Here is a 56636-nt window from a genome sequence, read left to right as displayed (position 1 = left end):
CTGGCGGACGGCACGACGGTCATTAACTCCAACATCAGCTTCGAGTGGATCGGCAATAACTACCTCGGCCCGATCCCGTGGCTGGTAGTCATTGCCCTTGCGGTGATTGCTATCTGCTGGTTCATCCTGCGCCGCACCACGCTCGGTGTCCACATCTACGCGGTGGGCGGCAACATGCAGGCGGCGCGACTGACCGGCATTAAGGTCTGGCTGGTGCTGCTGTTTGTCTACGGCATGAGCGGCCTGCTCTCCGGGCTCGGCGGCGTGATGAGCGCCTCGCGCCTCTACAGCGCCAACGGCAACCTCGGCACGGGCTACGAGCTGGATGCGATTGCGGCGGTGATCCTCGGCGGCACCAGCTTCGTCGGCGGGATCGGCACGATCACCGGCACGCTGGTCGGCGCATTAATCATCGCCACCCTCAACAACGGCATGACGCTGATGGGCGTCTCCTACTTCTGGCAGCTGGTGATCAAAGGGGCGGTGATCATCATAGCGGTGCTGATCGACAAATACCGTACCCGACACCATCAAAGTGCATAACAACAAAACCCTACAGCTTCGAGGAAAACAACATGCGTTTGAAACCGTTAGTGACCGCGCTCTGTGCTGGCGCGCTGCTTGCCGCAACGCCGTTTGCGCAGGCAAAAGATCTGAAGTCCATCGGCGTGACGGTGGGCGACCTGGCTAACCCGTTCTTCGTGCAGATCACCAAAGGTGCCGAGCTGGAAGCGCGCAAGCTGGCAGGCGATAACGTCAAGGTGACGCTGGTCTCCAGCGGTTACGATCTGGGCCAGCAGGTGGCGCAGATCGATAACTTCATTGCCGCGAAGGTGGACATGATCATCCTCAACGCCGCGGATTCCAAAGGGATCGGCCCGGCGGTGAAGCGCGCGAAGGACGCCGGGATCGTGGTCGTTGCGGTTGACGTGGCGGCGGAAGGGGCGGATGCGACCATCACCTCCGATAACACCCAGGCGGGCGAAATGGCCTGTAAGTACATTACCGATCGCCTGAAAGGCAAAGGCAACGTGGTGATCATCAACGGACCACCGGTCTCTGCGGTGCAAAACCGCGTCGAAGGTTGTCAGACGGAATTCAAAAAACATCCGGATATCAAGGTGCTCTCGGATAACCAAAACGCCAAGGGCAGTCGTGAAGGCGGTCTGGAAGTCATGACCTCCCTGCTGGCGGCCAATCCGAAGATCGACGGCGTGTTTGCGATTAACGATCCGACGGCGATCGGTGCCGATCTTGCCGCGAAACAGGCTCAACGCAACGAGTTCTTTATCGTCGGCGTGGATGGCAGCCCGGACGGTGAGGAAGCGCTGAAGCGCGAAAACTCCCTGTTTGTCGCGACCCCGGCGCAGGATCCGCAGGTGATGGCGGCAAAAGCGGTGGAGATCGGCTATGACATTCTACAGGGCAAACCTGCGCCGAAAGCGCCGGTGCTGATCCCGGTGACGATGATCGATAAAAAGAACGTCGGGACCTATAAGGGCTGGACGGTTAAGTAACCTCGTTGCGGCCTGATGCCCACACCCTAACCCTCTCCCACAGGGAGAGGGAACTTACTCCCCCTCCCCCTTGAGGGTGAGGGCTAGGGTTTTGCAAAAAAAGCCAGGAGTCCCCATGAAACGCTCCGACATCAATGAAATTCTCGGCCACACGCGACAGTTTTTTTCCATGCACGACGTGCACCTCCCGCCGTTTGCCAGCTTCCCGCCCACAAAATGGCAGCAGCTTGACCAGGCCGCATGGCAGGAAGTGTTCGACCTCAAGCTCGGCTGGGACGTGACGGCGTTCGGCGGCAACAGCTTTGCCGCTGAGGGCCTGACGCTGTTTACCCTGCGCAACGGCTCGCCCAACGGCGTGCCTTATGAAAAGTGCTATGCCGAAAAAATTATGCACGTGCGCGACGGCCAGGTGACGCCGATGCATTTTCACTGGCGCAAGCGGGAAGACATCATCAACCGGGGCGGCGGGAATCTGATTATTGAGTTATGGAATGCCGGGGCGTATGAAGAGACGGAAAACACCGACGTGACGGTCACCGTCGACGGCTGTCGTCAGACCCACGCGCCCGGCAGCCAGCTGCGCCTCACGCCAGGGGAAAGCATCTGCCTGACACCCACTCTGTACCACAGCTTCTGGGGCGAACGCGGCTTCGGCGACGTGCTGGTTGGGGAGGTGTCATCGGTAAACGACGACGAGCACGACAACCACTTTTTGCAGCCCGTTGCCCGCTATAACAACATCGAAGAAGACGAACCGGCGCTGCTGGTGCTGTGCAACGAGTACAACCTGTTCCGGATATAAGGAGTAAATGATGCCATTGATCTCTCTTGCCGACGGTCTGGAGCACGCCAGGGCGCATCGCTACGCGCTGGGCGCGTTTAACGTGCTCGACTCCCACTTCCTGCGCGCGCTGTTCGCCGCCGCGAAGCAGGAACGCTCGCCGTTTATTATCAACATCGCCGAAGTGCATTTTAAGTACGTCTCCCTGGATTCGCTTGTCGAAGCGGTTAAGTTCGAAGCCGCCCGTCACGATATTCCCGTGGTGCTCAACCTCGACCACGGCCTGCATTTCGAGGCGGTGGTGCGCGCCCTGCGCTTAGGGTTCAGCTCGGTAATGTTCGACGGCTCTACGCTGAGCTATGAGGAGAACATTCGCCAGACGCGGGAGGTGGTGAAGATGTGCCACGCGGTCGGCGTGTCGGTGGAGGCGGAGCTGGGCGCGGTCGGTGGCGATGAAGGCGGCGCGCTGTACGGGCATGCGGATGAAGCGTTCTTTACCGACCCGCAGCTGGCGCGCGAGTTTGTCGATTCAACCGGCATTGACGCGCTGGCGGTTGCCATCGGCAACGCGCACGGCAAATACAAGGGCGAGCCAAAACTCGATTTCCCACGCCTGGACGCCATTCGCCAGCAGACGGGCCTGCCGCTGGTTTTACACGGCGGCTCCGGGATTAGCGATGCCGACTTCCGCCGCGCCATCGAGCTCGGCATTCATAAAATCAACTTCTACACCGGCATGTCGCAGGCCGCACTCGCCGCCGTTGAGCAGCGCATGGCGAACCGCCAGCCGCTGTACGATGAATTTGCCGAACTGCTGCTGGGGATAGAAGAGGCGATTGCCGATACGGTCGCCGAACAGATGCGCATCTTCGGCAGCGCGGGGCAGGCATAATGGAACGCAAAGGCATCATCGCCGCAGGCAACATGCTGGTGGATCACGTCCACCAGATCGTGCAGTGGCCGGAGCGCGGCTGGCTGGCGGAAATTACCCACAGCGAACGCTCCACCGGCGGCGCGCCGCTCAACGTGCTGCTGACGCTGGCGAAAATGCACGTTGGCCTGCCGCTGCAGGCGGTGGGGCTGATTGGCGAAGATGCCGACGGGGATTACATTCTGGCGATGCTGGACCAGTACCACGTCAACCGCCAGCGCGTCCAGCGCACCACCTTTGCACCAACCTCCATGTCGCAGGTGATGACCGATCCCAGCGGACAGCGCACCTTTTTCCACTCGCCGGGCGCCAACCGCCTGCTGGATCTTCCCGCCTTCGATCGCTTAGACGGATCGATGAAGATCTTCCATCTCGGCTACCTGCTGCTGCTCGACAGCCTGGATATGCCCGATGACGAGTTTGGCACCCGCAGCGCGCGCCTGCTGGCGCAGATGCGCGACCAGGGGTATGAAACGTCGCTCGATCTGGTTTCCCGCAAGGGCGACCCGCGCTATCAGCCGCTGGTGCTCCCTGCCCTGCGCCACCTTGATTATCTGGTGATTAACGAGCTGGAAGCCGGGGAGTTTAGCGGACTGGAGATGCGCGACGCCGACGATGCGCTGAATATCGCCCATATCGCCGATGCCGCGACGCAGCTGCTGGCGGCAGGCGTTCGCCAGAGGGTGGTGATCCACTGCCCGGAAGGCGCGTGGGGTGAAGCACCGGGTGAGCAAGGCCGCTGGATCCCATCATGGTTGCTGGAGCAAAAAGAGATTGTCGGCAGCGTTGGCGCGGGCGATGCGTTTTGCGCGGGGTTTTTATACGGCTGCCACGAATCGCTCCCGCTCACGGAGAGCATTTATCTGGCGCACGCCTGCGCGCGGGCCAGCCTGCTGGCCGCCAACGCGATTGACGGCGCGAAAACGCTGGCCGAGCTGCAGCTGTTTATCAAAGAGAATACCTAGGCCGCTTTCTCGCTATGGGAAACATCGGTGGCAAACACATAGCCCAGCCCACGGATGGTTTTGATGAGCGCAGGCTGATGCGGGTTAGCCTCTATCTTCCGGCGCAGGCGCATGATCAACACATCAATCGTGCGGTCGAACACGTCCGCACTTTCGCTGTGGGTCAGCTCAAGCAGCCGGTCACGGCTCAGCACCCGACGGGCATTTTGCGTGAGCGCCAGCAGCAGGCCGTACTCGCCCTGGGTTAAGGGGACAGGGTTACGCTGCGGATCGCTCAGCTCACAGCGGGTGGTATTAAGCGTCCATCCGTTAAAAGCAATGCCCGCTACGGGCGCTGCGGGGACTTCCGCCGCCAGTACGCCGGTACGGCGCAATACCGCTTTTACGCGGGCGACCACCACGCGCGGGTTGAACGGTTTGCCAATATAATCGTCGGCCCCCATCTCCAGCCCCACCACCACGTCTGACTCACTGCCCAGCCCGGTTAACATGATCACCGGTAGCGCCGGGCGCTGCTTTTGCAGCTGCAGCAAAACCTGTAAGCCGTTGATATCCGGCAGCATCATATCCAGCAGCACCAGCGCGATATTCGGCTCCTGTTGTACCTGCCGCAGTGCATCCTGGCCGTTATGGCAAATAAGCACGCTAAAGACGTGCTCGCTCAGCACGTCCTGAAGCAGTTCGCAGACTGCCGTATCGTCATCAACCACCAGGATCGCCGGTTTCATCGTATGCTTCCGTCAGGGGATTATGTTAAGTCTGAACCATTCTGCCGTCGGCTCCAGTCAAATGGTTTTTTCAGTGACGGAAATTCAACCCATGTCACATCCGCTGCCCTGTCGACACGTCAATTTTGACGATTGGCTGCTTTTTGTCAGGGTTTTCATCGCGAAGGGACCGTAAAGTCAGGGTATACCCATACAAAAAACATGGCATAGAAGCTGCATAGTGGGTGCGAATGATTCGATTAACTGGAGCAGACTGATGAAAAAAGTCGTCACGGTTTGCCCTTATTGTGCCTCAGGTTGCAAGATCCACCTGGTGGTCGATAACGGCAAAATCGTCCGGGCGGAGGCCGCACAGGGGAAAACCAACCAGGGCACGCTATGCCTGAAAGGTTACTACGGCTGGGATTTTATTAACGATACCCAAATCCTCACCCCGCGCCTGAAAACCCCTATGATCCGCCGCGAGCGCGGCGGCAAGCTGGAAGCCGTCTCCTGGAGCGAGGCGCTGGATTACGTCGCCACGCGTCTGAGCGCTATCAAGGCCAAGTATGGCCCGGATGCGATTCAGACCACCGGCTCTTCACGCGGGACGGGGAATGAAACCAACTATGTGATGCAAAAATTCGCGCGCGCCGTTATTGGAACCAATAACGTCGACTGCTGCGCTCGCGTTTGACACGGCCCATCGGTTGCAGGTCTGCACCAGTCGGTCGGTAACGGCGCAATGAGTAATGCCATCAACGAGATAGATAACACCGATCTCGTCTTCATCTTTGGTTATAACCCGGCGGATTCTCACCCTATCGTCGCGAACCACGTTATTCGCGCTAAGCAGAACGGGGCGAAAATCATCGTCTGCGATCCGCGCAAAATTGAAACCGCGCGCATTGCGGATATGCACATCGCGTTGAAAAACGGCTCGAACATCGCGCTGTTGAACGCAATGGGGCACGTCATTATTGAGGAGAACCTGTACGACCAGGCGTTTGTCGCGACCCGTACGGAAGGCTTTGAAGAGTATCGGAAAATTGTCGAAGGCTATACGCCAGAGTCGGTGGAAACAATCACCGGCGTCAGCGCGCAGGAGATCCGCCAGGCGGCACGGATGTATGCCGGGGCGAAAACCGCCGCCATCCTGTGGGGAATGGGCGTGACCCAGTTCTATCAGGGCGTGGAAACCGTGCGTTCTCTGACGAGCCTCGCGATGCTGACCGGCAATCTGGGTAAAGCGCACGTCGGCGTCAACCCGGTACGTGGTCAGAATAACGTCCAGGGCGCCTGCGATATGGGCGCGCTGCCGGACACCTACCCGGGCTACCAGTACGTGAAGTTTCCGGAAAACCGCGCTAAGTTCGCGAAGGCCTGGGGCGTGGAAAGCCTGCCGGAACACACCGGGTATCGCATCAGCGAGCTGCCGCACCGCGCGGCGCACGGCGAAGTACGTGCGGCCTACATCATGGGTGAAGATCCGCTTCAGACCGACGCCGAGCTGTCTGCTGTGCGCAAAGGGTTTGAGGATCTGGAGCTGGTGATTGTCCAGGATATCTTCATGACCAAAACCGCGGCGGCGGCGGATGTGATTCTACCGTCAACCTCCTGGGGCGAGCATGAAGGCGTCTACACGGCGGCGGACCGCGGCTTCCAGCGCTTCTTTAAGGCGGTCGAGCCGAAGTGGGACCTGAAAACGGACTGGCAGATCATCAGCGAAATCGCCACCCGCATGGGCTACCCGATGCGCTACAACAACACTCAGGAGATCTGGGACGAGCTGCGCAGTCTGTGCCCGGACTTCTACGGGGCAACCTACGAAAAAATGGGTGAGCTGGGATACATCCAGTGGCCGTGTCGCGATGAGTCCGAAGCCGACCAGGGGACGTCATACCTCTTTAAAGAGAAGTTCGACACCCCGAACGGGCTGGCGCAGTTCTTCACCTGCGACTGGGTCGCGCCGATCGATAAACTCACCGACGAGTATCCGATGGTGCTCTCCACCGTGCGTGAAGTGGGCCACTATTCCTGTCGTTCGATGACCGGCAACTGCGCCGCGCTGGCGGCGCTGGCGGACGAACCGGGCTACGCGCAAATCAACACTGCCGACGCAGAGCGCCTCGGCATTGAGGATGAAGCGCTGGTGTGGGTGAACTCGCGCAAAGGCCGGATCATTACCCGTGCGCAGGTCAGCGATCGTCCGAACAAAGGGGCGGTCTATATGACCTACCAGTGGTGGATTGGCGCCTGTAACGAGCTGGTGACGGAGAACTTAAGTCCGATAACCAAAACGCCGGAGTATAAATACTGCGCCGTACGCGTGGAGCCGATTGCGGATCAGCACGCTGCGGAACAGTATGTCATCGACGAATATAACAAGCTGAAAGCCCGACTGCGCGAAAGCGCAATGGGCTGAAGCCGTTAATTAATCAGTGAATAAAGGGAGTGAGATATTCACTCCCTTTTTATTTCCGATTAACTCATCAAATATATGAATTATTATTCTGGAAAGCGGCTCGCAGAAATAATGTAATTTTCGCGAAAAAGAATTACATGTTTGCATTTTAATTCAGAGGGATAAGATGTGCGGCGGGTGCTTAAGACTTTCTGTCTTGAGCATTGTTGAGGGACAGAAAGTAGAAAGCCCCGGGAAATTTTCATTTACCCGAGGCTACTCTCCCTCAACTCCGACAAGTTGAGAGTAGCCTCTTATTCTTTTTTTGACAAGGAGTAAAAGGCATGACGCCATTAAAAACTGCGTTAGGCATCGTCTTTATTATTTGCCTGATGATAGTGATCTTTATCTTTATTACTCGAGGTAAGTTATGCGAGTTTTCAATAAAGGGTGAACATCAGGAGGTGGCGGCAAAATTAGCCTGTAACGCAGGCTAACCTCTACGGGCGGAACCACTGTTCCGCCCGGCTTGCAGGATGCTGAGGTCTTAATGCACCCATTTTTTTCTTCTGTCGCCGCGATTATACTGCGCGGCGTGTACCCCGATGATAAGAACCCATGAAACATATTTTTCTGTTGTTGTTACTTTTTACATCGCTTGTCCGTGCCGACGAGATTGGCAGTCAGTACAAAGAACAGGCTGAAGCGGGTGACGCCCGTGCCCAGTATTATTTGGCCGATACATACTTTAGCTCCGGTGACAGCAAGCAGGCCGCGCTGTGGGCCGAGAAAGCCGCTAAAGGTGGCGATGTCGACGCCATGGGGCTGCTCTCTCAAATCCTCTTTACCCAGGGAAATTATGCGCAAGCTAAGGCACTGGCGCAGCAGGCAACCATCGCGGGCAGCAAACGCGGCGCGATCATGCTGGCGCGCGTGCTGGTCAACACTCAGGCAGGTACAACCGACTATCCCCAGGCCATCAAACTGCTGCAAACGGCGACCGAAGATATCGACAACGACTCTGCGGTAGATGCGCAAATGCTGCTGGGGCTGATTTATGCCAACGGCGTTGAAGTGGTCCAGGACGACGTACAGGCCGCCTCGTGGTTCAAGCGGAGCTCGGCACTTTCACGCACGGGCTACGCCGAGTACTGGGCGGGGATGTTGTTCAGGCAGGGTGAGAAAGGCTTTATCACGCCCAATAAGCAGAAAGCGCTGTACTGGTTGAACCTGAGCTGCACTGAAGGGTTTGATACGGGATGCGAAGAGTTTGATGCGCTGAGCGGAGAGTAAAGCATTGCCCGGTGGCGCTGCGCTTACCGGGCCTACGGCTTGTGTAGGCCGGGTAAGGCGAAGCCGCCACCCGGCTTTTAACATTACTGGTCAGCCGTCTTATCAAAACGACCCAGCACCTCGCGTTCATACGCCAGCGCTTTTTTACGATCGAATTTGTGTTCCCACTTGGCGATAACCAGCACCGCCAGGGCATTCCCCACCACGTTCAGCGCGGTACGCGCCATGTCGAGGATACGGTCGACACCGGCGATAAACGCCAGACCTTCCAGCGGAATACCGACGCTGCCAAGCGTCGCCAGCAGCACCACAAAGGAGACGCCCGGAACGCCTGCAATACCTTTGGACGTCACCATCAGCGTCAGCACCAGCACGATCTCCTGCCACAGCGACAGGTCAATGCCGTACAGTTGCGCAATAAAGATAGCGGCGATGCTCTGGTACAGCGTCGAACCGTCCAGGTTAAAGGAGTAGCCGGTTGGTACCACGAAGCTGGTAATAGAGGCAGGCGCGCCGTAGGCTTCCATCTTCTCAATGATGCGCGGCAGCACGCTCTCAGAACTTGCCGTGGAGTACGCCAGAATCAGCTCGTCTTTCAGAATGCGAATCAGGATCCAGATGCTCAGCCCGCACAGGCGCGCCACGATCCCCAGCACCACCAGCGCAAAGAACAGAATGGCGAAGTGCACCAGGAGCACCAGCTTCGCCAGCGGCCACAGGGAGGCAAAACCGAAGTTCGCCACGGTGACGGCGATAAGCGCAAACACCCCTACCGGCGCGTAACGCATCACCATGTGCGTCACTTTGAACATGGTTTCGGAGATAGAGCGGAACACGGTCACCAGCGGCTCACGGTGCGTCGCCGGCAGGGAAGAGAGCCCCAGACCAAACAGCACCGAGAAGAAGATGATAGGCAGCATCTCGCCCTTCGCCATCGACGCCACGATATTGGTCGGCACCAGCGACAGGATAGTGCCCATCAGGCCATGCGCATGGCTCTGCACGTCAGCGGTCGTACTTTGGTATTTCGAAATATCCACCGTTGCCAGCTGCGACATATCAATCCCGGAACCCGGCTGGAACACGTTCGCCAGCGTGATACCGAGGATAATCGCAACCGTAGTGATCACTTCGAAATAGATAATGGTTTTCGCACCAATACGGCCTAACTGCTTCGCATCGCCGACGCCCGCAATACCGACCACCAGCGTCGAGATCACAATCGGCACCACGATCATCTTGATCAGATGAATAAAGATATCCCCTGCCGGTGAAAGCAAGTTCGCAATCAGCCATTCGCGGCTGTCGCTATGATAGTGGAGGTAACTGCCCAGCAAGATGCCCAGCACAAGGGCGATTAAGATCTGCCAGGCAAGGCTGACTTTAACGTTTTTCATAGAAACTGACTTCCTCAATGAAGCGCCTTGTTCACTCAAACTGCATGAACAGGGAGACATACTGAAAGGGTATGAATTGTGTTGCGTTGGTTTATGGGATTTTTTAACGCGGCGTATGAGTATCATTTGCGCGACCTGTTGCGCAAGCCTTAAAGAACGACGCGTTTCACTCACAAAAGCGACGATGACGGGAGTTTGTTCTAATTCTGATAAATAACCTTTTGTTATAAAAACGCTTTTTTAAACATAAATGTGAATAATCGTCAGCATCAATTATTTTCCTTCAAAGTTTCATTCGCTCAATTTTCATACTCTTCAAACAATGCGTGATCTGTAGCCCAAATAATAAACAAAGCTTGTAAAGCCCCTACAATTAACGTTTTTGCGACATATTATTAACATCTTACAAGGAGAAAAAAAGCCATGAGCCAAATACATAAACACGACATTCCCGCAAATATTGCGGACCGTTGCCTGATCACCCCGGAGCAGTACCACGAGAAATATCAGCAATCTATCACCGCCCCGGACACCTTCTGGGGTGAGCAGGGTCATATCCTTGACTGGATCAAACCTTATCAGAAGGTGAAGAACACCTCCTTTGCGCCCGGCAATGTCTCCATTAAATGGTATGAAGATGGCACCCTGAACCTGGCGGCGAACTGCCTCGATCGTCACCTCGCCGAGCGCGGGAATGAGACGGCCATCATCTGGGAAGGCGATGACGCCTCGCAAAGCAAACATATTACGTACAAAGAGCTGCACCGCGACGTGTGCCGCTTCGCCAACGTCCTGCTGGAAAAGGGCATTAAAAAAGGCGATGTGGTCGCTATCTATATGCCGATGGTGCCGGAAGCTGCGGTGGCCATGCTGGCCTGCGCGCGTATCGGCGCGATCCACTCGGTGATTTTCGGCGGGTTCTCGCCAGAGGCGGTTGCGGGCCGTATTGTCGATTCCAGTTCAAAACTGGTGATCACCGCCGATGAAGGCGTGCGCGCCGGACGCGGTATCCCACTGAAGAAAAACGTCGACGAAGCGCTGAAAAACCCGAACGTCAAAACGGTCAGTAACGTCATCGTCCTTAAGCGTACCGGCGGCAAAATCGACTGGACCGAGGGGCGCGACCTGTGGTGGAGCGACCTGATTGAGAACGCGAGCGACCAGCATCAGCCGGAAGAGATGAACGCAGAAGATCCGCTGTTCATTCTTTATACCTCCGGCTCCACCGGTAAGCCGAAAGGCGTCCTGCACACCACCGGCGGCTATCTGGTCTATGCGGCCACCACCTTCAAATACGTCTTCGACTACCATCCGGGCGACATCTACTGGTGTACCGCCGACGTGGGCTGGGTTACCGGACACAGCTACCTGCTGTACGGACCGCTGGCCTGTGGCGCAACAACGCTGATGTTTGAGGGCGTACCAAACTGGCCGACCCCGGCGCGTATGTGTCAGGTGGTCGACAAACACCAGGTCAACATTCTCTACACCGCGCCAACGGCGATCCGCGCACTGATGGCGGAAGGCGATAAAGCCATCGAAGGCACTGACCGCTCTTCATTGCGCATCCTCGGTTCCGTGGGTGAGCCAATCAACCCGGAAGCCTGGGAGTGGTACTGGAAGAAAATCGGCAACGAGAAATGCCCGGTGATGGACACCTGGTGGCAGACCGAAACCGGCGGCTTCATGATCACTCCGATGCCGGGCGCCACGCAGCTGAAGGCCGGTTCCGCAACCCGTCCGTTCTTCGGCGTGCAGCCTGCGCTGGTGGATAACGAAGGCAACCCGCTGGAAGGCGCCACCGAAGGCAACCTGGTGATCACAGACTCCTGGCCGGGTCAGGCGCGTACTCTGTTCGGCGATCACGATCGCTTCGAGCAGACCTACTTCTCGACCTTTAAAAACATGTACTTCAGCGGCGACGGCGCGCGTCGTGACGAAGACGGCTATTACTGGATAACCGGGCGCGTGGACGACGTGCTGAACGTCTCCGGCCACCGTCTGGGCACCGCTGAGATTGAATCGGCGCTGGTATCGCATCCGAAGATTGCCGAAGCGGCGGTTGTGGGCATTCCGCATAACATCAAAGGCCAGGCGATTTACGCCTATGTCACTCTGAACCACGGCGAAGAACCGTCGCCTGAGCTCTACGCTGAGGTGCGCAACTGGGTGCGTAAAGAGATTGGCCCGCTGGCGACGCCGGACGTGCTGCACTGGACCGACTCGCTGCCGAAAACCCGTTCCGGCAAAATTATGCGTCGTATTTTGCGCAAAATCGCGGCTGGAGACACCAGCAACCTCGGTGATACCTCAACGCTCGCGGATCCTGGCGTGGTGGAAAAACTGCTCGAAGAGAAGCAGGCCATCGCGATGCCTTCCTAGTGTTTTCTCCCTCTCCCTGTGGGAGAGGGCTGGGGTGAGGGCATCAGACCGCACCTTCCTCCCCTCACCCTAACCCTCTCCCCAAAAGGGAGAGGGGACTAAAAACAAACCTACCTTACCTTTGGAGACTCTGTGATGAATAACGATATTTGTCAGCAGATAGAGAATAGTGCGCACTACAGGGAGCTCGTCGATAAGCGGCAACGGTTTGCCTTCATCCTTTCCATCATCATGCTGGTTATCTACGTCGGCTTTATTCTGCTGATCGCCTTTGCCCCGCACTGGCTGGGCACCCCGCTGCACGAGGGAACCAGCGTGACGCGCGGTATTCCGATTGGCATTGGCGTGATTGTGATTTCATTCCTGCTGACCGGCGTCTACGTCTGGCGCGCGAACGGTGAATTCGATCGACTTAATAAAGCGGTACTGCAAGAGGTAAAAGCATCATGAAGAGAGTTCTGACGGCGCTCGCCGCCACGCTTCCCTTTGCCGCCCACGCGGCGGATGCCATTACCGGCGAGGTCCAGCGCCAGCCAACCAACTGGCAGGCCATTGTGATGTTCCTGATTTTCGTCCTGCTGACGCTGTACATCACCTACTGGGCGTCGAAACGCGTGCGCTCCCGTAACGATTACTACACCGCGGGCGGCAACATTACCGGCTTCCAGAACGGGCTGGCGATCGCGGGTGACTTTATGTCCGCCGCCTCGTTCCTCGGGATCTCCGCGCTGGTGTATACATCCGGCTATGACGGCCTGATTTATTCCCTCGGCTTCCTCGTCGGCTGGCCGATCATCCTGTTCCTGATTGCCGAACGCCTGCGTAACCTGGGCCGCTATACCTTCGCTGACGTGGCCTCCTATCGCCTGAAGCAGGGGCCGATTCGCACCCTCTCCGCCTGCGGTTCGCTGGTGGTGGTGGCGCTGTACCTGATTGCGCAGATGGTCGGCGCGGGTAAATTGATCGAACTGCTGTTCGGCCTGAACTACCACGTCGCGGTGGTGCTGGTTGGCGTGCTGATGGTGATGTACGTGCTGTTCGGCGGCATGCTGGCAACCACCTGGGTGCAGATCATCAAAGCCGTCCTGCTGCTGTTCGGCGCCAGCTTTATGGCCTTTATGGTGATGAAGCACGTCGGATTCAGCTTCAATAACCTGTTCACCGAGGCGATGGCGGTCCACCCGAAAGGGGAAGCGATCATGAGCCCGGGCGGGCTGGTGAAAGACCCGATATCCGCGCTCTCGCTCGGTCTCGGCCTGATGTTCGGTACCGCGGGCCTGCCGCATATCCTGATGCGCTTCTTCACCGTGAGCGATGCGCGTGAAGCGCGCAAGAGCGTCTTCTACGCCACCGGTTTCATGGGTTACTTCTATATCCTGACCTTTATCATCGGCTTTGGCGCGATCATGCTGGTGGGGGCGAACCCGGCGTTTAAAGACGCGGCGGGCGCGCTGATTGGCGGTAACAACATGGCGGCGGTGCACCTGGCGGACGCGGTGGGCGGTAACCTGTTCCTCGGCTTTATCTCCGCCGTGGCCTTCGCCACCATTCTTGCGGTGGTTGCAGGGCTGACGCTCGCCGGCGCGTCTGCGGTGTCGCATGACCTCTACGCCAACGTTATCCGCAAAGGCGCGAGCGAGCGCGACGAGCTGAAGGTCTCGAAAATCACCGTGCTGGTGCTGGGCGTCGTGGCGATTCTGTTAGGCATTCTGTTCGAGAAGCAGAACATCGCCTTTATGGTGGGGCTGGCCTTCTCGATTGCGGCAAGCTGTAACTTCCCGATCATCCTGCTCTCCATGTACTGGTCGAAGCTGACCACGCGCGGCGCGATGATTGGCGGCTGGCTGGGGCTGCTGACGGCGGTGATCCTGATGATTCTGGGCCCGACCATCTGGGTGCAGATCCTCGGTCACGCAAGCGCTATCTTCCCGTATGAATACCCGGCGCTGTTCTCTATCGCCGTGGCGTTTATCGGCATCTGGTTCTTCTCGGCCACCGACAATTCGCCGGAGGGTAACCTGGAGCGAGAGAAATTCCGCGCCCAGTTCATCCGTTCTCAAACCGGCCTGGGCGTTGAGCAGGGCCGCGCGCACTAAGCCTTTCTCCCCGGTCATTCTGGCCGGGGAGCTTAAAACATCACCCACGCCACCAGCGGCGCAATCAGCACCATCACTACGCCTGAGAGCATCATTACCAGGCTTGCGACAACGCCCTCCTGCTGCCCCAGCTCATACGAACGTGCCGTGCCCGCCCCGTGCGACGCCGCGCCAAACCCCGCGCCTTTCGCCATCCCTTCCCGGATCGACAAGCGCAGGAACAACATATCGCCGACCGCCATACCGAACACACCCGTCACGACAACAAACAGCGCCACCAGGTCCGGCTGCCCGCCGAGCGGTTTAGCGGCCGCCAGCGCAAACGGCGTGGTTACCGAACGCACCGCCAGGCTGCGCTGAATTTCATCGGGCAGCGTAAACAGCCGCGCCAGCCAGACGGAGCTGCACACCGCGACCACCGTGGCGGTGATCACGCCCGCGCTGAGCGACATCCAGTGGCGTTTGATAATCGCCAGGTTGTCGTAAACGGGGACGGCAAAAGCGATGGTCGCCGGGCCGAGCAGCCACAGCAGCCAGTGGGATTCGCCAATGTAGTTCTGCCAGGAGATGTGGCCGAAGACCAGCATCAGCACCAGCAGGATCGGCGTGAAGACCAGCGGCATCAGCGGCAGGGCATGAAAGCGGCGATACAGCCGCTTGTTGGCAAAGTAGATCGCCAGCGTCGCAATCAGGCACAAGACGCTGATCTGAAAATTAGTCATGTTTGTGCCTGCTGATTTCAAAGCGATACACTTTATCCACCACCCAGGCGGTTGCGCCCAGCACCATCAGCGTACTCAGCGCGATAACCGCAAAGATTCGCCAGCCGTCCACCATCAGCAGCTGCGCATAGTTCACCACCGCCACCACCGCCGGAACAAAGAACAGCAGCATCTCCGCCAGCAGCCAGCGCGCCCCGGCGCGCACCCAGTTAAGGGGGATCACGCGGCACAGAATAAGCGTCAGCATCAGCAGCATCCCGACAAGATTGGCGGGCAGTGGCAGATGCAGCCAGCCGACAAGATATTCCGCGAAAACAAACAGTCCCGCGTAGAGCAGTACCTGCACCGGGACCTGGAGTCGTTGCACAACGGCAGGCGTAACACGGCTTAACGCCACGGCCATGGGGGTTTTCCTCAAAAATGAGACGAGGCGCCAGTATAGAGAGCGCACGGTATGGACTGAAATGAATTAAAATCATCAAAGGTATAGTTTCGAGGAATAATCATGGACATAAGAACGCTGCGCTATTTTGTCGAAGTGGTTCGTCAGCAAAGTTTTACCCGCGCAGCGGAGAAGTTGTTTGTTACCCAGCCCACCATCAGCAAAATGCTGAAAAACCTCGAAGATGAACTGAACTGTACCCTGCTGATCCGCGACGGGCGCAAGCTGTTGCTGACCGACACCGGACGCGTAGTATTCGAACGCGGGCTGGCGATTCTGGCGGAGTTTCGCCAGCTGGAAGCAGAGCTGGGCGATATCAATCATCTGAAGAAAGGGGTGCTTCGCCTCGGCATTCCGCCCATGGTGGGGATGATGATGGCCGGGCCGATTAGCCTGTTTCGCCAGCGTTATCCCGGCGTTGAGCTGAAGATTTCGGAGTTTGGTGGGTTAACCGTCCAGCAGGCCGTCACCAACGGCGAGCTCGACGTGGCAATGACCGCCCTTCCCGTTGAGGAAGAGAGCGGTCTGGCGACGCTTCCGCTCTTTAGCCACCCGCTGTGCGTGCTGGTTCCCCGCTCCGGCGACTGGCTGAAGTTAGACTCGGTGAGACCTGAACTGCTCGGCGAGCACCCTCTGCTGATCTACAACGAAGACTTCGCTCTCAGCCGCCAGCTGATGACGCTGTTTAACCAGCATAACGTCAAGCCGCGCATAGCGGTGCGCAGCGGACAGTGGGATTTCCTGGCGGCGATGGTGCAGGCCGGCGTGGGGATTGCCATTCTGCCGCAGCCTATCTGCGAGCGTCTGGATAAAAACACGCTGCGCTGGATCCCGCTGGAGAGCGACCTGCACTGGCAGCTGGGGATGATCTGGCGCGAAGGGGTGTATTTATCGCAGAGCGCGCAGGCGTGGCTGCAGTGTTGTGAGGGGTTTTGGGAGCCCTCACCCTAACCCTCTCCCACAGGGCTGAGGAATCCCCAGTAATTTTTCACCTGAAGCGATGAAAACTTCTTCTTCAAAATTAATGACTTACAGCGACACCCTGGTCCGGCTGTAAATCGCCGAAGCGTTTCCGTAAGGCCGGGGCGAGGCGCAGGGATGCGCCCAGAGGGCGTGGCCTGCAGGGATGCAGGCTCATGCCCGACCCGATAGCCTGAAGGAATAAGCTGAGGGCACCGCGAAGCGGCGATTTACCGCCGGGAGCCCGGGTCGCCAGGGTGGTGGCGATTGAGCCACCCTGGCACGTTCACCGGTCATGTCGTTACAGAGTAGCAAGGAACATAAAGTGAACGGAATGACCTCCACAGCCGTATGTTCCCCCTCACCCCAGCCCTCTCCCTCAAGGGAGAGGGGGTCGTCCGTGCAGGCATTATTTTGTGGGAAACCCTCAGCCCACAAGGAGAGGGAACCGATCGAGCACGCAGGCCCGGTAAGCGCAGCGCCACCGGGCAAAAACGGCGCTACTGATTCTCTATCAACAGCGCTTCCAGCAGGTCCAGATCGTGCAGCAGCTTTTGCAGCGTTTCGTTGCTGATCTGGCGCGTGGCGCGCAGATGGTACAGCTCGGCGCGCTCTGAGCGCAGCGCCGCCAGGCGGAACCGGCGCTCAAGGTTTTCCTCCTGCAGCGAGCTTTCCACATCGTTACGCCCGTCCGCGCGGCGGCGCAGGTTACCAATCACGCGGGAACTGACTTCCGTCAGCAGCTGATTGTCGATGTTCTCTTCCGCATCCGCGGCCAGACGCTCTTCCATCTTCTGAATCGCGACAATTGCCACTTCGGCGGTGGCCGCCCGGGCAATACGCTCCTCTTTATGCTGCTGGGTCGAATCACCGGCATCAATATGCTGGAGTAAAATCGGCAGCATAATCACGCCGACAAACAGGGAGAACAGAATTACGCCCGCCGCAAGGAAGACCAGCTCGTAGCGCGCCGGGAAGACGTCGCCCGTGGGCAGCAGCAGCGGAATGGAGAGCACACCGGCAAGGGTGATCGCCCCGCGTACGCCCGCAAAAGAGGCGATCAGCAGCTCACGCGTTGTCCACGAGCCGAACTCCATCGGCTTTTTCTTCAGGAAACGTACGCTGAAGTTTTTCATCGTCCACAGCCAGCCGAAACGCACCAGCATCAGCGCCATGTAGATCAGCACGATGTCGGTAAACAGCATCCAGACCTCAACGTTCGGATCGGCCTCCGCCGCCACCAGCGAGGATTCCATAATGCCCGGCAGCTGCAGGCCCAACAGCAGGAACACCATGCCGTTAAAGACAAATTCCAGCATGGCCCAGGTGCTGTTGGCACGCAGACGCATGGCCAGCGGCGCGCGACGCATTACGCCGGAACGGGTGATGGTCATCCCCGCCGCAACCGCAGCCAGAATGCCCGACACGCCGATATGTTCGGCAATCAGATAAGAGGCAAACGGCAGCAGGAACAGCAGTACGATCTGCGTTGCGGGCTCATCGCCGCCCCAGCGGCTGAGGAAGCGCAATGAGCGGCCGTACAGCCAGCTCACCACGAAGCCCGCCAGAATACCGCCAATCGCCACCTTGAAGAATTCCAGGGTTGCGCCGCCGATGGTAAAGACCATCGTGCCCATCGCAACGGCCACGGCAAACTTCAGGGCGACCAGGCCGGAGGCGTCGTTCATCAGCGCCTCACCCTGTAAAATCCCCATGATTTTCTTCGGAATACGACCTTCACCCACAATGCCGGACAACGCCACGGCATCGGTTGGCGACAGCACGGCGGCCAGCGCAAAAGCCGGTATTAATGGAATACCCGGTACCGCCCAGTAGATCAGAAAACCAATCCCGACGACGGTGACCACCACCAGCGCCAGCGCCAGGCCGAAAATCTCGCGCCCGTGCTCAAGGAATTCGCGGGTGGGCGTTTTCCAGCCATCGGCAAACAGCAGCGGCGGAATAAACAGCACGAGGAACAGTTCGGGGTCAAATTCCACGTGCAGGCCAAACGTCGGCCAAGCCAGCAGCGCGCCGATGGCAATTTGCATTAATGGCAGGGGGACCTGAAAGGGCAGTACGCGTGTAACCACCCCGGATAGCGAGACCACAAGGGTCATGATGAGTATTGTGAAGAAGATTTCCATGCGTTCCCTGTTTGCTGTGTTGCTTATGTACTCCGGAAGGCGTCGTGCCTTTTATTCTATCTTCTCCAGAGTAACGCAAAAGGCAACAGGATGAGTCCTGAAAATAAAAACGGGCGGCCTGAGCCACCCGTTTTCGCATCAATGGACAACTTAGATTGCCCAGCCGCCCGCGTAGAACGCTACCAGCGCAACGGCGATAATCACGGTGCCGACGTTCAGCTTGCGCCATTCACCGGAGACCAGACGACCAATCACCAGCGACGCGAAGCCGATCATAATGCCGGTCACGATGTTACAGGTCAGGACGATGAAGACCGCGGTAATCAGGCCAGACATCGCGTCCACGAAGTCCGCAAAGTCGATTTTCGCTACGTTGCTCAGCATCAGCAGGCCAACGTACATCAGCGCTGGCGCGGTCGCATACGCCGGAACCAGATAGGAGAGCGGAGAGAGGAACAGGATCAGCATGAACAGCACGCCGACGGTGATCGCCGTCAGGCCGGTTTTACCGCCTGCCGCCGTACCCGCTGCGGACTCGATGTACACCGCCGCAGGCGCCGCGCCCACCAGGCCGGAGAAGACGCTGCTCAGGGAGTCAGTGGTCAGCGCTTTGCCGCCATCAATAATCTGACCGTCTTTATCCAGCAGGTTCGCCTGACCGGCCACCGCACGAATGGTACCGGTCGCGTCAAACACGGCGGTCATGACCAGCGCCAGCACGCTTGGCAGGATCACCGGGTTCAGCGCGCCAACGATATCCAGGCTGCCAATCAGGGAGTTGCCTTTGTCATCGCTCAGCGACGGCATAGCGAAGATACCGGAGAAGTGTACGGTTGGATCGAAAATCAGGCCGACAATAGAAACACCGATAATGGTCAGCAGAATGCCGCCAGGCACCTTCAGTTTTTCCAGACCGATAATCACCGCCAGACCGATCAGCGACATGATCACCGGGAAGCTGGCGAAGTGGCCCAGCGCTACCGGCAGACCGTCCAGCGGGTTCTTAATGACCAGACCGACGCCGTTGGCGGCGATCAGCAACAGGAACAGGCCGATACCGATGCCGGTACCGTGCGCCACGCCCTGCGGCAGGTTGCGCAAAATCCAGCTACGGATGCCGGTCGCTGAAATTACGGTAAACAGCACACCCATCAGGAACACGGCACCCAGCGCAACCGGTACGCTGATGTGCTGACCCAGCACCAGGCTGAACGCGGTAAACGCGGTCAGAGAGATGGCGCAACCAATCGCCAGCGGCAGGTTCGCCCACAGACCCATCACGATGGAGCCCACGCCGGCCACAAGACAGGTCGCCACAAAGACAGCCGCTGGCGGGAAGCCTGCTTTGCCCAGCATGCCCGGCACAACGATGACGGAATAAACCATCGCCAGAAACGTTGTCAAACCGGCAACAATTTCCTGGCGCACGGTGCTGCCGCGGGCCGAAATTTTAAACATGGCGTCAAGTGAACCGCCAGTACGCGCAGATGGCGTAGACATAGAAAACATCCCCTGAGAGTTTTTTAGGAAGTCCGTAAGCGAGGTGGAGACGCCACTGCCAGCTGAACGTCAAATCCTTGTGTTGCGTTTGTGACGAAAGGGCGTCACAAAAAAAGCAAACGTTTAGCTCCGCGCTTACAAACGGGTGGTCAAATTAAGGCAAACGATTATCTAGCGTAATCCCCGCCCTTTTCAACTGAACTTTCTCGTTTTTCGCTAAAATTCCCTTATGACGCTGAAGAAATAAACAGAGGATGCGCAAACGTTATCGTCTATGCGCAATTTGTTTACATTTCAGTCCTCGCCCGGGATAGATAACGGTCCCCCCTGTTCCAGGGTTCTTTGCCAGCCTGGGGTGTTCTCAACTTTTGTCTTCCACGCCTGAATATGCGGCAGATTAGCGATACCGCCGCGCGCCAGCAGCGCAAAGATCGGGAAGCTCATCTGGATATCGGCCATGCTGAGCGAATCCCCGGCAAACCAGCTGTTTTCGGCAAGATGTGACTCAATAAAGCGCGCATGGGTTTCCAGCTGACGGTTGAGATACGCTTTCTGCACCCCCTGCCCCAGCGCTTTGCCCAGGGTTCTGATACCAAACGGCACCGGCGGCTTGCCGAGGCTGTTGAAGACCAGCTTCATTAACAGCAGCGGCATCAGCGATCCTTCGGCGTAATGCAGCCAGAAGCGGTATTGCACCTTATGCGCCGGATCTAAAGGCTTAAGGCGTGACTCGGCATCGTATGTTTCCTGCAGATATTCCAGAATGGCGCCAGACTCCGCAAGGATCAGCCCGTTATCTTCGATGACCGGCGATTTGCCCAACGGATGCACCTTTTTGAGAGCCTCCGGCGCCAGCATGTTCTTTTCGCGCTGGTAGTGGACGATCTCATAAGGCAGGCCGAGTTCTTCCAGCGCCCAGATCGCGCGGTGCGAGCGCGACTGGTTAAGGTGGTGTACCGTGAGCATGGTTTTCTCCTGTTATTCATACTTTTTAACTATAGAAAATTGAACAACACCGCGAAAAAAATTCGTCTAAATAACGGTCGGTGAGGCTGGCGAAAAAACGGGTCTTGCATAGAATTAAAGTGTCAGCACAATCCGGAACCTCCCCAACCAGCTCGACACTGAGGGGTGCTGATGTCGGGGGAAACCCTCCCGTGAACCAGCGGGATAGAGTGAAAGACAAAGACCGGGAAAAACTAAAGCGCCCTTATGTGGCGCTTTAGTTCTTTATAATGCTTTTGCCGGGTGGCGCTTCGCTTACCCGGCCTACGTTCCCGGTTTTGTAGGCCGGGTAAGGCGCAGCCGCCACCCGGCAAACCGGCCGCACAATCTCAATCCTCTTCCAGCAGCCGCGCCCCCGTCCCCTGCTCGCCCAGCCTGTCGCCGGGGTTACGCAACGGACAATCGCTACGCGACAGGCAGCCGCAGCCGATGCAGCCATCCAGCTCGTCACGCAGCGCGACCAGCGTATGAATACGCCTGTCCAGCTCTTCACGCCACTGGGACGACAGCTCTTTCCACTCTTTCGGGCTAAGCGTATGCCCTTCCGGCAGCACGCCAAACGCCTCGCCGATCGTGGCCAGGGGAATTCCGATTCGTTGCGCAATTTTGATAATCGCCACGTAGCGGAGCACGTCGCGAGTATAGCGACGCTGGTTGCCCCCGTTGCGGATGCTTTTAATTAACCCTTTGCTTTCATAGAAGTGGAGCGCGGATACCGCAACGCCGCTTCGCTTCGCCACTTCACCGGGAGTTAACAGCGCTTTAATTCGCGGCAATCTCTTTTCCATAAAACCTCTTTACCTCAAGTTAACTTGAGGAATTATACTCGCCCGCAGAGAAAACGACGAATTAACCGAGATAGTTGTATCTACAGAGGGGCAACCTTATGTCGCATCAGCAGATTATTCAGACGCTTATTGAATGGATTGATGAACATATCGACCAACCGTTGAACATTGATGTGGTCGCTAAAAAGTCGGGCTATTCGAAATGGTATTTACAGAGAATGTTCCGCACGGTCATGCATCAGACGCTGGGTGAGTACATTCGCCAGCGCAGACTGCTGCTGGCGGCGCAGGCGCTACGCTCAACGCAGCGGCCCATTTTTGATATCGCGATGGACCTTGGCTATGTGTCGCAACAAACCTTTTCCCGCGTGTTTCGCCGCGAGTTTGACCGCACGCCGAGCGACTATCGCCACCAGTTGAATTAATCGCCCTCAGTGCAAAGGCTGCTGCTGCCAGGTCATAAATTCCTGGGGCGGCATCGCTTTCGCGAAGTGCCATCCCTGACAAAACTGGACGCCGCGCTTCAACAGCCAGCTTACCTGCTCTGCCGTCTCTACCCCTTCCGCAATGGTTTTCAGCCGCAGGCTTTGCGCCATCTCGATAATATGCTCGGCGATCAGGTGACTGGTACTGTTGGTCGTTAAGGTATCGATAAACGATTTATCGATTTTCAGAATATCCACGTTCAGCGAGTAGAGGTTGTGCAGGTTCGAGTAGCCGGTACCAAAATCATCGATCGCGACTTCATAACCCGCCTGACGGAAAGCCTGAATCACCGGGGTGGTTTTTGGCACATCGATAAAACCGCGTTCCGTCACTTCTATTTTGATTTGCTGCGCACGGACGGCGTAGTGGCGGGCCTTGTCGGAAATCATGGCGATCAGCCGCGAGGAGTGGAAATCCGTGGCCGACAGGTTAATCGAAATATAGAGATGCGGATGCTCGGCCAGGAAATGGCCCAGATCGTTGAACACCTCCTCAACGACATAGTCCGTAATCCGCTCGCTCATCCCCTCATTTTCCGCCAGCGGAATAAACTCAGCCGGGCTCATCACCTGGCCGTTAAAGCCAGGCCAGCGTAACAGCGCCTCCGCGCCCACACACTGATTATTCTTAATATCAATAATCGGCTGATAGTGTACGCAAAGCTGTCGTTTGTTCAGCGCGCGGTGCAGTAAGCGCCCCGGCGAATTGAGCTCACGATGGGTACGGGACCATACCAGCAAAATAATAATGCTGCAGATCATGCCCAGCGGTAGCGTCAACGTCGCCTGGTGATAAAGCGTTTCATAAAAGCGTTTATTTGATGTCGAGACAATGGCCGCAATCGGTCTTTTGGGAGATGTTACGATCGTATAAAAGCGGTTATCTTTTTGAAATACCGATTCCTTATCCCGAATCATCGAATTTAATAAAGAAACATTGGCTTTCTGGCTGACGGAAAAGAAAGCATTGGTTACCGTGTCGTACACACCCCAGGAGAGAGAATGATCCGCGGACATGACTTCGCTGTATGAAAGCGGATTGACGACCACCACATAATTTCCGCGCTGCATATATGTCATTTTATAGCCAGTATAAAATGGGGTATCGCGATAATAATAGATAGCGACGTCAGGTTTGCGCGTGTAATTAGCGACAGGAATGGCGTAGGGGTGATCCGGTGTAAAAACGGTCGAACAAAGAAAATTCTGACCTTCAGCGTAAATTAAATCGGCGACAAACAGGCGGCCACGAACAACGTTCAGCATATATTGACGGTGTCCCGGCGTGCAAAGCTCGCCCTGATATTTTACCGCCTCGTCCCTGGCAAGCTCAACCTGTTGAATAACCAGCTCTGTTTTGTCTAAAGCCAGTTCAGCAAATGTGCGTAGCTGGGCGCTTGTTTCAGACACGGCACGCAGTTGGGCAAACCATAGCGCAAGCATCACCGGCAGCATAACTACCATGATGATCCCTACCACCCTGAGCATTTTGCGCCGCGCGCTACGATTCATTTCCCGCCCTATATCCCTGCATGTTGTACGCCTGTAGTACTTAAGGCCGGATGCTTTGTTAAACAGGTGATTACGTTGCATGAATCATGCGAAGTTAGCAACTGACTTTTAGTATTAAAAATCTTAAATTTCGTTATGCCGATAATATTTTCCCGTAAGTTAAACTGTAAGTATTCGTTCCGTTTCAATTAAGGAAAATAATTATCCAGCCCGTCAGGCAGACGGGAAGATAACACAACAGACAATCGTTGATTAAGCCAAACGTCTGACAGCATGAAAAAAGTACAATTTCATCATGACGTTTTATGCTATTTGCTCTGAGGCATTGTGTTCGTTGATTTATAAATAGTCAGCCTACACCACAATATTTTGAGTATTGGCGGAGAATAACGCCCCTCTTATAAAAACTGAATTTGCGCTATCCCCACTTGCCCGAAGGGCATTTTCGGCAAGCTGTGGCTCCGCCTCCTCGTGCGCCGAAGGCAGGACCAGCCCGCGCAATCGCCTTTTCTGAGGAATAAAATCCTCTTTTTTGATCGTTCAGATGCTGGCGAATAAATCAACAAATGTGATATAGTTCACACATATTTTGTAACGAGAAACACCGTTTCATTCAGTTCGTCTGTTTTATAGAGGATGGGTTTTATGGCAACCATTACTACCAGCATGGTTCTCCTGCGCTGGCCTTTGTTGAGTGCGGTACTGATGTTTTTAGCCAGCACGCTGAACATTCAGTTTCGTAAATCTGACTATGCGGGTCTTGCTGTTATCAGCACTCTGCTGGGGCTGGGTGCGGCCTGCTGGTTTGCAACGGGCCTGCTTGGCATCACCCTACTGGATATCGCCGCCGTCTGGGAAAATACTAAAGTGGTGATGGTTGAGGCGATGAGCCACACGCCGCCAGACTGGCCGATGGTGATTACCTGATCTCTGACGGAATAAAAAAACCCAGACGATAGTCTGGGTTTTTTGTTTTCAGCACGCGGAAATCAGAACGGAATGTCGTCGTCGAAATCCATTGGCGGTTCGTTAGACGGCGCCGGAGTAGACTGCTGCTGCGGACGAGACTGTGCGCCGCCGCTGAACTGGTTGCCGCCCTGCGGCTGCTGAGGCTGACCCCAACCGCCCTGCTGCTGGCTCTGACCGCCACCTGCCGGTGCGCCACCGCCCTGACGGCCACCCAGCATCTGCATGGTACCGCCCACGTTGACCACGACTTCTGTGGTGTACTTCTCAGCGCCGGCCTGATCGGTCCATTTGCGGGTACGCAGCTGGCCTTCGATATAGACCTGAGAACCTTTACGCAGATACTCACCGGCCACTTCGGCCAGTTTGCCAAACAGCACTACGCGGTGCCATTCGGTCTGCTCTTTCATCTCACCGGTCGCTTTATCACGCCAGGATTCGGAAGTAGCCAGCGTAATGTTGGCAACTGCGCCACCACTCGGCATGTAGCGTACTTCCGGGTCCTGGCCCAGATTACCGACGAGAATCACCTTGTTTACGCCTCTGCTGGCCATGTTCGTGTCTCCTGAATACGTTTCTTAATAGTGTAAACGCGCGAGTGTACCATTTCCACGCGGCAATTTGCATAGTTGCGTAGTCGGTTCAGAAATCTCTCGCGGACTCTACATTGTTACACAGCCAATCAGAAAATGCATTCCAATACTGTATATTCAAACAGGTCAAATTGTGTCATAATTAGCCGTTTCTGACAGCCGTTTGTCCTTCAAACAAATCAGGCAATCCGTGTTCCAACCGGGAAAGGTGAATGGATAAGATCGAAGTTCGGGGCGCCCGCACCCACAATCTCAAGAATATCAACCTCATAATCCCTCGCGACAAACTCATTGTCGTGACCGGGCTTTCGGGGTCTGGCAAATCCTCACTGGCTTTCGACACTTTGTATGCCGAAGGACAGCGTCGTTACGTTGAATCGCTCTCTGCGTACGCGCGTCAGTTCCTGTCGCTGATGGAAAAACCGGATGTCGACCACATTGAAGGGTTGTCCCCTGCTATCTCTATTGAGCAGAAGTCCACCTCGCATAACCCGCGTTCAACGGTCGGTACCATTACCGAAATTCATGACTACCTGCGTCTGCTGTATGCCCGCGTGGGTGAGCCGCGCTGCCCGGACCACGACGTCCCGCTGGCGGCCCAGACCGTAAGCCAGATGGTGGATAACGTGCTGTCGCAGCCGGAAGGCAAACGCCTGATGCTGCTGGCGCCGATCATCAAAGAGCGAAAAGGCGAACACACCAAAACGCTGGAAAACCTGGCAAGCCAGGGCTATATCCGCGCCCGAATCGACGGCGAGGTGTGTGACCTGTCCGACCCGCCAAAGTTGGAGCTGCAGAAGAAGCATACCATCGAAGTGGTGATTGACCGCTTTAAGGTGCGCGACGATCTCGCCACGCGTCTGGCGGAATCTTTTGAAACGGCGCTGGAACTCTCTGGCGGCACGGCCGTGGTCTCCGATATGGACGACCCAAAAGCGGAAGAGCTGCTCTTCTCCGCCAACTTCGCCTGCCCGATTTGCGGCTACAGCATGCGCGAGCTCGAGCCGCGCCTGTTCTCATTCAACAACCCGGCGGGCGCGTGCCCGACGTGTGACGGCCTGGGTGTTCAACAATATTTCGATCCGGACCGTGTGATTCAGAACCCGGAGCTGTCGCTGGCGGGCGGGGCCATTCGCGGCTGGGACAAGCGTAACTTCTACTACTTCCAGATGCTGAAATCGCTGGCGGAGCACTACAAGTTCGACGTCGAAGCCCCGTGGGCGAGCCTGAGTCCGAACGTGCACAAAGTGATCCTGTTCGGTTCCGGCAAAGAGAACATCGAGTTCAAGTATATGAACGATCGCGGCGATACCTCCGTGCGCCGCCACCCGTTCGAAGGGGTGCTGCATAACATGGAGCGCCGCTACAAAGAGACCGAATCCAGCGCGGTGCGCGAGGAGCTGGCGAAATTCATCAGCAACCGCTCCTGCGCCACCTGTGAAGGTACGCGTCTGCGTCGCGAAGCGCGCCACGTGTTTGTGGAAAACACCGCGCTGCCGACCATCTCAGACATGAGCATCGGCCATGCGATGGACTTCTTCAACAATCTGAAGCTCTCCGGCCAGCGCGCGAAAATCGCCGAAAAAGTGCTGAAAGAGATCGGCGATCGCCTGAAATTCCTCGTGAACGTCGGCCTGAACTACCTGACGCTTTCCCGCTCGGCAGAAACGCTCTCCGGCGGCGAAGCCCAGCGTATCCGTCTGGCGAGCCAGATTGGCGCGGGCTTAGTCGGCGTGATGTACGTGCTGGATGAGCCGTCCATCGGCCTGCACCAGCGCGACAACGAGCGCCTGCTCGGCACGCTGCTTCACCTGCGCAACCTCGGCAACACGGTGATCGTGGTCGAGCACGATGAAGATGCGATCCGCGCGGCTGACCACGTCATCGACATTGGCCCTGGCGCTGGCGTACACGGCGGCCAGGTGGTCGCGGAAGGGACGCTGAAGGACATCATGGCGGTGCCCGAGTCGCTGACCGGTCAGTTCATGAGCGGCAAGCGTAAGATTGAGGTGCCGAAACAGCGCGTAGCGGCAGATCCGGAAAAAGTGCTGAAGCTGACCGGCGCGCGCGGCAACAACCTGAAAGACGTCACCCTGACGCTGCCGGTTGGCCTGTTTACCTGCATCACCGGCGTGTCCGGTTCCGGTAAATCGACGCTGATCAACGATACGCTGTTCCCGATTGCGCAGACGGCGCTAAACGGCGCGACGCTGGCCGAGCCTGCACCGTACCGCGACATCCAGGGTCTGGAGCATTTCGATAAAGTTATCGACATCGACCAGAGCCCGATTGGCCGTACCCCGCGCTCTAACCCGGCAACCTATACCGGCGTCTTCACGCCCGTACGTGAACTCTTTGCCGGCGTGCCGGAAGCGCGCTCCCGCGGCTATACGCCAGGACGTTTCAGCTTTAACGTGCGCGGTGGCCGCTGCGAAGCATGCCAGGGCGACGGCGTGATCAAGGTTGAGATGCACTTCCTGCCGGATATCTACGTGCCGTGCGACCAGTGCAAAGGCAAACGCTATAACCGCGAAACGCTGGAGATTAAGTACAAAGGCAAGACCATCCACGAAGTGCTGGACATGACCATTGAAGAGGCGCGCGAATTCTTTGATGCCGTCCCTGCGCTGGCGCGTAAGCTGCAGACGCTGATGGACGTCGGCCTGACCTACATTCGTCTTGGGCAGTCGGCAACCACGCTGTCCGGCGGTGAAGCGCAGCGCGTGAAGCTGGCGCGTGAGCTGTCAAAACGCGGCACCGGTCAGACGCTCTACATTCTGGACGAGCCGACCACCGGCCTGCACTTTGCCGATATCCAGCAGCTGCTTGACGTGCTGCATCAGCTGCGCGATCAGGGCAACACCATCGTGGTCATCGAACATAACCTGGACGTGATTAAAACCGCTGACTGGATTGTCGATCTCGGCCCGGAAGGCGGCAGCGGCGGCGGTGAAATTCTCGTCTCCGGTACGCCAGAGACCGTTGCAGAGTGCGAAGCCTCGCACACCGCGCGCTTCCTTAAACCGTTGCTGTAATTGTCACACGGAGAGTTGCTGTCGGGTGGTTTCCGGCAGCAGCTCAACAGCCTGCTGATAGGACGCGTCCACCAGGTAGTAAATCTGCGAGCCAGGAATCGATCCATCCAGATAGACGGTGCTCCAGTGCGCCTTATTGAGGTGCTTGCTCGGCCTCACGTCACCATGCTGTTGACGTAGCAAATCCGCCAGTTCAGGGCTGGTTTTCAGCGACGCCGCCGGACGGCCCTCCACCTCTTTCACCATCGCAAACAGGACATCTCCCACCTTAATCTGCGTGGCTTTCCAGTCGCTATGAACGCTCTGCTCCGCGCCGGGCTTGCTCATGCAGTACTGAAGTATCTCCGAAATTGTCATCTTTATTCCCCTTGTAGCGTGGCGATAATTTTACGCGAACCACCGTGAATGCGATGCTCTCCCAGCCAGATCCCCTGCCACGTTCCCAACAGCAGCCGCCCGTTGTGAACCGGCAGCATCAACGATACGCCCAGCAGGGAGGATTTAATATGCGAAGGCATATCGTCCGCCCCCTCATAGTCATGCTCGTAAGGCGCGTTGTCCGGGACGCTCTTCAGAAAATGGTGCTCCATGTCGGACCGGACGGTGGGATCGCAATTTTCATTAAGCGTGAGAGAGGCTGACGTGTGCTGAAGCAGCAGATGCAGCAAACCCGTTTTCACCCGCGACAGATCGCGGAGTTGCCCGATGACTTCATCCGTCACCAGGTGAAATCCGCGTGGTTTAGCGCTTAAGGTCAGGGTTTGTTGGTACCACATGTGCTGCTCCGTGATGAAAGATGAATCTTTCTAAGTGTGCAGCAAGAAGACGAAAGGTAAAACCCGCAGCAGCGAGATTTGATTAAAAAAGAGTCAAACCCGCTGCCGGATACTTAATACTCCGAGTTGACGATTACCTCTTCGCCAAACTTTCCGGCCATCGGCAGCGGTCGATAGGTCGAGTTAGAGGCGCGCAATACCCTGATCCCTCGGGCCCCCACGTCATGTGCGGCGGTGATGTCGTTATCCGAATCGCCGTAGAATACTTTGATATTTTTCTTTTCCAGCCACTGGTTTTTGGTGTTTTGCCCCTCTTTGTCACCGGCAAAAATGACCGGGTTCATGCTGGTCGCCGGGATCTGGAAATCATCCTGCAGCGTTTTAGAGACGGTTTCGGTTTTGGTCTGACTGCGGCCGGTAACAAAGTAGATGCTGTCACCGCGCTTCACGTGCATAGCAATAAGCGCACGGGCAACCTCTTTCGGGATGCTGAATTCGTCCCAGCCGTTATTCATTTTTTCCCAGAATTCCGGGTTCTTCAGATACGCTTCGCTGTCGGGTGAATACGTTTTCTTCCCGCGCCAGAAGCCGGGGCTTGAGAACAGCACGGTATCGTCAATGTCAAAACCCACGGCCATTGGCGCGCGGCCGATCAGACTGTTTTCGATTTGGGCCACTGAAACCCAGTGAATGGGCGCCTGCTCGGCGAGAATGGCGGCGGTGGTGCCGGTGTAAAGCGGCGTCGGGGCAGAAGCTCGCGCGACGACGGCGCTGTTAAGCGAGAACAATAAGCAGGCGGCGCTGAGCGCCAGTGTGATCTTGCGCATATTTTCCCCTGAATATTCAGTTTGTTATCGTTTTAATTTGAGCGGATGATCAAAAAACTATCCGACCATAACCCCAGCGGGAGGTGAAGGGAAGGAGTTTTTGCTTATGAAGCTGAATAAAAAGAAGACGATCACAAAGCGTGGAAGAGGCGTGTAGGCTCGGTAAGCGAAGCGCCACCGGGTAATGATTGGCACCGGCGCAAACAAAAAAAGCCGGGTGGCGGCTGCGCCTTACCCGGCCTACATAGAGCATGCAAGTAAGTGAATACTTACATTACAGCAGCAAACGCCTGCGCCACGCGATGAACGTTGCTGGCATTCAGGCCCGCCACGCACATACGGCCGCTGGCGATCAGGTAGACGCCGAACTCTTCCCGCAGACGATCGACCTGCGCCGCGCTCAGACCGGTATAGCTGAACATCCCGCGCTGCTTGAGCAGATAGTCGAAGTTATGTCCCGGCACGGCCTCTTTCAGCACGTTAACCAGCTCCTGACGCATGGCCAGGATGCGCTTACGCATCGCTTCCACTTCGGCAAGCCAGGACGCTTTCAGCTGTTCGTCACCGAGAACCGTCGCCACCACCTGCGCACCAAAGTTTGGCGGGCTGGAGTAAATGCGGCGCACCGTCGCCTTCAGCTGGCCGAGCACGCGACCCGCCGCTTCGGTGTCTTCACAGACCACGGACAGACCGCCAACGCGTTCACCGTACAGGGAGAAGATTTTAGAGAAGGAGTTACTCACCAGAGCAGGCAGCCCGGCGCTGGCCACGGCGCGGATAGCGTAAGCATCTTCTTCCATACCCGCGCCAAAGCCCTGGTAGGCGATGTCGAGGAACGGAATCAGGTCGCGGGCCTTCAGTACCTCAATCACCGCATCCCACTGGGCGTTGGTGAGATCTGCCCCGGTCGGGTTATGGCAGCATGGGTGCAGCAGCACAATGCTGCGCGCCGGCAGGGTGTTCAGTTTTTCCAGCAGCGCTTCAACGCGTACGCCGTTCGTTTCGCTGTCGAACCACGGATAGGTCGCCACGTTGAAACCTGCGCCCTCGAAGATCGCAACGTGGTTTTCCCACGTCGGGTCACTGACCCACACGCCTGAATCCGGGAAGTATTTTTTCAGGAAGTCTGCTCCCACTTTCAGCGCACCCGAGCCGCCCAGCGTCTGGATGGTCGCCACGCATTTTTGCGCGAGCACCGCATGATCGGAACCGAATAACAGCGGAGCGATGGTGTTGCGGTAGGCGTTTAACCCTTCCATCGGCAGATAAAGAGAAGCACCGTGTGGAACAGCGTTCAGACGCGCTTCGGCTTCGGCAACGGCTTTTAATTGAGGAATGATGCCATCCTCGTTGTAATACAGACCGATGCTGAGGTTCACTTTGTCGCTGCGAGGATCTTCTTTGAAACGCTCCATTAAGGAGAGGATAGGGTCGCCGGCATAGGCGTCAACTTTCTGAAACACGCGATGGTTCTCCGGAATTCGATGAGGCAGGGATTTCAACAATAAACCGGAACATCACTCAACACCACCCCTTAAGATTATCCTGCGATCGGCATAGGTTTTTTGCGTCCTCTCGCCATGACATTTACCCAATATTTTCCCCTTCTCGCTTTCCGTAATGTGGCTCATGCGCAACCGCGCATTCACTGATTCAAGGAGTTCCCATCATGGATTCACAATTTATTGGTTCAGTTATTAACGCCCTGCCGCTGGAACATATGATCGGCGGTCCGCTGCAGGCGATGATCAAAGCACAGGTCCAGGCGAGCAAGGCCTATACCGACTTCCTGCTCTCCGTCTGTATTAAAGACGGCAAAGCTGTCGCGATCGAGTTCGATTACGACGAAACCGTGGTAGACGAACAGGGGGTCAATAAAGGCAGCGTGACTCGCAAGATGAGTATTCCGCTCCTGGCGGCGGTCACCCACCCTATCATCTGCATTGAGGACGGCACTATCGACTTTGAGCTGGAAGTGAGCCAGAGCGAAGCCAGTTCCAGCAGCACCGAAGCGGAGGCCTCCGTGGAAGCGTCCGTCGGCTGGGGCGTTTTCAAAGCGAAAATGACCGGCAAGGTCTCCCATAAATCGGAGCAGACCCGTTCGACCGATACACGCGCGAAATATTCCATTCATACCCAGATTAAACGCCAGGAGCCACCTGAAGCTCTGCAGCGCGTGATTGATTACCTGACCAACGCCAAAACCAAGCCTGTCGCCGCGCAATAATCTTCCACGCCGCGACATACGTGCGATTCCGTAACGCAGGGGCTACCCGGGTAGCCCTTTTTCCAGGAGCGAAATATGTCTTTTAAAAAATGGCTGCGCGGCGGCAAGGATGAGGAGCCGGAAAACAGGGCGGGCAAAGAGGATGAAGGCACGCCATCGGTACAGGAAAACACGCCTCCAGCGCCTCCAGCCGATATTCCCGGCGTGCCGATCTCGCTTGAAGATATCACGCGTGGGATGCAGTACGCGGCCACTGCGGCCAACGAACTGATTGCTCAGCAGTATATGAAGGCATTGGATCCCTTTTTCGAACCCGCAGAAGACGGTTCGTTAATTCCACGCACGGTACAGCTGGCGCTGGATGAAAAGCATTACTTTGACCTGCCCTTGGTCGCGCTTTCGACACCGCGCGGGCTGATGCTGGAAAAGATGAAGGTCAACCTGACGATCCGCACGGAAGGCATGCAGGCGCCTTCCCGCCAGTCCGGTGAAAACGAATTTGGCCGCTTTCACGTCAGCCTTTCGCCTTCCAGCGATAACAAAGGCGGGCGTGACAGCCGCCACGTCGATGTAGAGATGCAATTTACCGCACTTGAGCCACCGGAAAGCGTCATGCGTTTGATTGACGAATACACCAACAAGGTGATTCCCCGCCCGAAAGCAGAGGAGACTCCGTAATGCAAAAACAACCAGAACGTACAGGTGACAGGGGCATTCAGCTTATTTGCCAGTTTGAAGGGCTGAGGCTGGAGCGTTATCGCGATGCCGTAGGTTTATGGACCATCGGCTACGGCCATTTGATCCTCAAAGAGGAGATGGAAAAGCTCACCAAAATTACCACCGGTGAAGCCAAAGATCTGCTGCGCAAAGATCTGAAACGCACCGAGGACGGCGTGAAAAAACTGCTGAACAACGCTTCGACGCAGAACCAATTCGACGCGCTGGTTTCGTTCGCCTTCAACCTTGGCGTGGGCAATTTAAAGAAATCCACGCTGCTCAAAAAATTCAACGCAGGCGATATCCAGGGCGCCGCACTGCAGTTCAAAAGCTGGAATAAGGCAGGCGGTAAGGTTTTGACCGGGCTTACCCGACGCCGCGAGGCGGAAATGAAGCTATTTCTTAGTTAATTCAACAGGAAAATTACAATGAAACCACTTTACATAGTGAAAATGGCCGTACTGTCTGTTTCGTTATTCAACGTGTTACAGGCAACCGCCGCCATGCCAACCTGCGAAGAGGAAATAAAGGAAGCCAACGCCTTTTTATCTTCTCAGGGTATGGTGCCCGTCAATAACGTGACCGATCTGGCGACAACGCTTCGTCATATAAAAAATTTTGGGCGCCTGCCCGACCGCTATATTACCTCGGATGAGGCCAAACGCCTCGGCTGGTCGGGAAGTGAAAGCGAATCGCTTTGGGGTCTTAAACCCACCAATCAAAAATGGATCGGTGGCGATAAATACAGCGATCGCGCTCTTCCTTCCAGTCAGCCCTGGCTTAGCGCGGATATCGATGTCGTGAAGGGGTATCGCTCTCCCAAGCGTTTGATTTACAGCCTGTCAGGGCAACAGCGCTTTATTACGACCGATAAGTATCAGCATATTGTTGAGCTGGATCCCTGCCAATAATAAGCGCCCGTTACGATAATAAATCCCCTTTTCCGAGGGGATTTATCCTTGCAGAGGATGAACGTATGTCTGACATCTATCTCCCGACCCTCATCAGTGAAGCCTTGCTGGCTTTTTCAGGTTTATTTGGCGGCGTCAGTATCTCGTTTTTCTGGCAACCGCAGCGATTGCACCAGCACAGCCGATTTATGGCAGGCATTATTTTTGGTGGAATCAGCATGGGCGCGGCCGTCGCATTAGGTGGATTAGCAGCCCGCTGGTTAAAGATAGACCTTAATCAGGCCGATATCACGCTTGGTTTAGGGTATATCCTCGGGGCAATGAGTAATGGCCTGATCGTCTGGCTGGCAAACTTTTTTCGCCGGCATGAACAGCGCGATATTTTTGATGTTGCAAGCGTCATCAAAAGTAAAGTCAGACATGAATCACTTTCTCCGCCTGATTTAACCCACAACAAACCCGATGGAGAATAAATGCTTAACATAATGAATGGCTGGGTGCTTCCCTTTATTATCTTCGTCGACCTGATAACATCGCTGCTGATTTTGTTTGCCGCCTATAGCCGAAGAGTCCATGCCCTGCCGGTAATGTGTAAAATTGGCTTAGCCGCCCTCGCCTTTGGTTTTTTTGGTGAGAGCAGCTTAAACATGAAATTTATTCTTACCGGTGCTGATATACTGAGTGACAGCTTTCCATTTTGGCTATTGCAGGACTTCGGAACGCTGGTGGTGGTGATATATTATTTCAAATCTCAGTACCGTTAAAAAAACAAAGCGCAACAGAGGTCTGTCTGTTGCGCTTTTCTTTTAACGCATTTTGACTGCAGCCCTTCGCTTTGCTGAAAATCGGCTAATTAGACATATATTTAAAATAGAGCATTGCGGCCTGCGTCCGATTGTTGACCTGTAGTCGGTGAAAGATGGATTCCAGATGCACTTTGACCGTACCTGCGCTGATATTCAATTGCCGGCTGATCTGCTTATTTGTTCCTCCATTCGCCAGCAGCTTAAGAACTTCCTTCTGCCGACGACTCAGGGAGTAGATCGGCAACCCGCCAGTGGGTTGTTCTCGCTGGACCACGGCTTGCTCCGGAAAACAGACCACCCCCGAGGAAACCATGCAAAGTATCTGGCTGATTTTCTCGGCGGGGAGATCCTTGGTAAAAATGCCCTTAATGCTTTGGCGGATGTAGAAGTTGAATATCTTATCCGTCGTTTTTCGTAACATCACCACGATCGGTAGCTCAGGCCAGTTTGTCATCAAATTAGTGATAAAATCACGGCACTTCATTTCACCATCCAGCAAAATAATGCTGACCGGCATAGAGGTTAAAATTGCGTGTGCATCTTCAAAGTTGTTCGCTGCAAAAACAGTGCATTCCGGCATGACGCGTTCCAGCTCTGTTTTCATACCGTGAATGAAGATCGGTAATTCATCGATCATTAATATATTCATCGTAGCATAACCCCGTGTGAAATCTATTTTCTTAGGTTATTCAACCAACTTATTCCGAAATTAAGTATGCGTGCTATTACAAAACTGTAAAAACAGCATTCGGCATAAGGCAAATGTCATATATCCAAAGCAAAAAGTTAAGCAATACTAAACATTAAACATAGCCATGTTTAATTAAGAACGATCTTATCGTTATTAAAAACAGCCTGGGCTCAATAGCATATTCCCAGAAATATTGCTGGCACTTATTATTTTACTGCACGCGTGCCATCCACCTACATATTAATATTTCAATGAGGTCATTTATGACAATACTAACAGTGTATTTCTGTGGTACTGGATCTAATAAATTTGATGAGTCTCATGCTAATTACTGGAACGGCGAGCTCATCTCTTCTCTGGCAGCCAATAACAAGGGTAAAGAGTTCGCCGAATGGGTCATTCTTGATGGTCCGGGGAGCGGCAATCTACAAAGCGATGAGCTTTGGGTCAAAAGCGGAGAATATTCTCAGCTTCGCGCCCAACTTCTGGGCAGCGGCTGGAATGAGAATGTTCAGCATGCGATCAATATTATCAAAGGACACGTTGACTGGCAGCGTGAGAAGCTCACAAAAGAAAACTATGAGCAGCTTAAAAAGGCGGGTGTACCGATTCAGGACGTTGAGGTTACCGGTTCCTTTTGGTGGCGCAAATATGACTATGGCGATCGTAAAGTGACCCAGCAGGCGCTGCAGCAGCAAATCATCAAAACCTTCCGCCAGGGTCAGATCCTGCCCACTCAGGTGAACCTTGTTGGGTGGAGCCGGGGCGGAATTAGCTGCCATATGCTTGCCAATGCAATGCTTGCCGATCCCCTTTTAACGACGATTCCGGTGAATATTTTTGCGGTCGATCCGGTTCCGGGTATGGGTAATTTCCAGGCGGACAAAGTCACTCTGGGCAGCAACGTGAAGGAGTATGTGGCTTTCTATGCCAGACATGAGCGATCAAAAGGTTTCTCGTGCGTCATTCCACAGACCGATAGCGCGACAAAAGTCCATATTTATCCCATGTCTGGTCGCCACGCTACGCTGGTAGGGAATGCTTCGGCCAATGGGAATAGCGGGGAAAAAGTGGTCCATGAGCCCGGCACGATCGTGCGTCATTTCGCCGAAGTTTGCCTGCAAAGATGGGGCGTCACGCTGGATAAAAAGCTCAATCTGGATGGAGTGCAGCTGCTGGAATTGCATCAGGCCATTCAGCGTAACGCTCCGCTATTCGCCGAAATGCAGAAAACGGTGTACACCATTTCGGAAAACGATGGGGGGGAGCGTTATGTCTCGTTGGGCAGCACCGGAAAACGGTTCTCGTCCATCCAGGGTTCGCGCTTCAGTCCGGAGTCAGGGCTCGCGTCGGATTATTTGACTAATCAGGCGATCTATAACGTGTTGAAATAAGCGTTACGCGTCCAACGGCAGCTAATGCCGTTGGACGACTATCTGCGAGTCTCAGTCGATGTACTTCATCGCAACCCTTGACGTCAGGCGCGTGATAAGTTCGTAAGCACTCACTTTCGTAATTTCAGCAATGCGTTCGACGGGCAAACCTTCACCCCACATCACGACATCGTCGCCGGGCTTATCCTGGGCTTCAGGCCCCAGATCGACACAAATCATGTCCATCGCCACGCGGCCGACGATCTTCACCTCGCGACCGTTGACCAGAACCGGCGTACCCGACGGCGCGGCGCGCGGATAGCCGTCACCATAGCCCATCGCCACCACTCCGAGACGGGTATCACGCTCGCTGGTCCAGGTACCGCCGTAGCCCACCGGCTCGCCCGCTTTATGGTCACGCACGGCAATCAGGTTAGAGACCAGCGACATGACCGGCTGGAAGCCAAAGTCCGGCCCCCAGGGTTTGTTCTCCAGCGGCGACACGCCGTAGAGAATAATGCCCGGTCGCGCCCAGTCGAAATGCGACTGCGGCCACAGCAGAATACCGCCGGATGCCGCAATCGAGCGCATCCCCGGCTTGCCTTCGCAGAAGGTGTTAAAGATATCCAGCTGGCGCTCGGTCGCACCGCACTCGGGCTCATCGGCACGGGCGAAGTGGCTGACGATATTCACCGGCTGACGCACGTTTTTGCACCGGCATAAACGCTGATAAAACGCTTCCGCGCTTTCCGGACGCACGCCCAGACGGTGCATGCCCGTGTCGAGCTTCATCCAGACGGTCACCGGCTCGCTCAGCTCGGCGGTTTCCAGTGCGGCGAGCTGTTCTTCGTTATGTACCGCGGTATGCAAATGCTGGTCAGCAATGGTCGGCAGATCGCTGGCTTCGAAAAAGCCTTCGAGGAGCAGAATGGGTTGGGTAATGCCGCCCGCGCGCAGGCGGAGGGCTTCTTCAAGACGGGCGACGCCAAAGGCGTCGGCATCGGGGAGCGTTCGCGCGGTCTCAAGAAGACCGTGTCCGTAAGCGTTCGCTTTCACGACTGCAACGAGCTTGCTGGCAGGCGCCAGTTCACGCAGACGTTGCAGGTTGTGTCGCAGAGCGCGGCGGTTAATAACAACAGTTGCCGCTTGCATTTGAATTCCTTAGAAATTACTCATCATCATATTGAGGACCGGCATAGTTGTCGAAACGCGACCACTGTCCGTTAAAGGTCAGACGCACCGTCCCGATTGGGCCGTTACGTTGTTTACCAATAATAATTTCGGCGATCCCTTTCAGGTCGCTGTTCTCGTGATAAACCTCATCACGGTAGATAAACATGATTAAGTCGGCATCCTGCTCGATGGAGCCGGACTCACGCAGGTCAGAGTTGACCGGGCGCTTGTCGGCACGTTGTTCCAGAGAGCGGTTCAGCTGCGACAGCGCGACGACCGGTACGTGCAGCTCTTTGGCTAACGCCTTGAGCGAGCGGGAAATCTCCGCAATTTCAAGCGTACGGTTGTCGGAAAGCGACGGGACGCGCATCAGCTGAAGGTAGTCGATCATGATGAGGCCGATGCCGCCGTGTTCACGGGCGATACGGCGCGCGCGGGAGCGCACTTCCGTCGGCGTCAGGCCGGAGGAGTCATCGATATAGATGTTACGTTTTTCCAGCAGAATGCCCATGGTGCCGGAAATGCGCGCCCAGTCTTCATCATCGAGCTGGCCGGTACGAATGCGGGTCTGATCCACGCGCGACAGCGACGCCAGAGAACGCATCATAATCTGCTCGGAGGGCATCTCAAGGCTGAAGATCAATACCGGCTTATCCTGCAACATCGCCGCGTTTTCGACGAGGTTCATCGCAAAGGTAGTTTTACCCATCGACGGACGCGCGGCGACGATAATCAAATCCGACGGCTGCAGACCGGCGGTTTTCTTGTTCAAATCGTCATAGCCGGTGTTTACCCCGGTCACTCCGTCGTGCGGCTGCTGGAACAGCTGTTCGATACGGGCAACGGTGGCGTCGAGGACATCGGCGATGTTTTTTGGACCTTCGTCTTTATTGGCGCGGCTTTCGGCGATTTTAAAGACGCGGGATTCAGCGAGGTCGAGCAGGTCTTCGCTGGTGCGCCCCTGCGGATCAAAACCGGCCTCGGCGATCTCATTCGCCACCGAGATCATCTCGCGGACGACGGCACGTTCGCGCACGATATCGGCATACGCGCTGATGTTCGCCGCACTAGGCGTGTTTTTTGACAGTTCCGCCAGATAGGCAAACCCGCCGCAGCTGTCGAGCTGACCAAGGCGCTCCAGCGATTCCGCGAGCGTGATCAGGTCGATTGGGCTGCCCGACTCCTGCAGGCGCGCCATTTCGGTAAAGATGTGGCGGTGCGGGCGGGTGTAGAAATCTTCCGCCACGACGCGCTCGGCGACGTCGTCCCAGCGCTCGTTATCCAGCATTAAACCGCCCAACACCGACTGTTCCGCTTCAATCGAGTGCGGCGGGACCTTTAACCCTGCGACCTGGAAATCACGCTCGCGAGGTTCAGTCTGTTTGTTGAAGGGTTTGTTTCCTGCCATAGTGAATGGAGTTACCGAGATAAAGAGTGGGTCGAAAGATTACCATATTTTTCTTACGGAGGGAGCATGGCAACGCGCATTGAATTCCAGAAACACGGTGGGCCAGACGTACTGAAAGCGGTGGAGTTCACCCCTGCCGCGCCTGGCGAAAACGAAGTGCAGGTTGAAAACAAAGCCATAGGCATAAACTACATCGACACCTATATTCGCGGAGGTCTCTATCCGCCGCCGTCAATGCCGAGCGGCCTGGGCACCGAGGCGGCCGGGGTCGTCGTCAAAGTGGGCAGCGCGGTTAAGCATATTAAAGAGGGCGATCGCGTGGTGTACGCGCAGTCTGCGCTGGGCGCTTACAGCTCCGTCCACAACGTTCCGGCGGATAAAGCCGCCCTGCTGCCTAACGCTATCTCCTTCGAGCAGGCGGCGGCCTCGTTCCTGAAAGGTCTGACGGTTTACTACCTGCTGCGCAAAACCTATGAAATTAAGCCCGACGAGCAGTTTCTGTTTCATGCCGCAGCGGGTGGCGTCGGGCTCATCGCCTGTCAGTGGGCAAAAGCGCTGGGCGCGAAGCTGATCGGCACGGTCGGAAATGCACAAAAAGCGCAGCGCGCGCTGCAGGCGGGCGCCTGGCAGGTGATTAACTACCGTGAAGAGAGCATCGTTGAGCGGCTGAAGGAGATCACCAGCGGCAAAAAAGTGCGCGTGGTGTATGACTCGGTGGGGAAAGACACGTGGGAAGCGTCGCTGGACTGTCTTCAGCGCCGTGGTCTGATGGTCAGCTTCGGCAATGCGTCTGGCGCGGTAACCGGCGTTAATCTCGGTATTCTGAATCAGAAAGGTTCGCTGTATGTGACTCGCCCTTCCCTGCAGGGATACATCACCAACCGGGAAGAACTTGAGGAAGCCAGCAACGAGCTGTTCTCGCTGATCGCCAGCGGCGTCATCAAAGTGGATGTGGCAGATGCGCAGAAATTCGCGCTGACCGATGCGCAGCGCGCGCATGAGGTGCTGGAGAGCCGGGCGACGCAGGGGTCGAGCTTGTTGATTCCCTGATCCCCAAAAAGAAATTGGGCTTCCCGTGGGAAGCCCTTTCTTTTTTTAGTTCGGCTGTATGTAGGGTACAGCTCGATGAATTCTTTAACGGCAGTCATAGTGACAGATTCGATAACTAAATCCTATTCTGTTCTAAGCCATGCCGCCGGAAAAGTTACAAGTATGTGACGAACCCCTCAATACCTTAGTAACGGAAGCGGTTATTGCGCTGATAACTGGGCACTTTTGGCGCTTTAATCGCCCGAATCACCCACACGACCGCAATGGCCAGCAGTAGCCACGGCAACAGTTTGATCGTCAGCGCAAACAATCCGCCAATAAACATGACCACCGTCGCCACCACGATAGCCGCCAGAATGCCGAGCAGCGAAACGCCTGTCGCTAACAGCATGACAAAAAAGCCAATCACAAAAAGTAGTTCCAGCATGGTGATCTCCCACGAGTTCCCGAGTAATGAAGTAAGCATTACAAGAATCATGCCAGTATTAACCTGTTGTTATTAAAGCAAAACGCCCCGCGAACGTTCGCAGGGCGTGGTGAATTTGACGAACTTTTAGCGAAAGTTATCGCTTGTCCGCCACCAGTCGCAGCGCATGTTCCAGCACCTCAATATCGGCTCCGGCTTTATGCGCATTCTCGCTCAGGTAGCGGCGCCACTGACGCGCGCCCGGAATACCCTGGAACAGGCCAAGCATATGGCGGGTGATATGGCCGAGATAGGTGCCATTGCTCAACTCGCGCTCAATGTAGGGGTACATCGCACGCACGACGGCAACCGGATCGGTGTCCGCGCCTTCGATGCCAAAGATTTCGCGATCGACCGTCGCCAGAATGCCCGGGTTCTGATACGCCTCGCGGCCGACCATCACGCCATCCATATGCGCCAGATGCGCTTTGGCCTCTTCCAGCGACTTGATGCCGCCGTTGATGGACATCGTCAGGTGCGGGAAGTCACGCTTCAGTTGATACACGCGCGGATAGTCCAGCGGCGGGATCTCACGGTTCTCTTTCGGGCTGAGGCCGGAGAGCCAGGCTTTTCGCGCGTGGATGATGAACATCTCACACTCTCCTTTCCCGGATACCGTGTTGATGAAGTCGCACAGGAATTCGTAGCTGTCCTGGTCGTCAATGCCGATACGGGTTTTGACCGTGACCGGAATGGAGACCACATCGCGCATCGCCTTGATACAGTCCGCTACCAGCTGTGCATTCCCCATCAGACAGGCGCCAAACATGCCGTTTTGCACGCGGTCGGACGGGCAGCCAACGTTCAGGTTGATCTCGTCGTAGCCGCGTTCTTCCGCCAGCTTCGCGCACTGCGCCAGCGCGGCCGGATCGCTACCGCCCAGCTGCAGGGCAACCGGATGCTCTTCTTCGCTATAGGCCAGATAGTCGCCCTTCCCGTGAATGATTGCGCCCGTGGTCACCATTTCGGTGTACAGCAGCGTATGGCGGGAGAGCTGGCGCAGGAAGTAGCGGCAGTGTCTGTCCGTCCAGTCGAGCATCGGCGCAATGGAGAAACGGTGTGCAGGGAAAGCGGTCTGTAATTCTGACGACATGGCGAAGTTTTAAGCATCTGGTGGAAAAGGGGCGCTACTATAGCACAAAGAAAAGCCGGAGGCTCAGCGCCTCCGGTGGACTTTAGAACGTCATGCTCAGCTGAGCCCCGGCGCCCCAGGTTTCGTCCTCGCCGTACAGGCCCATCAGGTCAACATGAACGGTACTGAACGGCGCGAAGCCGACACCGCCGGTAAAGACATTGCTGTCGTTACCCTTCACGTCCGCGCGATAACCCGCACGCACCGCCAGCCAGCTGAGCGGCGTAACCTCGGCACCGACGCCAACGTACTGCGACGTATCTTCGCTCTTGAAGCCTTTGGTTTCCGTCAGATCGCCATCGGCGGTCAGCGTCACCAGGTCGTTATGCCAGGCGGCGCCGGCGGTCACCAGCGGACGGATCTGGTAGGTGTCTTTGTAGCTCACCACTTCTCCCGTCCGGCCGTTGCGGATACGGATATCTTTGGTGTCGATATCGCGTGACATCAGGTTTTGACCGCTCACGCCAACCGTCCAGTGTTCGCCGAAATCAGCCGCGATACCGGCATCGACGTTAAAGCCCGTGTCGTCCGTGCGGTAGCGGCTGTCGTTCCACTTATTACTGTCGTAATCGTAGATTGACGTGGTGTAGTTATAGACCCAGGTTTTTTGCAGCTTTGGCGTCACGCCTACGGAAACCGGGACGCCGCCGAGGTCAAACTGACGGGCAACGGCAACACCATAGTCGGACACAATCGCTGCCCGGCCAGACGCCGTTGAGTTAAGGTTTTTAGTGATCTGATCCGTGCCGTTCAGCGCAGCGTCCAGGGCAACACCGGCAGCCACCACTTTGCTTTGTTGAATACCGCGCAGATAATCAATATCTTGCTGATCGATAGACGAGCTCACCCGGCCATGGGCATAGCCTTTCGCCATAAAGGCCACGGAAAGCACATCGTTAGGGATACTCACGGCAAGCCCTGCACCTGCCGTCGCGCGTGCGGTTTTACCCTTGAGATAGTCCAGCTCATCGGCCAGATCTTTGGCCGCGCCCTGGAATTGATTAATGGAACCTAACGGATTGATGATGATCTCCCTTGGCGTGAGGTCATCAACCACATCCTTATAGTGATTGATTTTGTCGTTGATGGTATCAATCTCGTCCTGAAGATTGTCCTCATCCGTCACCTGTACGCCAACGGACGGCAAAATGACCGTCACATCATCGTCCGGTTTTGCCTTTGCCAGCAACGCGGGGTTGATTAACGCCCCGCTACCATAGCTCCCGGAGGCAACGCCAGTGCCACCCATTGCGTCGCTACGTGATTCTGTCCAGGTATTGGCTGCTCCCGCCTGATTTGCCATAAACAAGGAAACAGCGATACTAACCACCGAAAATTTAAAATTTTTTTTCACAGTATGCCCGTTATAGTCTGTTATGAAATAACCCCTGTCTGTTATCACCCAAACAGGAACGAACTATTGCTGTGAATAAGTAGTAAAAGACCCGCTATTTCTATCCCTAAGTAAAACTCCCTTACGGCCTGTTATATTTTGTGACGGCCCTCAATATTTATAGAAGAGGAAATTATTTTTTCCCAGGTTTTCCATCATGCGGTCCAAAAAACTGGGGCGGGTGGTCTACCCAGCGATCCTCACGCGTGGCGGCATACACAGGGTTGAGCGGGTAGTAGATGCGGTTGTGCTTTTTGTTGGCCTCGCCAACGACCAGTAACCGCACCTCTTCGTCCGTGTTGTTGATAAAGGTGTGGCAAATACCGGTTCCGGCAGGAAACCCCACGCTGTCGCCCGGTTCAAGTTTCCATAAATAGCCATTGATCCACGCTTCTGGATGACCTTCGAGCACATAAACGAACTCTTCTTCATCGCTTTCCGCGTGCGGATAGGACGTCCTGCGCCCGGGCGGTAAACGCTCGTGATGGATACCAATGCGCCCGAGCCCAAGCTTGCGAGCCAACGGGGCGCCGATAGAAAAACGCTCATCGCTATCTGGATAGGTCGAATCATCCGCGCCTTCAACGTCGCGCCAATGTCGAATACAGTCAGGTTTTTTCATTGTTTATTTCCCGGTTTGCAATGGGTCAGGTATAGCACAGACTGGCGGATCTCGGCGTTTTTACCAGAACATGATAAAGTGAGGGTTTTCCGTCCTATAACATCCGGGGTGCTAAATGGATAAGTCCACAAAAGAGCTGTTAGCGCAGGCCGAAAAGCTGTGTGCGCAACGCAATGTGCGCCTGACTCCGCAGCGCCTTGAAGTCTTACGTCTGATGAGCCTGCAGCAGGGTGCCATCAGCGCTTACGATCTGCTGGACCTGCTCCGCGAAAGCGAGCCGCAGGCGAAACCACCGACCGTGTATCGCGCCCTGGATTTCCTGCTGGAACAAGGATTCGTGCATAAAGTTGAGTCCACAAACAGCTACGTGTTGTGCCATCTGTTCGATCAGCCCACCCATACATCGGCGATGTTTATCTGTGACCGCTGCGGCGTGGTGAAAGAAGAAGCTGCGGAAGGCGTGGAAGATATTATGCATACGCTGGCGGCGAAAATGGGTTTTGCCCTGCGTCATAACGTGATTGAAGCGCACGGGCTGTGCTGTGCCTGCGTGGAAGTGGAAGCCTGCCGTCATCAGGACGCATGTCAGCACGACCACTCTATTCTTGTGAAGAAAAAACCGCGTTAGCAGTAAAAGCAAAGGCGGCTCATGGCCGCCCTCAGGGTGTACTTCCTTGTACTTGCGGGTATAGCCCGGTTACCAGCGGTAGTCGTTGCGTTTTTCCCAGTCGCCCACTTCTTTTTCCGCCTGGTCTTTTGCGTAGCCGTAACGCTCCTGGATTTTACCGACAAGCTGATCGCGTTTACCTTCAATGACGGTCATATCGTCATCGGTCAGCTTACCCCACTGTTCTTTCGCTTTACCTTTGAACTGCTTCCAGTTGCCGCCGATTTCGTCTTTATTCATCATCGTGTCCTCTTAGTTAAGCGTCGGGTCGTAACGTCCGTTACGTTCTTTTCTGCTGGACGTGATAATTATTGTAGTTAAGGATTCGGCAGTTGATTTGATATTCGGAATCTTTAACCGTCACGATATATCGTGACGTGAAGGGAACCAGGTATCGTTTTGCCAGTGGCGGTGCCAGATAAAAGCCAGCGATATCCCTCGCAGCGAGAGGAAAACGGCCAGGGCCAGCCACAAACCGTGATTACCCAGCCAGGGAAGCGTCAGCAGCGTCAGACCAAACCCGGCCGCCGCGACCGCCATGCTGTTACGCATTTCCGCTCCGCGCGTCGCACCAATGAACATGCCGTCCAGCAGATAACACCAGACGCCGACCACCGGTAAGATGACTTGCCAGATGAGATAGTGACTCGCCAGCTCGCGCAGCGCAGGAAGAGACGTAAGCAACGCGACAATTTGCTCACCAAAGCAGGCGTATACCAGGCCAAACGCCAGCGCCACCAGCCCAGACTGGCGGCAGGCTGCCCGCCAGACGCCCCTAAGCTGCCCGCTTTCGCGCGCCCCGTACGCCTGCCCGGAATGCGCTTCTACCGCATAGGCAAATCCGTCCAGCGCGTAGGCGGTAAAGGTCAGCAGCGTCATCAATACCGCGTTGACCGCGACGATTTCTGGCCCCAGTCGGGCCCCGAAAACCGTCAGCGCGCCGAAGCAGAGCTGAAGCAGCAGCGAGCGCAGCATGATGTCACGATTGAGCGCCAGCAGCTTACGGATATTGCCGCGCCATGCGGTTTTGAGCAGCGCCAGGGAGATCCCGCGCATCGCCAGCACGCGCCAGACCATCCACAGACCGATAATCAAGGTTCCGTATTCGGCAATTGCCGTCGCCAGCGCCGCGCCCCGCACGTTCATATGCAGGCCCATTACCAGCCAGACATCCAGCACAATGTTGAGAAGGTTGCCTGCCACCAGCAAAATCACTGGCGCACGGGCGTACTGTACGCCCAGTAGCCACCCCAGCAGAACCAGGTTTGCCAGCGAGGCGGGCGCGCTGAGCCAGCGAATTTCAAGGAAACGTCGCGCCTGCGCCAGTACCGCCTCGCTGCCGCCGACAACATGGAGCGCAAGGTCGATCAGGGGCGTACGTAATAAAACGATTAACACTCCCGCGCCAAGCGCAAGGATCAGCGGCTGGACCAGCGCGCGCGCCAGACGCAGCGGATCTTTTGCACCATAAGCCTGTGCCGTGAGCCCGGTGGTGCTCATGCGCAAAAAGAGCAGCAGCATAAACAGGAAGCTGGTTGCCGTCGCGCCAATCGCCACGCCGCCAAGATAAACAGGCGAATCAAGATGACCAATAACGGCAGTATCGACCAGCCCCAGCAAGGGCACGGTGATATTAGAGAAAATCATCGGCAGAGCGAGACGCCACAATGCCTTATCTGATTCCGTCAGCAGTGACATGAAAAATACCGGGAGTGGAGAATGAAGCAGGCTACAGCGGCGCCATAGCCTGTCAGGAAGAGATTACAGCCATTCGCCGTTGCGAATGACCCCAACCGCCAGTCCTTCGATAGAGAAGTTGTGTTCGCGGAGGTCGACCACAATCGGGGAGAATTCGTTGTTTTCAGGCAGCAGCTGAACGGTGTTACCCTGTTTTTTCAGACGCTTGACGGTAACTTCATCATCAATGCGCGCGACAACTACCTGGCCGTTACGCACATCCTGCGTTTTGTGCACCGCAAGCAGATCGCCATCAAGAATACCGATGTCTTTCATCGACATACCGCTAACGCGCAGCAGGAAATCTGCGCTCGGTTTGAACATGCCAGGATCGACCTGGTAGTGGCCTTCAATATGTTGCTGTGCCAGTAAAGGCTCACCGGCGGCAACACGGCCTATCAGCGGAATGCCCGTCTCTTCTTCCACCAGCAGGCGGATACCGCGTGACGCGCCTGAAACAATCTCAATCACGCCTTTACGCGCCAGCGCTTTCAGGTGTTCTTCGGCAGCATTCGGAGAACGGAAGCCCAGACGCTGCGCGATTTCCGCACGCGTGGGTGGCATACCCGTCTGGCCGATATGATCCCGGATGAGATCAAACACCTCTTGCTGCCTGGTCGTTAACGCTTTCATTCCGCCCCCTGGGTGTATATACAGTTATGCTGTGAGTATATACAGTCAAAGGCGATTTTGGAACCAAAAACTGCACAAAAAACCAGGGACTTAATTATTCCTCGAGGCTCATCGGAAATGTGACCAAAGCAGCGTGACCCAGGTGATAACGGCAGTGATAATCGCCAGCAACACGGCAGCAGAGCCCATGTCTTTTGCGCGGCCAGAAAGCTCGTGGAAATCTGAACCAATGCGATCAACAACGGCTTCAATAGCGCTATTAAGAATTTCCACTATCATCACCAGAAGCACGGAACCGATAAGAAGTACGCGGGTAATAGCATCAACATCAAGGAAACAGGCGATGATCACCGCGATGATAGCGGCGACGCCCTCCTGGCGAAAGGCGGCTTCGTTGATCCACGCGGCACGGAAACCTTTCCATGAATAGCCGGCTGCTTTGATGATACGCGTTAACCCAGTGGTATTATTGGCCATTAAAAGAACCTTTTATGAAAAAAAGCGTCAGTAACAGGAACTGTAGCGCGTTTCGCTACAGCCTGAAGTATGACGGGTAACAACAGAAATTTTGCGCGCTTTCTGTTATCCTTGCGCCGCAATTGCATTATTAACCAGAGGCTTTACATCGTTTATGTCCGGCTGGCCACGAATTTACTACAAATTACTTAATTTACCATTAAGCATCCTGGTAAAAAGCAAGTCTATCCCAGCAGAACCCGCGCTGGAATTGGGGCTCGATACGTCGCGTCCTATTATGTACGTTTTGCCTTATAACTCGAAGGCAGACTTACTGACGCTTCGCGCCCAGTGTCTGGCGCATGACTTACCGGACCCGCTTGAACCGCTTGAAGTTGACGGTACGCTGCTGCCGCGCTACGTGTTCATTCACGGTGGACCGCGCGTGTTTACCTACTACACGCCAAAAGAAGAGTCCATCAAGCTGTTCCACGACTATCTTGACCTGCACCGCAGCAACCCCGATCTGGATGTGCAGATGGTGCCGGTATCGGTGATGTTTGGTCGTCGTCCGGGCCGTGAAAAAGGTGAAGAGAACCCGCCGCTGCGCATGCTTAACGGCATCCAGAAGTTCTTCGCTGTCTCCTGGCTGGGACGCGACAGCTTTGTGCGTTTCTCCCCTTCCGTTTCGCTGCGTCGTATGGCGGACGAGCACGGTACCGACAAGATCATCGCGCAAAAACTGGCGCGCGTGGCGCGTATGCACTTCGCCCGCCAGCGCCTCGCTGCCGTAGGACCGCGTCTCCCGGCGCGTCAGGATCTGTTCAACAAGCTGCTGGCCTCCAAAGCGATTGCCCGCGCCGTTGAAGACGAAGCGCGCAGCAAGAAAATATCGCATGAGAAAGCCCAGCAGAACGCCATTGCGCTGATGGAAGAGATTGCAGCGAACTTCTCTTACGAGATGATTCGCCTGTCCGATCGTATTCTCGGCTTTACCTGGAACCGCCTGTATCAGGGCATCAACGTTCATAATGCCGAACGTGTGCGTCAGCTGGCGCACGATGGCCATGAGATTGTCTATGTTCCCTGCCACCGCAGCCACATGGACTACCTGCTTCTTTCCTACGTGCTCTATCACCAGGGGCTGGTACCGCCGCACATTGCTGCCGGTATCAACCTGAATTTCTGGCCAGCAGGTCCGATTTTCCGCCGCCTGGGCGCGTTCTTTATCCGTCGCACCTTCAAGGGCAACAAGCTCTACTCCACCGTGTTCCGCGAATATCTGGGCGAGCTGTTCAGCCGCGGCTATTCCGTGGAGTACTTCGTGGAGGGCGGTCGTTCCCGTACCGGACGTCTGCTCGATCCGAAGACCGGCACGCTGTCGATGACCATTCAGGCGATGCTGCGCGGAGGAACCCGTCCAATCACGCTGGTGCCAATCTACATTGGCTATGAGCACGTGATGGAAGTGGGCACGTACGCCAAAGAGCTGCGCGGTGCGACCAAAGAGAAAGAGAGCCTGCCGCAGATGCTGCGCGGTTTGAGCAAGCTACGCAATCTCGGTCAGGGCTACGTGAACTTCGGCGAACCGATGCCGCTGATGACGTATCTTAACCATCACGTTCCCGAGTGGCGCGAGTCCATCGATCCTATCGAAGCGATTCGTCCGGCCTGGCTGACGCCAACGGTCAACGGCATCGCGTCCGAGCTGATGGTGCGCATTAACAACGCCGGTGCGGCTAACGCCATGAACCTGTGCTGTACGGCGCTTCTGGCTTCGCGTCAGCGCTCGCTGACCCGCGAACAGCTCACGGAGCAGCTGGATTGCTATCTGGACATGATGCGCAACGTGCCGTATTCCGTTGATTCAACCGTGCCTTCTGCTACCGCCAGTGAGCTTATCGATCACGCGCTGCAGATGAACAAGTTTGAAGTCGAAAAGGACACGATCGGCGACATCATCATTCTGCCGCGCGAGCAGGCAGTGCTGATGACCTACTACCGCAACAACATCACCCATATGCTGATGCTGCCGTCGCTCATGGCGGCTATCATCACCCAACATCGCCGTATTTCGCGTCAGGAGCTATTGCGTCACGTTGAGACGCTCTATCCGATGCTGAAAGCGGAGCTGTTCCTGCGCTGGAGCAAAGACGAGCTGGCGGGCGAACTGGACAAACTGACGGAAGAGCTGCGTCGTCAGGGGCTGATCACCGTCTCAAACGACGAGCTGCACATCAATCCGTCGCGTTCCCGAACTCTGCAACTGCTTGCGGCCGGTGCGCGCGAAACGCTGCAGCGCTACGCCATTACGTTCTGGCTGCTGAGTGCGAACCCGTCTATCAACCGCGGCACGCTGGAGAAAGAGAGCCGGACGCTGGCACAGCGCCTGTCCGTTCTGCACGGCATTAACGCCCCGGAGTTCTTCGACAAAGCGGTCTTCAGCTCTCTGGTCCTGACGCTGCGTGACGAAGGCTACATCAGCGATACGGGCGATGCCGAGCCGGAAGAGACGCTGAAGGTGTACCAGATGCTGGCCGAACTCATTACGTCGGATGTGCGTTTGACGATCGAGAGCGCGACGCAGGGCGAGTGATGTGAAAAAGCCAGGTTGGTGGTTTCACCTGACCCGGCCTGGCGTTCTGCATAATATAAAGGCCCGGTAAGCGTTAACGCTACCGGGCCTTATTTTTGAGCCTTGTTAAATCACCGCATTCAGCTCAGCAGTGTGAAAGCAATCATCCCGACAATGGCGCCCGTTGTGCCAAGGATGGTTTCCATCAGCGTCCAGGTTTTCAGGGTTTGCGCTTCGGTGGCGCCGGTAAATTTACCGAACAGCCAGAAGCCCGCGTCGTTAACGTGAGAGACCACAATCGAACCGCCCGCGATACAGATAGACAGCGCGGCCATCTGCGCACCGGAGTAGTTCAGCTGTTCAATCACCGGCATCACCAGACCCACGGCGGTTAAGCACGCCACGGTTGCGGAACCCTGGATGATGCGCACCGCCGCGGCCAGCACGAAGCAGGTGACCGCAATCGGCAGGCCCATCCCGGTCAGCGCTTCGCCCAGAGCTGGGCCTACGCCGGAATCCACCAGCACCTGCTTGAACACGCCGCCAGCGCCGATCACCAGCAGGATAATGCCCGCCGGCTGCAGCGCGGCACCGCAGATCTCCATCACCCGGTCTTTTGGCATTCCCTGACGCATCGCCAGGCCGTAAATCGCCACCAGACACGCCACCAGGATCGCCGTGAACGGATGACCGATGAACTCGAACCATTCGTAGGCGCTGGAACCCACCGGCACAAAGCGCGCGGCGATGGTTTTCAGTCCCACGAGAACCAGCGGGAGCAGGATCAGCGACAGGCTGAAGCCGAAGGACGGCATTTTGCCCTCGCCCAGGTGCGGCTCGGTGACGTCATCCGGAATGTGTAGCTCAACGTAACGGCTGATGAAGTTGCCCCACAGCGGACCGGCAATAATCATCCCCGGGATTGCCGCGCACAGGCCAATCAGGATCATCCAGCCAAAGTCAGCGTGCATCTGGGACGCCAGCAGCATCGGCGCAGGCCCAGGCAGCAGAAACGCTGCGGCTGCCGCCACGCCCGCAAACAGCGGAATAACCAGCTTCACGAGGTTAGTGCCGGTATGGCGCGCCATGGAGAACGCGACGCTTATCAGCAGCACAACGGCCACTTCGAAGAACAGCGGCAGCGCGCAAATCAGGCCAGCCAGACCAATCGCGTAGTGCGCGCGGCTGTGGCCAAAGGATTTCAGCATCTTGACGGCAATCTGGTCGACCGCGCCCGTCTCGTGCAAAATCTTGCCAAACATCGCGCCAAGGGCGACCACAATCGCCAGGAAGCCCAGCGTGCCTCCCATCCCTTTTTCCATCGTCGCGGCGATCTTGTCGAGCGGCATACCGGAAAAGAGACCTGCACCTATAGAAACCACCATCAAAGCGACAAAAGCGTGCATACGCGCCTTCATCACTAAAAACAGCAGCAGCAACACGGAACCCACTGCTGTCAAAACTAGCGTTAATGTACTCAAAACTTACTGCCTTTTATTAATGACCTCGATGGTGCTGGCAACAACACCTTCCAGTGACTGATCGATATCAACCACTAAGACGTCTTTCTCATCTTCACCCGGCTCCTGCAGCGCTTCGAACTGCGTCACCAGCATCTGGGTTTTGAAGAAGTGACCTTTACGCGCCTTCAGGCGGCTTTCAATCACCTCGAAGTCCCCCTTCAGGTAGATGAAAGAGAGGTTCGGGTTACCGTCGCGCAGCAGGTCGCGGTAGGTTTTTTTCAGCGCAGAGCAGACGATCAGGGAGACTTTGTTGGTGCGCTGCATGGCGAACGCGGCGTCATTAAGCGCCTGCAACCACGGTTTGCGGTCGTCGTCGTTCAGCGGCTCGCCTGAGGCCATTTTCATGATGTTGCTGCGCGGATGGAGGAAGTCGCCATCAAGGAACGCTGCCTGGAGTTGATGCGCCACTTCGCTGGCTACGGCTGATTTCCCGCTACCGGAAACGCCCATCAGGACGTAGACGTGGTGATCGTGATTAGTCGTGCTCAAAGGGTGTCCCTCAGTCAATTGTTACGGGTAACAGTTATCGGTAACATTGTCCTGCCGGGGCAAAAGAGAAGCAATATCCAAACGTGCGCGAAGTGAATAAGTGTGAGCTACTTCAAATTTGTCAGTTCAAATAGATCCACCCGGTGACAAGGTGAAACCTAAATCTAACATTTTTGGGGTAACCGTCTCGCCACGAATGCGCGCCAGCAGGCGTTCTGCGCCAATGCGGCCCATACGTTCACGCGGGGTCAGGACGCTCGCCAGACGCGGCTCCATCACCTGGCCAATGTCGTGGCCGTGGAAACCGGCAATTGCCATATCATCCGGGATCTTGAGTCCCAGACGCTGACACTCAAACGCCGCGCCGACCGCAAGGTCATCGTTGGTGCAGAAAATACCGTCCAGTTGTGGATACTCGCGTCGTGCCTGACGCATCAGCTCAATACCCGACGTATAGGAAGAAGACTGCTCCACCATCACGCTGTACGGAGTTAGGTTCGCGTCGAGCATCGCCTGCTCGTATCCCTTCTGTTTGATGATAGTACGTTCATCAAGACGCGCCCCCAGATAGGCGATATGACGATGCCCACGGGCAATGATGGCCGCCGTCATCTGGCGCGCCGCTTCGAAGTTATCGAACCCCACGGCGATATCGAGGCACGGCGACTGGCTGTCCATCAGCTCCACCACCGGGATACCGGCCACTTCAATCATTTTGAGCGTGCGGGCAGTGTGGGTACGTTCGGTTAAAATCAGGCCGTCGATGTTCCAGGAAAGCATCGATTCAAGACGTTCCTCTTCCAGTTCCGGCTTGTACCCGTAGTGGGCGAGCATGGTTTGATAGCCAAAAGCATCGGTGACGCTTTCAATGCCGCGCAAAACTTCGGCGAAAACCTGGTTGGTCAGGGAAGGAAGCAGGACGCCCACCGCACGGCTGGTCGCATTGGAGAGAATATCGGGCGCGCGGTTGGGGATATAACCCAGTTCATCAAGGGCAGTGGCAATCTTGCCACGCAACGCCACGGAAACCTGTTCCGGGTTACGTAAAAAACGGCTGACCGTCATTTTGGTCACACCGACGCGATCGGCGACATCCTGAAGTACGGGGCGTTTCTTTTTCATCGTCCTGAGAAATCTTGAAGTGAGAGATTTGCTCAGTTTATCACGGACAAAGCCCATCCTTCCCCTGTCAAAGGGAAGGATGGGCATTTATTTATGATTTATTACACCGGCGGCAGGTCAAACAGCAGAATTTCACTTTCGCTGTCGGCATGCACGGAAAGCGCCTGCTCATCCCAGACGGCGAGGCCATCGGCGGTTGTCGCTTTGGTGCCGTTGATAGACACTTCACCTTTCACCACCTGGATCCAGACGCGGCGGTTGGCGGCAATCTGGTGCACAGACTGTTCGTCTTTCGCCAGCGCCCAGCGGTACAGTTCCATATCCTGATGCACCTTCAGGGAACCTTCACGCGCATCCGGGGACAGCACCAGCTGTTTGCCCTGTTTCGCGTCGAAGCGGCGTTGTTCGTAGCGTGGCGTGATGCCGGTCTCTTCTGGAATGATCCAGATTTGATACAGGTGCAGTTTTTCCGTTTTGCTCGGGTTGTACTCGGAGTGACGCACCCCGGTACCCGCGCTCATAATCTGGAACTCGCCCGCCGGAACCTGCTCTTTGTTGCCCATGCTGTCCTGGTGTTCCACCGCCCCTTCCAGCACATAGGTCAGGATTTCCATGTCTTTGTGCGGGTGGGTACCGAAGCCCTGGCCTGCATCAATCACGTCGTCGTTAATCACGCGCAGTGCGGAGAAGCCCATGAAGTTCGGGTCGTAGTAGTCGGCAAACGAGAATGAATGCCATGAGTCCAGCCAGCCATGATTCGCGTGACCACGTTCGTTTGCTTTGCGTAAGTAGATCATTGTTTCACCCTCAGTTCGTTTCGATGGAGTAAGTGTGGACGCAAACCGCCTGGGATCATAGAGGGTGAAAATTGACTCCTCTGTTCAAAAATTATGAACAAGCGCAGAGGAGCCGTTTTTGCTTATTTCGCGAGGGTTACCGTGGCAGGAGAAGCCTGCTCGAAGGCCCGTTCGAGGATTTCCAGGTTGGTCAGAACGTCAGATTCCTTGACGTAATTCGGCGCGCCGGTTGTGAGGGTTTCGTATAGCGCATCGTAGACGCGGCCATAGTCGCCAATTTCCGGTTTCAGCTCTTCCCTGACCGTTACGCCCTCATCGTTCACATACTCCAGCACGCCCACGGAATTATCCGCCGCAAAGCCCGGTTCACCCGGCATGATGTTGGCCTTCAGGCTGGTCTCCTGCTGGTCGATGCCGTACTTAATGAACGATCCTTTGGTGCCGTGAACGATAAATTTCGGATAGTCGATTTTCACCAGATGGCTGGTTTTGACGATGGCCTTCAGGTCGCCGTAGAACAGCTGCGCTTCAAAGGTGTCGTCCGGGTTGGCTTTATTACGCAGGCTGCGGATGTCATACGCCACGTGGTCCGGTCGGCCAAACAGGGAGATGATCTGGTCCATCGTATGCACGCCCAGACCATAGAACGAGCCGTCCTGCGGCAGGCCTGGTTGGGTTTCCGCCACCGGACGGTAGTAATCGAAGTGGCTTTCGATTTCCACAATGTCGCCCAGCTTGCCGCTTTCAATCGCCTTTTTCGCCGTCAGGAAGCAGCTGTCAAAGCGACGGTTCTGATACGGCGTAACGGTCAGGCCTTTACTTTTCGCCAGCGCGAACAGCGCTTTTGCTTCGGCGATAGTTGGGGTGAACGGCTTTTCCACCAGCACGTTTTTACCCGCTTCCAGCGCGCGTTTCGCATAGTCAAAATGGCTGTCGGCGTGGGTGCAGACAACAACCAGTTTGACCTGCGGATCGTTAAGTACTTCATCAAGAGCGCTGGTGAAATGGATATGGGAATACTGCGGGGATTGCTCTTCCGGCTTCGCGCGGCGGCGGAAGATGTGCGCGACGTGCCAGCTGTGTTTACGGTTGAGAACATACGGCAGGTGGTAGCGGGTCGTACTTTTACCAAATCCAATAAATGCGCAATGTAGTGTCATGGCTCAGTCCTTTTGGAAGGTTACTGAGTCTAACCATAACAAAAAAAAAGCCAGCTAAAAGCTGGCTAAAGTAATACTGGAAGCAATGTGAGCAATGTCGTGCTTTCAGGTTCCCGTAGCGGTCTTCCTGAATGCAGAGCAATAATAATCATTCTCATTCGCACTTGTCCAATACTTTTTGCAAAAAATAGCGGTTGACTCAAATTTTAAAGTCATTGATGTTGAAAGGGACGTTTAACTGACTGAGGAATAAGGAATGAGTGAGATAGTGATACGCCATGCGGAACCGAAAGATTATGACGCCATTCGTCAGATCCACGCCCAGCCGGAGGTGTACCACAACACACTACAGGTTCCTCATCCCTCTGAGCAAATGTGGCAAGAACGGCTATCCGACCAGCCCGGCATCAAGCAGCTCGTCGCCTGCATAGAAGGTCATGTCGCCGGCCATCTGTGCATCGTCGTCGCGCAACGCCCGCGCCGCAGCCATGTGGCTGATTTTGGGATTTGTGTCGGCGCGCAGTGGCAAAACCGTGGCGTTGCCAGCGCTCTGATGCGCACCATGATTGATATGTGCGATAACTGGCTGCGCGTTGACCGCATTGAGCTGACGGTATTTGTCGATAACGAACCGGCGATTGCGGTGTACAAAAAACACGGGTTCGAAATTGAAGGCACCGGCAAACGCTATGCCCTGCGCAACGGTGAATATGTGGACGCGTATTATATGGCGCGAATGAAGTGACACACTCCCCTCACCCCGGCCCTCTCCCCACAGGGGCGAGGGAGAAAAGACCGCACCGTGCAATCCCCTCTCCCCTGCGGGGAGAGGGTTAGGGTGAGGGGAATCGTTAATACCCCGCCGACAAATCATCCACCGACCGCGGGTCCGACGCGCCAAACAGCGCCCCGTCCGGCCCGACCATAATGCTCTGGGTGCTGCCCATCGCCTCCTTCACCGCCACCTTCTGCCCGCGCTGTTCAAGCAGCTTGATGGTGTCCGGGCTAAAGCCCTTCTCGACGCGCAGCTCGTCCGGCAGCCACTGGTGATGGAAACGCGGAGCGTTGGTCGCTTCGGCGACGTTCATCCCAAAGTCGATGCTGTTCACCACCATTTGCAGCACGGTGGTGATAATACGGCTGCCGCCAGGGCTGCCGGTCACCAGCCAGGTTTTTCCGTCTTTCACGACAATGGTGGGCGACATGGACGACAGCGGACGTTTCTTCGGCCCTACCGCATTCGCATCGCCGCCCACCAGCCCGTAGACGTTCGGCAC

At 56.0% G+C, this 56636-nt stretch carries 57 protein-coding genes (2 of these 57 cut by a window edge); 26 read left to right on the top strand and 31 right to left on the bottom strand.

Going from position 1 to position 56636, the window contains the following annotated elements:
- The 5 genes from HCH49_RS19920 to HCH49_RS19900 form a co-directional block, all read left to right on the top strand.
- A protein-coding gene (locus tag HCH49_RS19920; RefSeq protein ID WP_032662554.1) for an ABC transporter permease subunit crosses the window boundary here: on the top strand, nucleotides 1-543 show its 3' portion. 453 nt of this gene lie to the left of the window's left edge; 543 of the gene's 996 nt are visible here — the last part of the coding sequence; its start codon lies off the left edge, out of view; its stop codon occupies nucleotides 541-543.
- Nucleotides 544-575: 32 nt separating this feature from the next.
- Nucleotides 576-1517 carry an ABC transporter substrate-binding protein gene (locus HCH49_RS19915; RefSeq protein ID WP_021242935.1) on the top strand — a complete coding sequence of 314 codons (942 nt, stop codon included), beginning with the start codon at nucleotides 576-578 and terminating at the stop codon, nucleotides 1515-1517.
- 115 nt (nucleotides 1518-1632) lie between these two features.
- Nucleotides 1633-2319, top strand: a complete 687-nt coding sequence (locus HCH49_RS19910) for a D-lyxose/D-mannose family sugar isomerase (RefSeq protein ID WP_221703280.1) — start codon at nucleotides 1633-1635, stop codon at nucleotides 2317-2319.
- Between the two features lie 10 nt (nucleotides 2320-2329).
- Nucleotides 2330-3190 (top strand): ketose 1,6-bisphosphate aldolase, encoded by an 861-nt coding sequence (locus HCH49_RS19905; RefSeq protein ID WP_033144425.1) that lies wholly within the window; start codon nucleotides 2330-2332, stop codon nucleotides 3188-3190.
- Nucleotides 3190-4194, top strand: a complete 1005-nt coding sequence (locus HCH49_RS19900) for a carbohydrate kinase family protein (RefSeq protein ID WP_039262394.1) — start codon at nucleotides 3190-3192, stop codon at nucleotides 4192-4194. Before HCH49_RS19905 ends, HCH49_RS19900 begins: the two co-directional genes overlap by 1 nt.
- Here the strand turns inward: HCH49_RS19900 and HCH49_RS19895 are convergent.
- A complete protein-coding gene (locus HCH49_RS19895) occupies nucleotides 4191-4922 on the bottom strand; it encodes a response regulator (RefSeq protein ID WP_221703279.1) in 732 nt (243 codons plus the stop codon). The two genes, HCH49_RS19900 and HCH49_RS19895, sit on opposite strands and share 4 nt — an antisense overlap.
- A gap of 256 nt (nucleotides 4923-5178) precedes the next feature.
- Here HCH49_RS19895 and fdhF point away from each other — a divergent pair, with 256 nt between their 5' ends.
- From fdhF to HCH49_RS19880, 3 genes are all read left to right on the top strand, one after another.
- On the top strand, nucleotides 5179-7326 hold the full coding sequence (gene fdhF / locus HCH49_RS19890; RefSeq protein ID WP_221703278.1) for a formate dehydrogenase subunit alpha: 2148 nt from the start codon (nucleotides 5179-5181) through the stop codon (nucleotides 7324-7326).
- Between the two features lie 323 nt (nucleotides 7327-7649).
- Complete coding sequence (locus HCH49_RS19885) at nucleotides 7650-7802, top strand: Hok/Gef family protein (RefSeq protein WP_221703277.1); 153 nt, start codon at nucleotides 7650-7652, stop codon at nucleotides 7800-7802.
- A gap of 121 nt (nucleotides 7803-7923) precedes the next feature.
- Nucleotides 7924-8598 (top strand): tetratricopeptide repeat protein, encoded by a 675-nt coding sequence (locus tag HCH49_RS19880; RefSeq protein ID WP_064672981.1) that lies wholly within the window; start codon nucleotides 7924-7926, stop codon nucleotides 8596-8598.
- Nucleotides 8599-8681: 83 nt separating this feature from the next.
- On the opposite strand, the gene gltP is transcribed toward HCH49_RS19880, so the two are convergent.
- Complete coding sequence (gene gltP, locus HCH49_RS19875; protein ID WP_023310067.1) at nucleotides 8682-9995, bottom strand: glutamate/aspartate:proton symporter GltP; 1314 nt, start codon at nucleotides 9993-9995, stop codon at nucleotides 8682-8684.
- A 423-nt stretch (nucleotides 9996-10418) separates the two neighbouring features.
- Between gltP and acs the strand changes: the two genes are divergently transcribed.
- The 3 genes from acs (at nucleotide 10419) to actP (ending at nucleotide 14473) form a co-directional block, all read left to right on the top strand.
- A complete protein-coding gene (acs, locus tag HCH49_RS19870) occupies nucleotides 10419-12377 on the top strand; it encodes an acetate--CoA ligase (RefSeq protein ID WP_048976116.1) in 1959 nt (652 codons plus the stop codon).
- A gap of 135 nt (nucleotides 12378-12512) precedes the next feature.
- Nucleotides 12513-12827 carry a DUF485 domain-containing protein gene (locus tag HCH49_RS19865; protein ID WP_023310065.1) on the top strand — a complete coding sequence of 105 codons (315 nt, stop codon included), beginning with the start codon at nucleotides 12513-12515 and terminating at the stop codon, nucleotides 12825-12827.
- Complete coding sequence (gene actP, locus HCH49_RS19860; RefSeq protein WP_033144419.1) at nucleotides 12824-14473, top strand: cation/acetate symporter ActP; 1650 nt, start codon at nucleotides 12824-12826, stop codon at nucleotides 14471-14473. The genes HCH49_RS19865 and actP overlap by 4 nt, the downstream gene beginning before the upstream one ends.
- A 32-nt stretch (nucleotides 14474-14505) precedes the next feature.
- Here the strand turns inward: actP and HCH49_RS19855 are convergent, their stop codons facing one another.
- Both HCH49_RS19855 and HCH49_RS19850 read right to left on the bottom strand, forming a co-directional pair.
- On the bottom strand, nucleotides 14506-15195 hold the full coding sequence (locus HCH49_RS19855) for an LrgB family protein (RefSeq protein WP_023310063.1): 690 nt from the start codon (nucleotides 15193-15195) through the stop codon (nucleotides 14506-14508).
- Nucleotides 15188-15598, bottom strand: coding sequence for a CidA/LrgA family protein (locus HCH49_RS19850; protein ID WP_021242769.1), 411 nt, complete (start codon nucleotides 15596-15598; stop codon nucleotides 15188-15190). Before HCH49_RS19850 ends, HCH49_RS19855 begins: the two co-directional genes overlap by 8 nt.
- A gap of 102 nt (nucleotides 15599-15700) precedes the next feature.
- On the opposite strand from HCH49_RS19850, the gene HCH49_RS19845 reads away from it, so the two are divergent.
- A complete protein-coding gene (locus HCH49_RS19845) occupies nucleotides 15701-16588 on the top strand; it encodes a LysR family transcriptional regulator (RefSeq protein ID WP_221703276.1) in 888 nt (295 codons plus the stop codon).
- 509 nt (nucleotides 16589-17097) lie between these two features.
- Here the strand turns inward: HCH49_RS19845 and HCH49_RS19840 are convergent.
- The 4 genes from HCH49_RS19840 to soxR form a co-directional block, all read right to left on the bottom strand.
- The gene (locus tag HCH49_RS19840; RefSeq protein ID WP_033144417.1) at nucleotides 17098-18744 is read right to left on the bottom strand and encodes a Na+/H+ antiporter; all 1647 of its coding nucleotides are present in this window, start codon (nucleotides 18742-18744) and stop codon (nucleotides 17098-17100) included.
- Nucleotides 18745-18894: 150 nt separating this feature from the next.
- A complete protein-coding gene (ghxP, locus tag HCH49_RS19835) occupies nucleotides 18895-20244 on the bottom strand; it encodes a guanine/hypoxanthine transporter GhxP (RefSeq protein WP_023310059.1) in 1350 nt (449 codons plus the stop codon).
- Between the two features lie 294 nt (nucleotides 20245-20538).
- Entirely contained in the window at nucleotides 20539-21210 is a 672-nt protein-coding gene (locus tag HCH49_RS19830) for a glutathione S-transferase family protein (RefSeq protein ID WP_033144416.1), read from the bottom strand.
- Nucleotides 21211-21578: 368 nt separating this feature from the next.
- The gene (gene soxR, locus HCH49_RS19825) at nucleotides 21579-22037 is read right to left on the bottom strand and encodes a redox-sensitive transcriptional activator SoxR (protein ID WP_023331806.1); all 459 of its coding nucleotides are present in this window, start codon (nucleotides 22035-22037) and stop codon (nucleotides 21579-21581) included.
- Between the two features lie 98 nt (nucleotides 22038-22135).
- Here soxR and soxS point away from each other — a divergent pair, with 98 nt between their 5' ends.
- A complete protein-coding gene (gene soxS, locus HCH49_RS19820) occupies nucleotides 22136-22462 on the top strand; it encodes a superoxide response transcriptional regulator SoxS (protein WP_013095071.1) in 327 nt (108 codons plus the stop codon).
- Between the two features lie 6 nt (nucleotides 22463-22468).
- On the opposite strand, the gene HCH49_RS19815 is transcribed toward soxS, so the two are convergent.
- Nucleotides 22469-24034: an EAL domain-containing protein gene (locus HCH49_RS19815; RefSeq protein ID WP_029740210.1), complete on the bottom strand. Its 1566-nt coding sequence runs from the start codon at nucleotides 24032-24034 to the stop codon at nucleotides 22469-22471.
- Nucleotides 24035-24679: 645 nt separating this feature from the next.
- On the opposite strand from HCH49_RS19815, the gene HCH49_RS19810 reads away from it, so the two are divergent.
- Nucleotides 24680-24961: a YjcB family protein gene (locus HCH49_RS19810; RefSeq protein WP_221703275.1), complete on the top strand. Its 282-nt coding sequence runs from the start codon at nucleotides 24680-24682 to the stop codon at nucleotides 24959-24961.
- 62 nt (nucleotides 24962-25023) lie between these two features.
- Here HCH49_RS19810 and ssb1 read toward each other — a convergent pair whose 3' ends face one another.
- Nucleotides 25024-25554, bottom strand: coding sequence for a single-stranded DNA-binding protein SSB1 (gene ssb1 / locus HCH49_RS19805; RefSeq protein WP_221703274.1), 531 nt, complete (start codon nucleotides 25552-25554; stop codon nucleotides 25024-25026).
- A 251-nt stretch (nucleotides 25555-25805) separates the two neighbouring features.
- Between ssb1 and uvrA the strand changes: the two genes are divergently transcribed.
- Nucleotides 25806-28628, top strand: coding sequence for an excinuclease ABC subunit UvrA (gene uvrA, locus HCH49_RS19800; protein WP_213788164.1), 2823 nt, complete (start codon nucleotides 25806-25808; stop codon nucleotides 28626-28628).
- Between the two features lie 3 nt (nucleotides 28629-28631).
- Here uvrA and HCH49_RS19795 read toward each other — a convergent pair whose 3' ends face one another.
- From HCH49_RS19795 to tyrB, 4 genes are all read right to left on the bottom strand, one after another.
- Nucleotides 28632-28985 carry an MmcQ/YjbR family DNA-binding protein gene (locus HCH49_RS19795; protein ID WP_214539046.1) on the bottom strand — a complete coding sequence of 118 codons (354 nt, stop codon included), beginning with the start codon at nucleotides 28983-28985 and terminating at the stop codon, nucleotides 28632-28634.
- A gap of 2 nt (nucleotides 28986-28987) precedes the next feature.
- On the bottom strand, nucleotides 28988-29404 hold the full coding sequence (locus tag HCH49_RS19790) for a secondary thiamine-phosphate synthase enzyme YjbQ (RefSeq protein WP_023310052.1): 417 nt from the start codon (nucleotides 29402-29404) through the stop codon (nucleotides 28988-28990).
- Between the two features lie 113 nt (nucleotides 29405-29517).
- Entirely contained in the window at nucleotides 29518-30231 is a 714-nt protein-coding gene (gene aphA, locus HCH49_RS19785) for an acid phosphatase AphA (protein WP_221703272.1), read from the bottom strand.
- Nucleotides 30232-30500: 269 nt separating this feature from the next.
- Complete coding sequence (gene tyrB / locus HCH49_RS19780; RefSeq protein ID WP_221703270.1) at nucleotides 30501-31694, bottom strand: aromatic amino acid transaminase; 1194 nt, start codon at nucleotides 31692-31694, stop codon at nucleotides 30501-30503.
- A gap of 206 nt (nucleotides 31695-31900) precedes the next feature.
- Between tyrB and HCH49_RS19775 the strand changes: the two genes are divergently transcribed.
- The 6 genes from HCH49_RS19775 (at nucleotide 31901) to HCH49_RS19750 (ending at nucleotide 34850) form a co-directional block, all read left to right on the top strand.
- Entirely contained in the window at nucleotides 31901-32458 is a 558-nt protein-coding gene (locus tag HCH49_RS19775) for a DUF2589 domain-containing protein (RefSeq protein WP_023334176.1), read from the top strand.
- A gap of 75 nt (nucleotides 32459-32533) precedes the next feature.
- A complete protein-coding gene (locus HCH49_RS19770) occupies nucleotides 32534-33136 on the top strand; it encodes a DUF2589 domain-containing protein (protein ID WP_193138783.1) in 603 nt (200 codons plus the stop codon).
- Nucleotides 33136-33585, top strand: coding sequence for a lysozyme (locus HCH49_RS19765; RefSeq protein WP_048976345.1), 450 nt, complete (start codon nucleotides 33136-33138; stop codon nucleotides 33583-33585). The genes HCH49_RS19770 and HCH49_RS19765 overlap by 1 nt, the downstream gene beginning before the upstream one ends.
- A gap of 18 nt (nucleotides 33586-33603) precedes the next feature.
- Nucleotides 33604-34086 (top strand): ribonuclease domain-containing protein, encoded by a 483-nt coding sequence (locus HCH49_RS19760; protein ID WP_193138782.1) that lies wholly within the window; start codon nucleotides 33604-33606, stop codon nucleotides 34084-34086.
- A 65-nt stretch (nucleotides 34087-34151) separates the two neighbouring features.
- Nucleotides 34152-34559, top strand: a complete 408-nt coding sequence (locus HCH49_RS19755) for a hypothetical protein (RefSeq protein WP_033144411.1) — start codon at nucleotides 34152-34154, stop codon at nucleotides 34557-34559.
- On the top strand, nucleotides 34560-34850 hold the full coding sequence (locus HCH49_RS19750; RefSeq protein ID WP_032662594.1) for a hypothetical protein: 291 nt from the start codon (nucleotides 34560-34562) through the stop codon (nucleotides 34848-34850). It abuts the gene before it with no gap.
- Between the two features lie 85 nt (nucleotides 34851-34935).
- Here HCH49_RS19750 and HCH49_RS19745 read toward each other — a convergent pair whose 3' ends face one another.
- The gene (locus HCH49_RS19745) at nucleotides 34936-35529 is read right to left on the bottom strand and encodes a response regulator transcription factor (protein WP_223862650.1); all 594 of its coding nucleotides are present in this window, start codon (nucleotides 35527-35529) and stop codon (nucleotides 34936-34938) included.
- Between the two features lie 317 nt (nucleotides 35530-35846).
- On the opposite strand from HCH49_RS19745, the gene HCH49_RS19740 reads away from it, so the two are divergent.
- Nucleotides 35847-36977 (top strand): hypothetical protein, encoded by a 1131-nt coding sequence (locus HCH49_RS19740; RefSeq protein WP_032662597.1) that lies wholly within the window; start codon nucleotides 35847-35849, stop codon nucleotides 36975-36977.
- A gap of 51 nt (nucleotides 36978-37028) precedes the next feature.
- Here the strand turns inward: HCH49_RS19740 and alr are convergent, their stop codons facing one another.
- Both alr and dnaB read right to left on the bottom strand, forming a co-directional pair.
- Nucleotides 37029-38108, bottom strand: coding sequence for an alanine racemase (alr, locus tag HCH49_RS19735; RefSeq protein ID WP_032662599.1), 1080 nt, complete (start codon nucleotides 38106-38108; stop codon nucleotides 37029-37031).
- Nucleotides 38109-38124: 16 nt separating this feature from the next.
- Nucleotides 38125-39537 (bottom strand): replicative DNA helicase, encoded by a 1413-nt coding sequence (gene dnaB / locus HCH49_RS19730; protein WP_023310046.1) that lies wholly within the window; start codon nucleotides 39535-39537, stop codon nucleotides 38125-38127.
- A gap of 66 nt (nucleotides 39538-39603) precedes the next feature.
- On the opposite strand from dnaB, the gene HCH49_RS19725 reads away from it, so the two are divergent.
- Nucleotides 39604-40587: a quinone oxidoreductase gene (locus HCH49_RS19725; protein WP_039264131.1), complete on the top strand. Its 984-nt coding sequence runs from the start codon at nucleotides 39604-39606 to the stop codon at nucleotides 40585-40587.
- A 184-nt stretch (nucleotides 40588-40771) separates the two neighbouring features.
- Here the strand turns inward: HCH49_RS19725 and pspG are convergent, their stop codons facing one another.
- The 4 genes from pspG to HCH49_RS19705 all read right to left on the bottom strand — a co-directional run bounded on the left by pspG (nucleotide 40772) and on the right by HCH49_RS19705 (nucleotide 44200).
- The gene (pspG, locus tag HCH49_RS19720; RefSeq protein WP_023310044.1) at nucleotides 40772-41014 is read right to left on the bottom strand and encodes an envelope stress response protein PspG; all 243 of its coding nucleotides are present in this window, start codon (nucleotides 41012-41014) and stop codon (nucleotides 40772-40774) included.
- A gap of 136 nt (nucleotides 41015-41150) precedes the next feature.
- Nucleotides 41151-42146, bottom strand: coding sequence for a tRNA dihydrouridine(20/20a) synthase DusA (gene dusA / locus HCH49_RS19715; protein WP_045355242.1), 996 nt, complete (start codon nucleotides 42144-42146; stop codon nucleotides 41151-41153).
- Between the two features lie 82 nt (nucleotides 42147-42228).
- Nucleotides 42229-43539, bottom strand: coding sequence for a conjugal transfer protein TraF (locus tag HCH49_RS19710; RefSeq protein WP_221703269.1), 1311 nt, complete (start codon nucleotides 43537-43539; stop codon nucleotides 42229-42231).
- 172 nt (nucleotides 43540-43711) lie between these two features.
- Nucleotides 43712-44200, bottom strand: a complete 489-nt coding sequence (locus HCH49_RS19705; protein ID WP_023310041.1) for a cupin domain-containing protein — start codon at nucleotides 44198-44200, stop codon at nucleotides 43712-43714.
- A gap of 115 nt (nucleotides 44201-44315) precedes the next feature.
- Here HCH49_RS19705 and zur point away from each other — a divergent pair, with 115 nt between their 5' ends.
- Nucleotides 44316-44828, top strand: a complete 513-nt coding sequence (gene zur / locus HCH49_RS19700) for a zinc uptake transcriptional repressor Zur (protein WP_182072270.1) — start codon at nucleotides 44316-44318, stop codon at nucleotides 44826-44828.
- Nucleotides 44829-44897: 69 nt separating this feature from the next.
- Here the strand turns inward: zur and HCH49_RS19695 are convergent, their stop codons facing one another.
- From HCH49_RS19695 to HCH49_RS19680, 4 genes are all read right to left on the bottom strand, one after another.
- Nucleotides 44898-45107, bottom strand: a complete 210-nt coding sequence (locus HCH49_RS19695) for a CsbD family protein (protein WP_014830284.1) — start codon at nucleotides 45105-45107, stop codon at nucleotides 44898-44900.
- Nucleotides 45108-45227: 120 nt separating this feature from the next.
- On the bottom strand, nucleotides 45228-46565 hold the full coding sequence (gene dinF / locus HCH49_RS19690; RefSeq protein WP_221703268.1) for an MATE family efflux transporter DinF: 1338 nt from the start codon (nucleotides 46563-46565) through the stop codon (nucleotides 45228-45230).
- Nucleotides 46566-46628: 63 nt separating this feature from the next.
- Entirely contained in the window at nucleotides 46629-47237 is a 609-nt protein-coding gene (gene lexA, locus HCH49_RS19685) for a transcriptional repressor LexA (protein ID WP_023310039.1), read from the bottom strand.
- A 108-nt stretch (nucleotides 47238-47345) separates the two neighbouring features.
- The gene (locus HCH49_RS19680) at nucleotides 47346-47714 is read right to left on the bottom strand and encodes a diacylglycerol kinase (protein ID WP_023334158.1); all 369 of its coding nucleotides are present in this window, start codon (nucleotides 47712-47714) and stop codon (nucleotides 47346-47348) included.
- Between the two features lie 154 nt (nucleotides 47715-47868).
- On the opposite strand from HCH49_RS19680, the gene plsB reads away from it, so the two are divergent.
- Complete coding sequence (gene plsB / locus HCH49_RS19675) at nucleotides 47869-50289, top strand: glycerol-3-phosphate 1-O-acyltransferase PlsB (RefSeq protein ID WP_033144402.1); 2421 nt, start codon at nucleotides 47869-47871, stop codon at nucleotides 50287-50289.
- 119 nt (nucleotides 50290-50408) lie between these two features.
- On the opposite strand, the gene gntU is transcribed toward plsB, so the two are convergent.
- The 5 genes from gntU to HCH49_RS19650 all read right to left on the bottom strand — a co-directional run bounded on the left by gntU (nucleotide 50409) and on the right by HCH49_RS19650 (nucleotide 55359).
- A complete protein-coding gene (gene gntU / locus HCH49_RS19670; RefSeq protein WP_023310036.1) occupies nucleotides 50409-51749 on the bottom strand; it encodes a gluconate transporter in 1341 nt (446 codons plus the stop codon).
- 3 nt (nucleotides 51750-51752) lie between these two features.
- Nucleotides 51753-52280 carry a gluconokinase gene (gene gntK / locus HCH49_RS19665; RefSeq protein ID WP_008503362.1) on the bottom strand — a complete coding sequence of 176 codons (528 nt, stop codon included), beginning with the start codon at nucleotides 52278-52280 and terminating at the stop codon, nucleotides 51753-51755.
- Between the two features lie 126 nt (nucleotides 52281-52406).
- The gene (gntR, locus tag HCH49_RS19660; RefSeq protein WP_221703267.1) at nucleotides 52407-53402 is read right to left on the bottom strand and encodes a gluconate operon transcriptional repressor GntR; all 996 of its coding nucleotides are present in this window, start codon (nucleotides 53400-53402) and stop codon (nucleotides 52407-52409) included.
- A gap of 101 nt (nucleotides 53403-53503) precedes the next feature.
- A complete protein-coding gene (locus tag HCH49_RS19655) occupies nucleotides 53504-54199 on the bottom strand; it encodes a pirin family protein (RefSeq protein ID WP_003861565.1) in 696 nt (231 codons plus the stop codon).
- A 122-nt stretch (nucleotides 54200-54321) separates the two neighbouring features.
- Nucleotides 54322-55359: an oxidoreductase gene (locus HCH49_RS19650; protein ID WP_221703266.1), complete on the bottom strand. Its 1038-nt coding sequence runs from the start codon at nucleotides 55357-55359 to the stop codon at nucleotides 54322-54324.
- A 256-nt stretch (nucleotides 55360-55615) separates the two neighbouring features.
- Between HCH49_RS19650 and yhhY the strand changes: the two genes are divergently transcribed.
- A complete protein-coding gene (yhhY, locus tag HCH49_RS19645) occupies nucleotides 55616-56104 on the top strand; it encodes an N-acetyltransferase (protein WP_033144400.1) in 489 nt (162 codons plus the stop codon).
- A gap of 106 nt (nucleotides 56105-56210) precedes the next feature.
- Here the strand turns inward: yhhY and ggt are convergent, their stop codons facing one another.
- A protein-coding gene (ggt, locus tag HCH49_RS19640; protein ID WP_193743819.1) for a gamma-glutamyltransferase crosses the window boundary here: on the bottom strand, nucleotides 56211-56636 show its 3' portion. It continues 1320 nt past the right edge of the window; 426 of the gene's 1746 nt are visible here — the last part of the coding sequence; its start codon lies beyond the right edge, outside the window; its stop codon occupies nucleotides 56211-56213.

Source organism: Enterobacter sp. Y17, assembly GCF_019730495.1.
Lineage (GTDB): Bacteria > Pseudomonadota > Gammaproteobacteria > Enterobacterales > Enterobacteriaceae > Enterobacter > Enterobacter asburiae_B.
This window is presented reverse-complemented; position numbering and strand designations above follow the sequence as displayed.

Bases quoted from the DNA above. Each gene is read 5' to 3' on its own strand.
- HCH49_RS19915 (WP_021242935.1), top strand. From the start codon at position 576: ATGCGTTTGAAACCGTTAGTGACCGCGCTCTGTGCTGGCGCGCTGCTT.
- HCH49_RS19910 (WP_221703280.1), top strand. From the start codon at position 1,633: ATGAAACGCTCCGACATCAATGAAATTCTCGGCCACACGCGACAGTTT.
- HCH49_RS19905 (WP_033144425.1), top strand. From the start codon at position 2,330: ATGCCATTGATCTCTCTTGCCGACGGTCTGGAGCACGCCAGGGCGCAT.
- HCH49_RS19900 (WP_039262394.1), top strand. From the start codon at position 3,190: ATGGAACGCAAAGGCATCATCGCCGCAGGCAACATGCTGGTGGATCAC.
- HCH49_RS19895 (WP_221703279.1), bottom strand. From the start codon at position 4,922: ATGAAACCGGCGATCCTGGTGGTTGATGACGATACGGCAGTCTGCGAA.
- HCH49_RS19885 (WP_221703277.1), top strand. From the start codon at position 7,650: ATGACGCCATTAAAAACTGCGTTAGGCATCGTCTTTATTATTTGCCTG.
- HCH49_RS19880 (WP_064672981.1), top strand. From the start codon at position 7,924: ATGAAACATATTTTTCTGTTGTTGTTACTTTTTACATCGCTTGTCCGT.
- gltP (WP_023310067.1), bottom strand. From the start codon at position 9,995: ATGAAAAACGTTAAAGTCAGCCTTGCCTGGCAGATCTTAATCGCCCTT.
- acs (WP_048976116.1), top strand. From the start codon at position 10,419: ATGAGCCAAATACATAAACACGACATTCCCGCAAATATTGCGGACCGT.
- HCH49_RS19865 (WP_023310065.1), top strand. From the start codon at position 12,513: ATGAATAACGATATTTGTCAGCAGATAGAGAATAGTGCGCACTACAGG.
- actP (WP_033144419.1), top strand. From the start codon at position 12,824: ATGAAGAGAGTTCTGACGGCGCTCGCCGCCACGCTTCCCTTTGCCGCC.
- HCH49_RS19855 (WP_023310063.1), bottom strand. From the start codon at position 15,195: ATGACTAATTTTCAGATCAGCGTCTTGTGCCTGATTGCGACGCTGGCG.
- HCH49_RS19850 (WP_021242769.1), bottom strand. From the start codon at position 15,598: ATGGCCGTGGCGTTAAGCCGTGTTACGCCTGCCGTTGTGCAACGACTC.
- HCH49_RS19845 (WP_221703276.1), top strand. From the start codon at position 15,701: ATGGACATAAGAACGCTGCGCTATTTTGTCGAAGTGGTTCGTCAGCAA.
- HCH49_RS19840 (WP_033144417.1), bottom strand. From the start codon at position 18,744: ATGGAAATCTTCTTCACAATACTCATCATGACCCTTGTGGTCTCGCTA.
- ghxP (WP_023310059.1), bottom strand. From the start codon at position 20,244: ATGTCTACGCCATCTGCGCGTACTGGCGGTTCACTTGACGCCATGTTT.
- HCH49_RS19830 (WP_033144416.1), bottom strand. From the start codon at position 21,210: ATGCTCACGGTACACCACCTTAACCAGTCGCGCTCGCACCGCGCGATC.
- soxR (WP_023331806.1), bottom strand. From the start codon at position 22,037: ATGGAAAAGAGATTGCCGCGAATTAAAGCGCTGTTAACTCCCGGTGAA.
- soxS (WP_013095071.1), top strand. From the start codon at position 22,136: ATGTCGCATCAGCAGATTATTCAGACGCTTATTGAATGGATTGATGAA.
- HCH49_RS19815 (WP_029740210.1), bottom strand. From the start codon at position 24,034: ATGAATCGTAGCGCGCGGCGCAAAATGCTCAGGGTGGTAGGGATCATC.
- HCH49_RS19810 (WP_221703275.1), top strand. From the start codon at position 24,680: ATGGCAACCATTACTACCAGCATGGTTCTCCTGCGCTGGCCTTTGTTG.
- ssb1 (WP_221703274.1), bottom strand. From the start codon at position 25,554: ATGGCCAGCAGAGGCGTAAACAAGGTGATTCTCGTCGGTAATCTGGGC.
- uvrA (WP_213788164.1), top strand. From the start codon at position 25,806: ATGGATAAGATCGAAGTTCGGGGCGCCCGCACCCACAATCTCAAGAAT.
- HCH49_RS19795 (WP_214539046.1), bottom strand. From the start codon at position 28,985: ATGACAATTTCGGAGATACTTCAGTACTGCATGAGCAAGCCCGGCGCG.
- HCH49_RS19790 (WP_023310052.1), bottom strand. From the start codon at position 29,404: ATGTGGTACCAACAAACCCTGACCTTAAGCGCTAAACCACGCGGATTT.
- aphA (WP_221703272.1), bottom strand. From the start codon at position 30,231: ATGCGCAAGATCACACTGGCGCTCAGCGCCGCCTGCTTATTGTTCTCG.
- HCH49_RS19775 (WP_023334176.1), top strand. From the start codon at position 31,901: ATGGATTCACAATTTATTGGTTCAGTTATTAACGCCCTGCCGCTGGAA.
- HCH49_RS19770 (WP_193138783.1), top strand. From the start codon at position 32,534: ATGTCTTTTAAAAAATGGCTGCGCGGCGGCAAGGATGAGGAGCCGGAA.
- HCH49_RS19765 (WP_048976345.1), top strand. From the start codon at position 33,136: ATGCAAAAACAACCAGAACGTACAGGTGACAGGGGCATTCAGCTTATT.
- HCH49_RS19760 (WP_193138782.1), top strand. From the start codon at position 33,604: ATGAAACCACTTTACATAGTGAAAATGGCCGTACTGTCTGTTTCGTTA.
- HCH49_RS19755 (WP_033144411.1), top strand. From the start codon at position 34,152: ATGTCTGACATCTATCTCCCGACCCTCATCAGTGAAGCCTTGCTGGCT.
- HCH49_RS19750 (WP_032662594.1), top strand. From the start codon at position 34,560: ATGCTTAACATAATGAATGGCTGGGTGCTTCCCTTTATTATCTTCGTC.
- HCH49_RS19745 (WP_223862650.1), bottom strand. From the start codon at position 35,529: ATGATCGATGAATTACCGATCTTCATTCACGGTATGAAAACAGAGCTG.
- HCH49_RS19740 (WP_032662597.1), top strand. From the start codon at position 35,847: ATGACAATACTAACAGTGTATTTCTGTGGTACTGGATCTAATAAATTT.
- alr (WP_032662599.1), bottom strand. From the start codon at position 38,108: ATGCAAGCGGCAACTGTTGTTATTAACCGCCGCGCTCTGCGACACAAC.
- dnaB (WP_023310046.1), bottom strand. From the start codon at position 39,537: ATGGCAGGAAACAAACCCTTCAACAAACAGACTGAACCTCGCGAGCGT.
- HCH49_RS19725 (WP_039264131.1), top strand. From the start codon at position 39,604: ATGGCAACGCGCATTGAATTCCAGAAACACGGTGGGCCAGACGTACTG.
- pspG (WP_023310044.1), bottom strand. From the start codon at position 41,014: ATGCTGGAACTACTTTTTGTGATTGGCTTTTTTGTCATGCTGTTAGCG.
- dusA (WP_045355242.1), bottom strand. From the start codon at position 42,146: ATGTCGTCAGAATTACAGACCGCTTTCCCTGCACACCGTTTCTCCATT.
- HCH49_RS19705 (WP_023310041.1), bottom strand. From the start codon at position 44,200: ATGAAAAAACCTGACTGTATTCGACATTGGCGCGACGTTGAAGGCGCG.
- zur (WP_182072270.1), top strand. From the start codon at position 44,316: ATGGATAAGTCCACAAAAGAGCTGTTAGCGCAGGCCGAAAAGCTGTGT.
- HCH49_RS19695 (WP_014830284.1), bottom strand. From the start codon at position 45,107: ATGAATAAAGACGAAATCGGCGGCAACTGGAAGCAGTTCAAAGGTAAA.
- dinF (WP_221703268.1), bottom strand. From the start codon at position 46,565: ATGTCACTGCTGACGGAATCAGATAAGGCATTGTGGCGTCTCGCTCTG.
- lexA (WP_023310039.1), bottom strand. From the start codon at position 47,237: ATGAAAGCGTTAACGACCAGGCAGCAAGAGGTGTTTGATCTCATCCGG.
- HCH49_RS19680 (WP_023334158.1), bottom strand. From the start codon at position 47,714: ATGGCCAATAATACCACTGGGTTAACGCGTATCATCAAAGCAGCCGGC.
- plsB (WP_033144402.1), top strand. From the start codon at position 47,869: ATGTCCGGCTGGCCACGAATTTACTACAAATTACTTAATTTACCATTA.
- gntR (WP_221703267.1), bottom strand. From the start codon at position 53,402: ATGAAAAAGAAACGCCCCGTACTTCAGGATGTCGCCGATCGCGTCGGT.
- HCH49_RS19655 (WP_003861565.1), bottom strand. From the start codon at position 54,199: ATGATCTACTTACGCAAAGCAAACGAACGTGGTCACGCGAATCATGGC.
- HCH49_RS19650 (WP_221703266.1), bottom strand. From the start codon at position 55,359: ATGACACTACATTGCGCATTTATTGGATTTGGTAAAAGTACGACCCGC.
- yhhY (WP_033144400.1), top strand. From the start codon at position 55,616: ATGAGTGAGATAGTGATACGCCATGCGGAACCGAAAGATTATGACGCC.